The 55,493-nt window shown below is 67.6% G+C and carries 51 protein-coding genes (1 of these 51 running past the window's edge); 30 read left to right on the forward strand and 21 right to left on the reverse strand.

Annotation, left to right across the window (positions count from 1 at the left end):
- The first annotated feature begins 282 nt into the window (after positions 1–282).
- The 10 genes from ACIGKL_RS24155 (at position 283) to ACIGKL_RS24200 (ending at position 10,043) form a co-directional block, all read left to right on the forward strand.
- The gene (locus ACIGKL_RS24155) at positions 283–834 is read left to right on the forward strand and encodes a chorismate--pyruvate lyase family protein (RefSeq protein WP_397488888.1); all 552 of its coding nucleotides are present in this window, start codon (positions 283–285) and stop codon (positions 832–834) included.
- 171 nt (positions 835–1,005) lie between these two features.
- Positions 1,006–1,896 carry a 4-hydroxybenzoate octaprenyltransferase gene (gene ubiA, locus ACIGKL_RS24160; protein WP_397488889.1) on the forward strand — a complete coding sequence of 297 codons (891 nt, stop codon included), beginning with the start codon at positions 1,006–1,008 and terminating at the stop codon, positions 1,894–1,896.
- Between the two features lie 84 nt (positions 1,897–1,980).
- On the forward strand, positions 1,981–2,670 hold the full coding sequence (gene phoB / locus ACIGKL_RS24165; RefSeq protein WP_397488890.1) for a phosphate regulon transcriptional regulator PhoB: 690 nt from the start codon (positions 1,981–1,983) through the stop codon (positions 2,668–2,670).
- A gap of 42 nt (positions 2,671–2,712) precedes the next feature.
- A complete protein-coding gene (gene phoR, locus ACIGKL_RS24170; protein ID WP_397488891.1) occupies positions 2,713–4,032 on the forward strand; it encodes a phosphate regulon sensor histidine kinase PhoR in 1,320 nt (439 codons plus the stop codon).
- A 72-nt stretch (positions 4,033–4,104) separates the two neighbouring features.
- Entirely contained in the window at positions 4,105–5,445 is a 1,341-nt protein-coding gene (locus ACIGKL_RS24175; protein WP_397488892.1) for a hemolysin family protein, read from the forward strand.
- A 1,359-nt stretch (positions 5,446–6,804) separates the two neighbouring features.
- Positions 6,805–6,972 carry a rubredoxin gene (gene rd, locus ACIGKL_RS24180; RefSeq protein ID WP_021443301.1) on the forward strand — a complete coding sequence of 56 codons (168 nt, stop codon included), beginning with the start codon at positions 6,805–6,807 and terminating at the stop codon, positions 6,970–6,972.
- 79 nt (positions 6,973–7,051) lie between these two features.
- The gene (locus tag ACIGKL_RS24185; RefSeq protein ID WP_397488893.1) at positions 7,052–8,200 is read left to right on the forward strand and encodes an NAD(P)/FAD-dependent oxidoreductase; all 1,149 of its coding nucleotides are present in this window, start codon (positions 7,052–7,054) and stop codon (positions 8,198–8,200) included.
- Positions 8,201–8,388: 188 nt separating this feature from the next.
- Positions 8,389–8,661 carry an HU family DNA-binding protein gene (locus ACIGKL_RS24190; protein ID WP_003242571.1) on the forward strand — a complete coding sequence of 91 codons (273 nt, stop codon included), beginning with the start codon at positions 8,389–8,391 and terminating at the stop codon, positions 8,659–8,661.
- Between the two features lie 160 nt (positions 8,662–8,821).
- On the forward strand, positions 8,822–9,217 hold the full coding sequence (locus ACIGKL_RS24195; RefSeq protein ID WP_122110061.1) for a helicase: 396 nt from the start codon (positions 8,822–8,824) through the stop codon (positions 9,215–9,217).
- 82 nt (positions 9,218–9,299) lie between these two features.
- Positions 9,300–10,043 carry a hypothetical protein gene (locus tag ACIGKL_RS24200; RefSeq protein WP_397488894.1) on the forward strand — a complete coding sequence of 248 codons (744 nt, stop codon included), beginning with the start codon at positions 9,300–9,302 and terminating at the stop codon, positions 10,041–10,043.
- Between the two features lie 127 nt (positions 10,044–10,170).
- Here ACIGKL_RS24200 and ACIGKL_RS24205 read toward each other — a convergent pair whose 3' ends face one another.
- The 3 genes from ACIGKL_RS24205 to ACIGKL_RS24215 all read right to left on the reverse strand — a co-directional run bounded on the left by ACIGKL_RS24205 (position 10,171) and on the right by ACIGKL_RS24215 (position 14,684).
- Complete coding sequence (locus ACIGKL_RS24205) at positions 10,171–11,577, reverse strand: aminoacyl-tRNA deacylase and HDOD domain-containing protein (RefSeq protein ID WP_397488895.1); 1,407 nt, start codon at positions 11,575–11,577, stop codon at positions 10,171–10,173.
- A 92-nt stretch (positions 11,578–11,669) separates the two neighbouring features.
- Positions 11,670–13,745, reverse strand: coding sequence for an ATP-dependent DNA helicase RecG (gene recG, locus ACIGKL_RS24210; protein WP_397488896.1), 2,076 nt, complete (start codon positions 13,743–13,745; stop codon positions 11,670–11,672).
- A 9-nt stretch (positions 13,746–13,754) separates the two neighbouring features.
- A complete protein-coding gene (locus ACIGKL_RS24215) occupies positions 13,755–14,684 on the reverse strand; it encodes a hydrogen peroxide-inducible genes activator (protein WP_397488897.1) in 930 nt (309 codons plus the stop codon).
- A 98-nt stretch (positions 14,685–14,782) separates the two neighbouring features.
- On the opposite strand from ACIGKL_RS24215, the gene ACIGKL_RS24220 reads away from it, so the two are divergent.
- Positions 14,783–15,640, forward strand: coding sequence for an NAD-dependent epimerase/dehydratase family protein (locus tag ACIGKL_RS24220; RefSeq protein ID WP_397488898.1), 858 nt, complete (start codon positions 14,783–14,785; stop codon positions 15,638–15,640).
- A gap of 118 nt (positions 15,641–15,758) precedes the next feature.
- On the opposite strand, the gene ACIGKL_RS24225 is transcribed toward ACIGKL_RS24220, so the two are convergent.
- The 6 genes from ACIGKL_RS24225 to ACIGKL_RS24250 all read right to left on the reverse strand — a co-directional run bounded on the left by ACIGKL_RS24225 (position 15,759) and on the right by ACIGKL_RS24250 (position 21,165).
- Positions 15,759–16,490 carry a hypothetical protein gene (locus ACIGKL_RS24225; RefSeq protein WP_397488899.1) on the reverse strand — a complete coding sequence of 244 codons (732 nt, stop codon included), beginning with the start codon at positions 16,488–16,490 and terminating at the stop codon, positions 15,759–15,761.
- A gap of 57 nt (positions 16,491–16,547) precedes the next feature.
- Positions 16,548–16,928: a RidA family protein gene (locus ACIGKL_RS24230; protein ID WP_021446454.1), complete on the reverse strand. Its 381-nt coding sequence runs from the start codon at positions 16,926–16,928 to the stop codon at positions 16,548–16,550.
- A 142-nt stretch (positions 16,929–17,070) separates the two neighbouring features.
- A complete protein-coding gene (spoT, locus tag ACIGKL_RS24235) occupies positions 17,071–19,182 on the reverse strand; it encodes a bifunctional GTP diphosphokinase/guanosine-3',5'-bis pyrophosphate 3'-pyrophosphohydrolase (protein WP_397488900.1) in 2,112 nt (703 codons plus the stop codon).
- Positions 19,183–19,245: 63 nt separating this feature from the next.
- Positions 19,246–19,509, reverse strand: a complete 264-nt coding sequence (gene rpoZ, locus ACIGKL_RS24240; protein WP_003242550.1) for a DNA-directed RNA polymerase subunit omega — start codon at positions 19,507–19,509, stop codon at positions 19,246–19,248.
- A 130-nt stretch (positions 19,510–19,639) separates the two neighbouring features.
- The gene (gene gmk, locus ACIGKL_RS24245) at positions 19,640–20,260 is read right to left on the reverse strand and encodes a guanylate kinase (RefSeq protein ID WP_397488901.1); all 621 of its coding nucleotides are present in this window, start codon (positions 20,258–20,260) and stop codon (positions 19,640–19,642) included.
- A 41-nt stretch (positions 20,261–20,301) separates the two neighbouring features.
- A complete protein-coding gene (locus ACIGKL_RS24250; RefSeq protein WP_397488902.1) occupies positions 20,302–21,165 on the reverse strand; it encodes a YicC/YloC family endoribonuclease in 864 nt (287 codons plus the stop codon).
- Between the two features lie 140 nt (positions 21,166–21,305).
- On the opposite strand from ACIGKL_RS24250, the gene rph reads away from it, so the two are divergent.
- Positions 21,306–22,025, forward strand: a complete 720-nt coding sequence (rph, locus tag ACIGKL_RS24255) for a ribonuclease PH (protein WP_397488903.1) — start codon at positions 21,306–21,308, stop codon at positions 22,023–22,025.
- A gap of 27 nt (positions 22,026–22,052) precedes the next feature.
- Entirely contained in the window at positions 22,053–22,424 is a 372-nt protein-coding gene (locus ACIGKL_RS24260; RefSeq protein WP_021446449.1) for a DUF4870 domain-containing protein, read from the forward strand.
- 54 nt (positions 22,425–22,478) lie between these two features.
- On the opposite strand, the gene ACIGKL_RS24265 is transcribed toward ACIGKL_RS24260, so the two are convergent.
- On the reverse strand, positions 22,479–23,258 hold the full coding sequence (locus ACIGKL_RS24265; RefSeq protein WP_397488904.1) for an exodeoxyribonuclease III: 780 nt from the start codon (positions 23,256–23,258) through the stop codon (positions 22,479–22,481).
- An 81-nt stretch (positions 23,259–23,339) separates the two neighbouring features.
- Between ACIGKL_RS24265 and pyrE the strand changes: the two genes are divergently transcribed.
- Both pyrE and ACIGKL_RS24275 read left to right on the forward strand, forming a co-directional pair.
- A complete protein-coding gene (pyrE, locus tag ACIGKL_RS24270) occupies positions 23,340–23,981 on the forward strand; it encodes an orotate phosphoribosyltransferase (RefSeq protein ID WP_122110048.1) in 642 nt (213 codons plus the stop codon).
- Between the two features lie 24 nt (positions 23,982–24,005).
- Entirely contained in the window at positions 24,006–24,596 is a 591-nt protein-coding gene (locus ACIGKL_RS24275; protein WP_397488905.1) for a DUF4124 domain-containing protein, read from the forward strand.
- A 4-nt stretch (positions 24,597–24,600) separates the two neighbouring features.
- On the opposite strand, the gene ACIGKL_RS24280 is transcribed toward ACIGKL_RS24275, so the two are convergent.
- From ACIGKL_RS24280 to ltrA, 6 genes are all read right to left on the reverse strand, one after another.
- Positions 24,601–25,047: an acyl-CoA thioesterase gene (locus ACIGKL_RS24280; RefSeq protein WP_397488906.1), complete on the reverse strand. Its 447-nt coding sequence runs from the start codon at positions 25,045–25,047 to the stop codon at positions 24,601–24,603.
- Between the two features lie 188 nt (positions 25,048–25,235).
- Entirely contained in the window at positions 25,236–26,141 is a 906-nt protein-coding gene (gene argB, locus ACIGKL_RS24285) for an acetylglutamate kinase (RefSeq protein WP_397488907.1), read from the reverse strand.
- A 23-nt stretch (positions 26,142–26,164) separates the two neighbouring features.
- Complete coding sequence (gene algC / locus ACIGKL_RS24290; RefSeq protein WP_397488932.1) at positions 26,165–27,559, reverse strand: phosphomannomutase/phosphoglucomutase; 1,395 nt, start codon at positions 27,557–27,559, stop codon at positions 26,165–26,167.
- Positions 27,560–28,787: 1,228 nt separating this feature from the next.
- Entirely contained in the window at positions 28,788–29,243 is a 456-nt protein-coding gene (gene dut / locus ACIGKL_RS24295; protein ID WP_397488908.1) for a dUTP diphosphatase, read from the reverse strand.
- A 2-nt stretch (positions 29,244–29,245) separates the two neighbouring features.
- Positions 29,246–30,454 (reverse strand): bifunctional phosphopantothenoylcysteine decarboxylase/phosphopantothenate--cysteine ligase CoaBC, encoded by a 1,209-nt coding sequence (coaBC, locus tag ACIGKL_RS24300; protein ID WP_397488909.1) that lies wholly within the window; start codon positions 30,452–30,454, stop codon positions 29,246–29,248.
- Positions 30,455–30,661: 207 nt separating this feature from the next.
- Positions 30,662–32,395 (reverse strand): group II intron reverse transcriptase/maturase, encoded by a 1,734-nt coding sequence (ltrA, locus tag ACIGKL_RS24305; protein ID WP_280090383.1) that lies wholly within the window; start codon positions 32,393–32,395, stop codon positions 30,662–30,664.
- A 1,138-nt stretch (positions 32,396–33,533) separates the two neighbouring features.
- Here ltrA and radC point away from each other — a divergent pair.
- Positions 33,534–34,208, forward strand: a complete 675-nt coding sequence (gene radC, locus ACIGKL_RS24310) for a DNA repair protein RadC (RefSeq protein WP_397488910.1) — start codon at positions 33,534–33,536, stop codon at positions 34,206–34,208.
- Positions 34,209–34,300: 92 nt separating this feature from the next.
- Here the strand turns inward: radC and ACIGKL_RS24315 are convergent, their stop codons facing one another.
- Positions 34,301–35,878 (reverse strand): ABC transporter substrate-binding protein, encoded by a 1,578-nt coding sequence (locus ACIGKL_RS24315; protein ID WP_397488911.1) that lies wholly within the window; start codon positions 35,876–35,878, stop codon positions 34,301–34,303.
- Positions 35,879–36,231: 353 nt separating this feature from the next.
- Here ACIGKL_RS24315 and rpmB point away from each other — a divergent pair, with 353 nt between their 5' ends.
- Positions 36,232–36,468 carry a 50S ribosomal protein L28 gene (gene rpmB / locus ACIGKL_RS24320; RefSeq protein WP_397488912.1) on the forward strand — a complete coding sequence of 79 codons (237 nt, stop codon included), beginning with the start codon at positions 36,232–36,234 and terminating at the stop codon, positions 36,466–36,468.
- A gap of 10 nt (positions 36,469–36,478) precedes the next feature.
- A complete protein-coding gene (gene rpmG / locus ACIGKL_RS24325; RefSeq protein ID WP_003464575.1) occupies positions 36,479–36,634 on the forward strand; it encodes a 50S ribosomal protein L33 in 156 nt (51 codons plus the stop codon).
- Between the two features lie 178 nt (positions 36,635–36,812).
- On the opposite strand, the gene ACIGKL_RS24330 is transcribed toward rpmG, so the two are convergent.
- Complete coding sequence (locus ACIGKL_RS24330; protein WP_397488913.1) at positions 36,813–39,692, reverse strand: EAL domain-containing protein; 2,880 nt, start codon at positions 39,690–39,692, stop codon at positions 36,813–36,815.
- A gap of 235 nt (positions 39,693–39,927) precedes the next feature.
- Between ACIGKL_RS24330 and arsS the strand changes: the two genes are divergently transcribed.
- Genes arsS through ACIGKL_RS24345 form a run of 3 tightly spaced genes read left to right on the forward strand, consistent with a single transcriptional unit; the run spans position 39,928 to position 43,792 of the window.
- Positions 39,928–40,905 carry an arsenosugar biosynthesis radical SAM (seleno)protein ArsS gene (arsS, locus tag ACIGKL_RS24335; protein WP_397488914.1) on the forward strand — a complete coding sequence of 326 codons (978 nt, stop codon included), beginning with the start codon at positions 39,928–39,930 and terminating at the stop codon, positions 40,903–40,905.
- Between the two features lie 35 nt (positions 40,906–40,940).
- Positions 40,941–43,082, forward strand: a complete 2,142-nt coding sequence (locus ACIGKL_RS24340; RefSeq protein ID WP_397488915.1) for an FAD-dependent oxidoreductase — start codon at positions 40,941–40,943, stop codon at positions 43,080–43,082.
- Positions 43,082–43,792, forward strand: a complete 711-nt coding sequence (locus ACIGKL_RS24345) for a DUF3047 domain-containing protein (protein WP_397488916.1) — start codon at positions 43,082–43,084, stop codon at positions 43,790–43,792. The genes ACIGKL_RS24340 and ACIGKL_RS24345 overlap by 1 nt, the downstream gene beginning before the upstream one ends.
- Before the next feature lie 11 nt (positions 43,793–43,803).
- Here the strand turns inward: ACIGKL_RS24345 and ACIGKL_RS24350 are convergent, their stop codons facing one another.
- From ACIGKL_RS24350 to ACIGKL_RS24360, 3 genes are read right to left on the reverse strand one after another with little or no spacing between them, the layout of a single operon-like run.
- Positions 43,804–43,968 (reverse strand): rubredoxin, encoded by a 165-nt coding sequence (locus ACIGKL_RS24350; protein WP_397488917.1) that lies wholly within the window; start codon positions 43,966–43,968, stop codon positions 43,804–43,806.
- Positions 43,965–44,684, reverse strand: a complete 720-nt coding sequence (locus ACIGKL_RS24355; protein WP_397488918.1) for an NAD(P)H-dependent oxidoreductase — start codon at positions 44,682–44,684, stop codon at positions 43,965–43,967. Before ACIGKL_RS24355 ends, ACIGKL_RS24350 begins: the two co-directional genes overlap by 4 nt.
- 49 nt (positions 44,685–44,733) lie before the next feature.
- Complete coding sequence (locus ACIGKL_RS24360; protein WP_397488919.1) at positions 44,734–45,795, reverse strand: fatty acid desaturase; 1,062 nt, start codon at positions 45,793–45,795, stop codon at positions 44,734–44,736.
- A gap of 104 nt (positions 45,796–45,899) precedes the next feature.
- On the opposite strand from ACIGKL_RS24360, the gene ACIGKL_RS24365 reads away from it, so the two are divergent.
- From ACIGKL_RS24365 to ACIGKL_RS24405, 9 genes are all read left to right on the forward strand, one after another.
- Positions 45,900–46,913, forward strand: a complete 1,014-nt coding sequence (locus ACIGKL_RS24365) for an AraC family transcriptional regulator (RefSeq protein WP_397488920.1) — start codon at positions 45,900–45,902, stop codon at positions 46,911–46,913.
- Entirely contained in the window at positions 46,910–47,986 is a 1,077-nt protein-coding gene (locus tag ACIGKL_RS24370) for an FAD-dependent oxidoreductase (protein WP_397488921.1), read from the forward strand. The genes ACIGKL_RS24365 and ACIGKL_RS24370 overlap by 4 nt, the downstream gene beginning before the upstream one ends.
- Positions 47,987–48,348: 362 nt before the next feature.
- The gene (locus ACIGKL_RS24375; protein WP_397488922.1) at positions 48,349–49,920 is read left to right on the forward strand and encodes a methyl-accepting chemotaxis protein; all 1,572 of its coding nucleotides are present in this window, start codon (positions 48,349–48,351) and stop codon (positions 49,918–49,920) included.
- A gap of 217 nt (positions 49,921–50,137) precedes the next feature.
- Positions 50,138–51,151 (forward strand): hypothetical protein, encoded by a 1,014-nt coding sequence (locus ACIGKL_RS24380; RefSeq protein ID WP_397488923.1) that lies wholly within the window; start codon positions 50,138–50,140, stop codon positions 51,149–51,151.
- Between the two features lie 88 nt (positions 51,152–51,239).
- Positions 51,240–51,404, forward strand: a complete 165-nt coding sequence (locus ACIGKL_RS24385) for a hypothetical protein (RefSeq protein ID WP_397488924.1) — start codon at positions 51,240–51,242, stop codon at positions 51,402–51,404.
- Positions 51,405–51,525: 121 nt separating this feature from the next.
- On the forward strand, positions 51,526–52,893 hold the full coding sequence (locus tag ACIGKL_RS24390) for a glutamine synthetase family protein (protein ID WP_397488925.1): 1,368 nt from the start codon (positions 51,526–51,528) through the stop codon (positions 52,891–52,893).
- Between the two features lie 172 nt (positions 52,894–53,065).
- Positions 53,066–54,379, forward strand: a complete 1,314-nt coding sequence (locus ACIGKL_RS24395) for an NAD(P)/FAD-dependent oxidoreductase (protein ID WP_397488926.1) — start codon at positions 53,066–53,068, stop codon at positions 54,377–54,379.
- Between the two features lie 660 nt (positions 54,380–55,039).
- A complete protein-coding gene (locus tag ACIGKL_RS24400; protein WP_397488927.1) occupies positions 55,040–55,420 on the forward strand; it encodes a hypothetical protein in 381 nt (126 codons plus the stop codon).
- Between the two features lie 13 nt (positions 55,421–55,433).
- Positions 55,434–55,493, forward strand: the beginning of a protein-coding gene (locus ACIGKL_RS24405) for a DUF2335 domain-containing protein (protein WP_397488928.1). Its footprint extends 498 nt past the window's final position; 60 of the gene's 558 nt are visible here — the first part of the coding sequence; the start codon lies at positions 55,434–55,436; its stop codon lies beyond the right edge, outside the window.

The raw sequence follows: 55,493 nt of genomic DNA on the forward strand, positions 1-55,493 counted from the left end.
CTCAGCAGTGAAACGACGCATCGCCGATGGTAGTGTGGGGCTTCCCCATGTGAGAGTAGGTCATCGTCAAGCTCCTATACGAAACCCCAGATCGCTAACGCGGTCTGGGGTTTCTTCTTTGCGCCGAGAAAAACGGTGGCGTGTCGGTGAGAGTCCCAGGGGCGGCCAGGTCTTTTTTACGTGGCGGAAAACCAGAGGTTGGTGACTGTTGAGACCTGGGCGGTGAGCCAGCGTCTCGCCGTGCTAGACTCGCGCGCTTTCGTTCTGTGGTGATTGTTCTTCGTGCCCCACGCCGCCCTTGCCCATCCGCCGCGCTGGCTGACCTGCGCCCAGCTGCATCCGCAGCCGGCCGCCGGGGCGCGCGACTGGCTGTTCAACCAGGACTCGCTGACCCGCCGCCTCACCGCGTTGTCGCATGACGGTTTCTCCGTCACCCCGCTGGATCAGGGCTGGCAGCGCCTGCGCAGCGACGAGTGCACCGCCCTCGGCGTCGCCGAGGGCAGTCAGGGCTGGGTGCGCGAGGTGTACCTGCGCGGCCACGGTCAGCCCTGGGTGTTCGCCCGTAGCGTGGCGGCGCGCAGCGCCCTGGAAGGCTCCGGGCTGAACCTGGCCGAGCTGGGCAGCCGTTCGCTCGGCGAGCTGCTGTTCAGCGACCGTGCCTTCGACCGCGGCGAGCTGCAGGCCTGCCGCTATCCTGCTGCCTGGCTGCCGCAAGAGGCGTGCGCCGAACGCCTGTGGGCACGGCGCTCCTGTTTTAGCCGCGGTGCACTCGGCGTGCTGGTGGCCGAAGTCTTTCTGCCGGCCTTCTGGCTGGCGGCCGGGATCGAAATCTGAACGGCCCTGTGGGAGGGGCTAACGGCTCGGGCATCCTGCTTCGCTCTATCTCCTGCATCCATGCAGTCGCAGCCGTCACCGTCGCCGCTAAAGCGCCTCCCACCGCTCCCCGTTGCCATCCGCGATCCTGTTCCCCCGTATAATCCGCGCAACCTGCCCGGAGACGCTTCGATGTACACCCGCCTGCTGCAATCGACCAATCGCCTGCACCCACGCGCCTGGGACTTCATCCAGCTGATGCGCCTGGACAAGCCGATCGGCATCTACCTGTTGCTGTGGCCGACGCTGTGGGCGCTGTGGGTCGCCGCCGAAGGCGTGCCTAGCGCGAAGAACCTGTTCGTCTTCGTCGTCGGCGTGATCCTGATGCGCGCCGCCGGCTGCGTGATCAACGATTACGCCGACCGTAACTTCGACGGCCACGTCGCCCGCACCAAGGCGCGGCCGCTGGCCAGCGGCAAGATCCAGCCGCGCGAGGCGCTGATCCTGTTCGCCGTGCTGGTGGCGCTGAGCTTCGGCCTGGTGCTGCTGACCAACGCCGCGACCATCTGGCTGTCGTTCGGCGGCCTGGCCCTGGCGGCCTGCTACCCCTTTATGAAGCGCTACACCTTCTACCCCCAGGTGGTGCTCGGCGCGGCCTTCTCCTGGGGCATGCCGATGGCCTTTACCGCCGAGACCGGCAGCCTGCCGCCCGAGGCCTGGCTGCTGTACATCGCCAACCTGCTGTGGACCGTGGCCTACGACACCTACTACGCCATGGCCGACCGCGAGGACGACCTGAAGATCGGGGTGAAATCCACCGCCATCCTGTTCGGCGACGCCGACCGTCTGATCATCGCCAGCCTGCAGGGCCTGGCGCTGTTCTGCCTGCTGCTGGCCGGCGCACGTTTCGAGCTGGGGCTCTGCTTCCACGTCGGCCTGCTGGTCGCCGCCGCCTGCTTCGCCTGGGAGTACCACGCCACGCGCAACCGCAAGCCGATGGCCTGCTTCAACGCCTTCCTGCACAACCACTGGGCCGGGCTGGCGATCTTCGCCGGCATCGTGCTGGACTACGCCTGGCGCTGAGGCGTGCCGCGCGCCTGTCATATCGCTGCAATAATTTCGTTATCTAATGCGGCGCAGACAGATGAACGAACCGAGGCGGGACCCATGGTTGGCAAGAACATCCTGATCGTCGACGACGAAGCACCGATCCGCGAGATGATCGCGGTGGCCCTGGAGATGGCCGGCTACGAGTGCCTGGAGGCTTCGAGCTCCCAGCAGGCCCATGCCGTCATCGTCGACCGCAAACCCGACCTGATCCTGCTCGACTGGATGCTGCCCGGCACCAGCGGCATCGAGCTGGCCCGCCGCCTCAAGCGCGACGAGCTGACCTGCGACATCCCGATCATCATGCTCACCGCCAAAGGCGAAGAGGACAACAAGATCCAGGGCCTGGAGGTCGGCGCCGACGACTACATCACCAAGCCCTTCTCCCCGCGCGAGCTGGTCGCGCGGCTCAAGGCCGTGCTGCGCCGCGCCGGGCCCAGCGACAGCGAGGCGCCGATCGAGGTCGGCGGCTTGCTGCTCGACCCCATCAGCCACCGCGTCACCATCGACGGCAAGCCGGCCGAGATGGGCCCCACCGAATACCGCCTGCTGCAGTTCTTCATGACCCACCAGGAGCGGGCCTATACCCGCGGCCAACTGCTCGATCAGGTCTGGGGCGGCAACGTCTATGTCGAGGAACGCACCGTCGACGTGCATATCCGCCGCCTGCGCAAGGCCCTCGGCGATGCCTACGAAAACCTGGTACAAACCGTACGCGGCACCGGGTATCGTTTCTCCACCAAAGGTTGATCGCTGGCGCGGCGCTTCTGCGCACTCGCTCTGCTGACAAGGATGCGCTCCATCGTGAACCAAGACTGGCGTGGCGCTGTGGTGCGTCGCCTGCTGCTGCTGATCGGCGCCTGCCTGCTGCTGGGCCTGGTCACCGGCGAATATGCCTGGGCCCTGGCCGCCGGCCTGGCCGTCCACCTGGGCTGGACCCTCAGCCAGCTGCTGCGCCTGCACAAGTGGCTGCGCGAGCACAAGCCCGACGAGCCGCCGCCGGACGGCTACGGCCTGTGGGGCGAGGTGTTCGACAGCATCTATCACCTGCAGCGGCGCAACGAGAAGGCGCGCGGCCGTCTGCAGGCGGTGATCGACCGCGTGCAGGAGTCCACCGCGGCGCTCAAGGACGCGGTGGTGATGCTCGACAGCCAGGGCAACCTGGAGTGGTGGAACCGCGCCGCCGAGACCCTGCTGGGCCTGAAGACGCCGCAGGACAGCGGCCAGCCCATCGCCAACCTGGTGCGCGATCCGCGTTTCAAGGACTACTTCGAGCGCGGCAACTACGCCGAGGCGCTGGAGATCCCCTCGCCGGTCAACGACCGTCGCCGCCTGCAGTTCCATATCACCCGCTACGGCAACCGCGAGCACTTGCTGCTGGTGCGCGACGTCACCCGCCTGCATCAGCTGGAGCAGATGCGCAAGGACTTCGTCGCCAACGTCTCCCACGAGCTGCGCACGCCGCTGACGGTGATCGCCGGCTACCTGGAGACCCTGCTGGACAACGTCGAGGCGGTCAATCCACGCTGGCTGCGGGCACTGCAGCAGATGCAGCAGCAGGGCGCGCGGATGCAGACGCTGCTCAACGACCTGCTCTTGTTGGCCAAGCTGGAGGCCACCGACTACCCCTCGGACAACCAGCCGGTGGCGGTCGACCTGCTGCTGCTGTCGATCAAGAACGACGCCCAGGCGCTGTCCGGCGAGCAGCACCATCGCATCAGCCTGGAAGCCGACCCGCACCTCAAGCTCAAGGGCAGCGAGGCCGAGTTGCGCAGCGCCTTCTCCAACCTGGTGTTCAATGCGGTGAAGTACACCCCGGCCGGCGGCGAGATCCGCATCCGCTGGCAGGGCGACGAGCAGGGTGCGCATCTGGCGGTGGCCGACAGCGGCATGGGCATCGAGGCCAAGCACCTGCCGCGCCTGACCGAGCGCTTCTACCGGGTCGACTCCAGCCGCGCCAGCAACACCGGCGGCACCGGCCTCGGCCTGGCCATCGTCAAGCACGTGCTGCTGCGCCATCGCGGCAACCTGGAGATCCACAGCGTGCCGGGCAAGGGCAGTACCTTCACCTGCCATTTCGCCCCGGCGCAGGTGGTGCAGCGCGTCCGCTGAGGCCGCCTAGGCTCTTGCAAAGCGCCGCGCCAGCCCCCACCCTCTAGCGGTCATTAGCCAACCCGAATCCCCATGGACCCTTCCACGAGCCTCTCCGTTTCCACCTACTTCGCCGACTTCGGCCTCGTCCTGTTCGCCCTGTTTCTGGTTCTGCTCAACGGCTTCTTCGTCGCCGCCGAGTTCGCCATCGTCCGCCTGCGCGCCACCAAGGTCGACGCCCTGGCCGAGGCCCACGGCTGGCGCGGGCATATCCTGCGCACCGTACACAACCAGATGGACGCCTACCTGTCGGCCTGCCAGCTGGGCATCACCCTGGCCTCGCTGGGCCTGGGCTGGGTCGGCGAGCCGGCCTTCGCCCACCTGCTCGAGCCGCTGCTCGGCGCCCTGGGCGTGGAGTCGCCCAAGCTGGTGCACGGCATCGCCTTCTTCACCGCGTTCTCGATCATCTCCTACCTGCATATAGTGGTCGGCGAGCTGGCGCCCAAGTCCTGGGCGATCCGCAAGCCCGAGCTGCTCTCGCTGTGGACGGCGGCGCCGCTGTACGCCTTCTACTGGCTGATGTACCCGGCGATCTTCGTCCTCAACGCCAGCGCCAACGCCATCCTGCGCGTCGCCGGCCAGGGCGAGCCGGGGCCGCACCACGAGCATCACTACAGCCGCGACGAGCTCAAGCTGATCCTCCACTCCAGCCGCGCCAGCGCGCCCAGCGACCAGGACATGCGCGTGCTGGCCTCGGCGGTGGAGCTGGGCGAACTGGAAGTGGTGGACTGGGCCAACTCGCGCGAAGACCTGGTGTACCTGGAACTCAATGCCAGCCTCGACCAGGTGTTCGCCACCTTCCGCCGGCACAAGTACAGCCGCTACCCGATCTTCGACGAGGCCCAGGGCCAGTTCGTCGGCGTGCTGCATATCAAGGACCTGCTGCTGCAACTGTCGCTGCTGGAGATGCTGCCCTCGGCGCTCAAGCTGGGCGAACTGATGCACCCGCTGGAGCGGGTCGGCCGGCATATGCCGCTGTCGCAGCTGCTCGAGCAGTTCCGCCAGGGCGGCGCGCACTTCGCCCTAGTCGAGGAGGCCGACGGCAAGGTGATCGGCTACCTGACCATGGAGGACGTGCTCGAGGCGCTGGTCGGCGATATCCAGGACGAGCACCGCAAGGCCGAGCGCGGCATCCTCGCCTACCAGCCGGGCAAGCTGCTGGTGCGCGGCGACACGCCGCTGGCCAAGGTCGAGCGCCTGCTCGGCGTCGACCTCGACCATATCGAGGCCGAGACCCTGGCCGGGCTGATCTACGACTTCCTCAAGCGCATGCCCGAGGAGGAAGAGGTGCTGGAAACCGACGGCCTGCGCATCATCGTCAAGAAGATGAAGGGGCCCAAGGTGGTGCTGGCCAAGGTGCTCAAGCTCGACTGACGCTGCGCCGATGCCGCGCAAGGCCGGGCGGCAGCGGCGCAGCAGCAGGGCCAGGGTCACGGCGTACAGGCCGATCACCGTCAGGCCCACCCAGTGGATCTCGAACGGGGTGAACTTGAAGGCCAGCACCAAGGCGCCGAGCAGGGCGAAGTGGCAGGCCAGGAAGCGTCCGCGGCCCAGGCGTTGCACGCTGAGGCCGAGGTTGTCGCTGTACAGGCGCACCAGCGAATCCACCGAGTTGATCACGAAGATCACCCCCACGGCGAGCATCGCCAGCTTCCACAGCGGGGCGATGGCGATGTTCTCGGCGAAATGGTGGTGCAGCACGGCGAACCAGATCGCCAGCGGAATCGACGGGATGATCAGCAACGCCAGCAGCAGCTGGTAGGTCTTCAGGCCGCCGACGAAGCGCGAGACGAACTGGCCGATCATGATGCTCCAGGCGAACCACCAGAACAGGTAGAAGGCATGGTAGTCGCTCAGCGGCAGGACGAAGCGCGGCAGCTCGGCAAAGTAGCCGCTGCCGATGGCCGCCGCCGCCGCGGCGAAATGCTCGGGGCCGACTCCGCCGACCAGCGCCATGGCCAGGATCAGGGCGAAGAACAGCCAGGTCGAGGCGACGCTGAGGATCTTCAGGTAGCGGATATCGGTGCTGGAGTAGATCGCCGCGAGGAGGATCGCCACCACCGTCAGGTAGTGCCAGGCCTCGCCGACCTCGGGGGCGTACCAGGCGATATTGACCAGGAACAGGTAGGCGGTGAAGGCGCAGGTGGCGACTATCACCAGGTTGTTCACCAGCTTCACCGGGCGCAGCTCGAACAGTTTGACCTTGGGTTCGATCACGCAGAAGTAGAAGGTGGTGATGAAGTACAGCAGCCAGACCAGAAAGCCCCAGAAGCCGAAGGCCACCGCCAGCGGGTTGGAGAACTGGTAGGGCGCCTCGCTGGCGTACACCGGGAATTCGGTGAGCGGGAAGATGATCAGGCCCATGTCCAGGCCCGAAGTGAAGAGGATGGCGAGGAAGGTGAACAGCCCCACCGGCTCGCTGCCGGTGCAGCGCAGTCGGCCCCAGCGCAGCAGCACCCAGAGGGTCAGCGCGAGGAGGGCGAGGATCGCCGCGGAGAGAATCAAGTTCATCGGTGCGTGGCCTCGTGTTTCTTGTTGGAATCGCCCGGTTTGCCCCGGGAGGCCCTGGATACTGCGACAACCCCGGCCCGCGGACATATCCGAGGGCGTCACGTTGCGCACCGATTACCGCCATGCGGCGCCCCAACCTCTGTCTGGAGAGGGCGCCGCGCGCTTGGCTGGCGAACCCTATCTGGAGTAGGGTCGGTGTGAGCGGGCGTGGAGGAGAGGGCGATGCGCAAGTGGCAATGCGTGGTCTGCGGTTTCATCTATGACGAGGCCGAGGGCCTGCCCGAGGAGGGCATCGACCCCGGCACGGCCTGGGAGGACATCCCCGCCGACTGGGTATGCCCGGACTGCGGCGTGGGCAAGGCGGATTTCGAGATGATCGAAGTCTCCTGAGCGGCCCGGTTTCTTTCACTGGATCAATGGCGACGGCCCGCGGGCCGTCGCGTCGTATGCGAAGCGAGGAGTTGTGAACATGAGTGCACCCGTGGTGATAGTCGGCACCGGCCTGGCCGGCTACAACCTGGCCAAGGAATGGCGCAAGCTCGATACGCAGACGCCGCTGCTGCTGATCACCGCCGACGACGGGCGTTCCTACTCCAAGCCGATGCTGTCCACCGGCTTCGGCAAGAACAAGGACGCCGACGGCCTGGCCATGGCCGAGGTGGGCGCCATGGCCGAACAGCTCAAGGCCGAGATCCGCACCCACACCCGCATCACCGGCATCGACCCGGGGCACCAGCGCCTGTGGATCGGCGAAGAAACCGTGGCCTATCGCGACCTGGTGCTGGCCTGGGGCGCCGAGCCGATTCGCGTGCCGGTGGAAGGCGACGCGCAGGACGCCATCTACCCGATCAACGACCTGGAGGACTACGCGCGCTTTCGCGCGGCGGCGGCCGGCAAGCACCGCGTGCTGCTGCTCGGCGCCGGCCTGATCGGCTGCGAGTTCGCCAACGACCTCAGCGCCGGCGGCTACCAGGTCGAGTTGGTGGCGCCCTGCGAGCAGGTCATGCCCGGCCTGCTACACCCGGCCGCGGCGGCGGCGGTGCAGGCCGGCCTGGAAGGCCTCGGCGCGCGTTTCCACCTCGGCCCGGTGCTGGCCAGCCTCAACCACAAGGGCGCGGCGCTGCAGGCGCTGTTGTCCGACGGCAGCCTGATCGACTGCGATCTGGCGGTGTCCGCCGTCGGCCTGCGCCCGCGCATCGAACTGGCCGCCGCCGCCGGCCTGGCGGTGGGCCGCGGGGTGCAGGTCGACCGCCAGTTGCAGAGCTCCCACGCCCACATCTATGCCCTCGGCGATTGCGCCGAGGTGGACGGCCTCAACCTGCTCTACGTGATGCCGCTGATGGCCTGCGCCCGCGCCCTGGCCAAGACCCTGGCCGGCGAGCCGACGGCGGTCAGCTATGGGCCGATGCCGGTGACGGTGAAGACCCCGGTGTGCCCGCTGGTGGTGTCGCCGCCGCCGCGCGGCAGCCAGGGCGAGTGGACGGTGGAAGGTGCCGGCGGCGATATCAAGGCGCTGTGCCGCGACGCCGCGGGCAGCCTGCTGGGCTACGCCCTGACCGGCGCGGCCGTGCAGGAGAAACTGGCGCTGAACCGGGAGCTGCCGGCGCTGTTGGCATGATTGCCGGCCGTTCTGTCGGATACGCCACGAAAATGCCCGGCCAAAGTGTCGGACGAGACTGGCGCAGTGCGGTGCGGCATGCCATTCTCCCTGGGGTCTGCCGCAGCGCAGAGCTGTTGCGGCGCCTTGGGCGCTGTTCTGGAAGGACAGCACGGACACAACAACAAAAAACCGTCAAAGAGGCATCTATGCGTAAACCGGAACTCGCCGCCGCCATCGCCGAAAAGGCTGATCTGACCAAGGATCAGGCCAATCGTGTACTCAACGCCGTACTGGAAGAAATCACCGGTGCACTGAACCGCAAGGACAGTGTGACTCTGGTGGGCTTCGGTACCTTCGTCCAGCGCCACCGTGGCGCCCGCACCGGGAAGAACCCGCAAACCGGTCAGCCGGTCAAGATCAAGGCCAGCAACACCGTTGCCTTCAAACCGGGCAAGTCCCTGAAAGACGCGGTCAACTGAGCCTGTCGCCCGGAGCCGCTCGGCTCCGGGCCTCTCCCGTCTGGGTGCGTACGACGCAGCCGGCGCCTTCAGCGTCCCCACCGTGCTTTTGGCAGGCTGTAGTCCTGCAAGAAAACCACTACAATGCGCGGCCATCATCTTCGATCATTGGGGCCCGTGCATGAAATTCCGTTTTCTCCTGTGGATGCTGGGCCGCCTCATGGCCAAGGCCAGTCGCGACAACCCGGCGTTTCGTCAGCAGCTCGAAGGCCGCGATATGGTGTTCCAGCTGCATACCCTGGACGGCAAGGTGGCGCGCCACTTCATCGTCGCGGGCCAGCGCATCAGCAGCAAGCGCGGCCCGGCCAGTCAGCCCGCTTTCGCCATCGGCTTCAAGGATGCCGCCTATGGTTTCGCCACCATGACCGCGAAGAACAAGCAGCTGGCCTTCATGCAGGGCATCCAGAACAAGGACATCCAGATCCAGGGCAACCCGGCGCTGGTGATGTGGTTCCAGGGGCTGACCAAGCACCTGACACCGAAGAAGAAGGTCGATTCGGCGAAAAAGGCCGCCTGATCCCCAGTTGCGCGCGCCGTCGCTGGTCGGCGCGCCGCGCTTTGGTTAGGCTGCCCGGCAAGTCCCAGTGGAAAGCCTGGCCATGCGTCTGATCGTCCTGCCCCTCCTGCTGTTGGCGGCCGCCTCGCTGCGGGCCGAGCCGGCCTCTCCCCACGCGCTGTTGCCGTTGTTCGAACTGGCCGGTATCCATCTGCTCTGCGAGCAGAGCGCGCCCTTGCTGCAACGCGGCCAGGAGCCGGCCGAGCAGCAGCGCCTGGGGCAGCTGTTCGCCGGCCCGGCGCTGTGCCTGGAGCTGGCCAAGCGGGTCAGCGCCCAGCTCGATGCCGCGCAGCTGGCGCAGGCCCGCGAGCGCCTCGACAGCCCGCTGGCGCGGCGTTTCACCGCCGCCGAACGGGCGGTCGGCGAGCAGCCGCAGGGCCTGGTCGAGTATCGCCAGCGCCTGGCCGCGCAGCCGCCGCGCGGTGTGCGCCTGGAGCTGGTCAAGCGTCTGGATGCGGCGGCGCACACCACGGTGCTGGCCAGCCTGCTGCGTTACGAGGTGGGCAAGACCCAGGCGTTGCTGGCGCTGCGCGCGCGCGGCGAGAACCTCGACGAGGCCGAGCTGCAGGCGCAGACCCAGACCCAGGCCGCGGCCATTCGCCAGTCCAGCGCCCAGGCGGTGGAATCCTTCATGCTTTATGCCTACCGGCAGATGCCCAGCGAGCAGTTGGCCGAGTATGCCGCGCTGTACGAGCACGCCAGCGTCAACCGCCTGCTCGCCGCCAGCGTGGCGGCGGTGCCGCAACTGTTCGGCGAACGCCGCGAGCAATTGCGCCAGGCGCGCTAGGCGGCGTCGGTAGCCGCGGCAGCGTCGGGCGGAGCGCTGCGCGCTCCCCGTTGGGCTTCGCTGCGCTCAGCGCCAACCTACGCGCGCCCGTGCATGGCCCCGCGAGCAGCGCGCGGGCGGCGTCGGCTCAGTGGGGGTGCTGGAACTGCGCCGCCAGTTCGCGCAGCGCCACTTCGGCGGCCAGCACCTTGCTCACCGCGTCGTCGGCCTTTTCCCGGCTCAGGCCCAGGGCCTCGAACAGTTCATCGGGAATCTCTTCCTGCGGTCCGGCGCCGATGCCGCGGTTGCGCAGCAGGCGCACGGCCAGGCACACCAGGTTGGCGAAGGCGGCGTGATCGCCGGCGTAGCTGGGGTCGTGCTGGAAGCGCAGGGCGCAGGCCAGTTCCTCGGGCATGTCCCAGTGGCGCATCAGCCAGGCGCCGATCTGTTCGCGGGTGATGCCCAGCAGGTGCTGCTCGATATGGCTGGCCGGCAGGTGCGGGTTGACCTCCAGGTGCCGGCAGATCAGCGAGAAATGCGGCGGGAAGACGTGCGCCAGGACCAGGTAGCCGAAGTTGTGCAGCAGCCCGGCGAGGTAGGTCAGGCCCGCTTCCGGGCGCTGCGCGCGAGGCATGGCGCGGGTCAGGCCCTCGATCACCGCGGCCGTGTAGATCGCCTGCTGCCAGTAGGGCGTGGCGTGCTGCGGCTGGTCCTTGGGCAGGCTGAGGGTCTTGCCCAGGGCCAGGCCGAGCGCCAGGTTGATCACCAGGTCGAAGCCCAGCACGCGGACGATGGCGTCCTCCACCGAGCGGATCTTGCCCGGCGCGGCGTAGTAGGGAGAGGCGGCCCAGCTGACCACCTGGGCGGCCAGCGCCGGGTCGGTCTCGACCACGCCGGTGATGTCGTCCACCGTGGCGTCGGGGTCGACGCGCAGCTTGATGATCTTCTGCGCGGTCTCCGGCAGCGGCGGAATCTCGATGGTTTCCTCCAGACGCTGCTGGATGCGCCGCGCGGTGAAGGCCTGCACCGCCTGGGTGATCTCGGCGCGGTCGTCGTCGGGGCGGTCGAGGTTCGGCCTGATCGCGCTCAGCGGCTCGCCGAAGCGCGCCGCGCTGGCCTTGCTCAGCAGTGTCTTGTAAGCCTCGGTGGCAATCTCCAGCAGCACGCCGGGCTGGCCGGACTCCACCAGCAGGCTGGGTACCTGCAGCAGGCGCTCGTCGTACAGGCAGGGCGAACTGGTCAGTGGCGGCAAACCGGGCAATAGCGCCAGGCTGTGCTTGCCGAGCATGCGCTCCAGCCGTTCCGGCTTGACCGCGGTGAGTTGGCGCCCGGTGAGCTCGGCCAGGCGGCCGAGGTCGAGCAGTTGGCTGCGCGGGTAGAGCACCAGCAGCGCGCCGACCGCGTCGTCCAGCAGCACCGCCTGCAGGCGGGCGGCGGCCGGCAGGCCGGGACGCTCGGCGCAGACCCGGTAGGGCACGGCGAGCTTGTCCAGCAGCTGCAGGATCACCGCGGGCGGCTGCGGATGGGCGTTGGGGGCGAGGGCGGCTTCAGTCATTTCGGGTATCCGGCGGTGGCGCATGTGCCCCGGAGTATAACCAGCGGGCATCGGCGCGAAGGTTCGGGGCGACGGTCGCCCTGTGATTCAGTTCACACTTGACCGTATTGTTGGCCGTGACGCAACCAGCGCTCCAGCAACGGCGCGACATGCTGCGGCCAGCGCTCCAGCAGGGCGGCGGCGGCGTCGCGCACGGCCGGCAGCAGGTCGGCGTCGCGCATCAGGTCGGCGACCTTGAACTGCAGCAGACCGGTCTGGCGGGTGCCGAGCATTTCCCCCGGCCCCCTGAGTTCGAGATCCTTCTCGGCGATGACGAAACCGTCGGTGGTTTCGCGCATGATGCCTAAGCGTTCGCGGCCCAGCTGCGACAGCGGCGCGTGGTAGAGCAGCACGCAGTGGCTGGCGGCGCTGCCGCGACCGACCCGCCCGCGCAGCTGATGCAGTTGCGCCAGGCCCAATCGTTCCGGGTTCTCGATAATCATCAGGCTGGCGTTGGGCACGTCGACGCCGACCTCGATCACCGTGGTGGCGACCAGCAGCTGCAGCCGACCCAGCTTGAATTCGTCCATCACTGCGGCCTTTTCGGCCGGTTTCATGCGCCCGTGGATCAGGCCGACGCGCAGCTCGCCCAGCGCACTGGAGAGATCCTCGAAGCTGGTCTCCGCGGCCTGGCAGGTGAGCTCTTCGGATTCCTCGATCAGGGTGCACACCCAGTAGGCCTGGCGCCCCTGCTGGCAGGCGTTGCGTACCCGCTCGACCACCTCGTCGCGGCGGCTGTCGGCGATCACCAGGGTGTTGACCGGGGTGCGCCCCGGCGGCAGCTCGTCGAGGATCGAGGTGTCCAGATCGGCATAGGCGCTCATCGCCAGGGTGCGCGGGATGGGCGTGGCGGTCATGATCAGCTGGTGCGGGCAGAGGCGCCCGTCGATGCCTTTCTGCCGCAGGGCCAGGCGCTGCTGCACGCCGAAGCGGTGCTGCTCGTCGATAATCACCAGGGCCAGGCGCTTGAACCGTACTTCGTCCTGGAACAGCGCATGGGTGCCGACCACCATCGGGCAGCCAGCGGCGATCTGTTCCAGCGCGCTAGCGCGCGCCTTGCCCTTGAGCTTGCCGGCCAGCCAGGCGACGTCCAGGCCGAGCGGCGCCAGCCACTTGCTGAAGTTGAGAAAGTGCTGCTCGGCGAGAATCTCGGTCGGCGCCATCAATGCCACCTGATAGCCGGCCTCCAGCGCCTGCAGCGCGGCCAGGGCGGCGACCACCGTCTTGCCGGCGCCGACGTCGCCCTGCACCAGGCGCAGCATGGGTTCGCTTTGCGCCAGGTCGTAGGCGATCTCGGCGCCGACCCGCTGCTGCGCGCCGGTGGGGGCGAAACCGAGGTTGGCGAGGTACTGCTGCGGCAGTCTTTTCGCCGGCGGCAGCGCCGGCGCCTGCTGCGCGCGCACCTGCTCGCGCAGGCGTTGCAGCGACAGCTGGTGGGTCAGCAGCTCCTCGAAGGCCAGGCGGTGCTGCGCCCAGTGGCGACCCTCGGCGAGCTCCTCGACATCGGCGTCCGGCGGTGGCCGGTGCAGGTAGCGGATGGCATCGCTCAGCGGCGCCAGGCGGTAGTCGCGGGCCAGCTCGTCGGGCAGCCAGTCCGGCAGGCTGTGCGGGCCGAGGCGGGCCAGGGCCAGCTGGCTCAGGCTGCGCAGGCGTTGCTGGGTCAGGCCCTCGGTGGTCGGGTAGATCGGCGTCAGGCTCTGTTCCACCGGCGCCGGTTCGTCGCCGCTCTGCGCGCGGTATTCCGGGTGGTAGATCTCCAGGCCGGTGGCGCCGGGGCGTACTTCGCCGTAGCAGCGCAGCGCGGTGCCGCGCTTGAGGCCGTCGCGCTGCGCCTGGCTGAAGTGGAAGAAACGCAGGCTCAGCGTGCCGCTGCCGTCCTGCAGGCGCACCAGCAGGCTGCGGCGGCGGCCCATGACCACGTCGGCGCCGGCCACCACGCCTTCGACCACCGCATCCTGCCCGGGGCGCAGCGCGCCGATGGGAGTGATACGGGTACGATCCTGGTAGCGCAACGGCAGGTGGAACAGCACGTCCTGCAGGTTTTCCAGGCCGACCTTGGCCAGTTTCTCGGCCAGCGCCGCACCCACGCCCTTGAGCGCGGTGACGGAAACCGTCGCCAACTCGGTCATGCGGCGACCTCAGGCGCTCTTGGCCTGCGGGCTGCGGGCGACCGAGCAGAGGCGGATGGAATCGGCCAGCACCTCGATGGCGTTGGGTCGCGGGAAGCTGGCGCGCCAGGCGATGGCCACGGTGCGAAACGGCACCGGCGCGCTGAGCGGGCGCACCTCGATCACGCCCGGCGCGTAGTGATGGCTGTCGACCGCGGAGAACGGCAGGATCGACACGCCGAGGCCGGAGGCGACCATATGGCGGATGGTTTCCAGCGAGCTGGATTCCACCGTGGTGTGCTTGCCGTGGTCGTCGCCGCCCTTGCGCAGGGTCGGGCAGGCCTCCAGCACCTGGTCGCGGAAGCAGTGGCCCTCGCCGAGCAGCAGCAGGCTCTTGTCGTTGAGCAGCTTGGTGTCGATGGTGTCCATCGCCGCCCAGGGGTGGCCGGCCGGCAGCAGGGCGTAGAACGGCTCGTCATACAGCGGCTTGGTCAGCACATCGGCTTCCTGGAACGGCAGGGCGATGATGATGGCGTCCAGCTCGCCGGTGCGCAGCTTGTCGCGCAGGATATGGGTGAAGTTTTCCTCGATATACAGCGGCATGTCCGGGGCGACCCGGTGCAGCTGCGGAATCAGGTGGGGGAACAGGTAGGGGCCGACGGTGTAGATGGCGCCTATCTTCAGCGGCGCGGCCAGCTGGTTCTTGCCGGCCTGGGCCAGTTCGCGGATGCCCTGGGCCTGCTCCAGCACCTTCTGCGCCTGGGTGACTATGCCCTCGCCGACCGGGGTCAGGCGCACGGCGCTCTTGCTGCGCTCGAAGATCAGCACGCCGAGCTCGTCCTCCAGCTTCTTCACCCCCACCGACAGGGTCGGCTGGCTGACGTGGCAACGCTCGGCGGCGCGGCCGAAGTGCTGTTCCTGGGCGAGGGTGACGATATAGCGCAGTTCGGTGAGGGTCATAGTGTTTATCCATTAAGTTGCCGACAAGCATAGCCTTTGCATTGAGATGAACCAACCGGGCTACACTGCGCCTTCGCACAAATCTCAGGGAGAACAGCATGTCCGCATGCAACAGCCTGCTGATCGCCGGGTGCGGCGACGTCGGCACCCGTCTCGGCCTGCGCCTGGCCACCGCCGGTTGGCGGGTGCACGGCCTGCGCCGTACGGTGGCGCAGTTGCCCGCCGCCATCGCGCCGGTGGCCGGCGATCTGCACGCCGACGCCTGCCCGGCGGCCTGGCCGCAGGGCGAGCTGGATTACCTGGTGTATTGCGCGGCGGCCAGCCAGCACGACGAGGCCGGCTACCGCGCCGCCTATGTCGACGGCCTGCGCCACGTGCTGGCCTGGCTGGCGCAGCAGGGCCAGCGCCCGCGGCGCATCCTGTTCGCCTCCAGCAGCGGGGTGTACGGGCAGCAGCAGGGCGAGTGGATCGACGAGGATTCGCCGGCCGAGGCGCAGAGCTATTCGGCGCGGATCATGCGCGAGGCCGAGCAACTGGCGCTGGGCAGCGGCCTGCCGGCCAGCGTGGTGCGCCTGACCGGCCTCTACGGCCCTGGCCGCGAGTGGCTGCTGAGCCAGGTGCGCGGCGGTTATCGGGTCAGCGAGGAGCCGCCGCTGTACGCCAATCGCATCCATGTCGAGGATGCCGCTGGGTTGCTGGCTGCGCTGCTGCAGGCCGATGCCGCGGGTGTGCCCTTGGCCGACTGCTACCTGGGCGTCGACGACGAGCCGGCGCCGCTGCATGAGGTGGTGGCCTGGCTGCGCGGGCAACTGGGCGTCAGCCACTGGAGCGACGAGCAGCGCGTGCGCCGCGCCGGCAGCAAGCGCTGCAGCAACGCCCGCGCCCGCGCGCTGGGCTGGGCGCCGCAGTACCCGAGCTACCGCGAGGGCTATGCGGCGATCCTGGCGGGTCAATAGCGCACAGTGGTCAAGAGTCAGTAGCCCGGATGCAATCCGGGAATCGCCTGCCGCCATAGTCCCGGCTTGTATCCGGGCTACGGGAGGCATCCTTGCGGCGGCAGAGGCTGGCGTGCGGCTAGCGCCGCCTGAGCAGCCAACGTTGCGGGCCGGGTTGGTACTCGGGCATCTCGTCGAACTGGGCGCGGTTGTGCGCCTCGAAGATGCGCAGCTGGTCGCCCTCGTGGACGAACAGCCAGGGGCTGCCCTGGTCGCCCGCCTGCAGCCACAGGCTGTCGTGTTCGCCGCTCATGGCCGCGCAGTCGCCGGCCAGGCACAGGGCGAAGCGTTCGGCGCCGGGCAGGCCCTGCACCTGGCCGTCGCTGATGAAGCGCACCAGGCCGCCTTGGCCGAGGCCTTCGGCGATCAGCCAGTCGCCGCCGAGGTAGTCGCGGTACAGCGCCTGCTCGAAGCTGCTGCCCAGCGGCGCGCCATTGCCCTGGCCGGCACTGCGGGCGAAGCGCTGCTCCGGCCAGTAGCCGCTGGCCACCTGGGTCAGCTGGCCGTCCTGCAGGCTCAGCTGCTCCTGGTAGTCGCCGTAGAAGGTCACCTGCCAGCGCCCGTCGCCGGCCGCCTGCAGGCGCCCTTCGGCCAGTTCGAAACCGTTGCTGTAGCTGGCCTGCTGGCGCTCGGGGTCGATCTGCCATTCCAGGTTCGGCCCGTAGGCCAGCAGCGCCTCGCGCAGGCGGCCGCTTTCGCGCGCAGCGTCGATGGCCGCCTGGTTGATCCAGGTGCCGCTCGGGTCGTTGCTCGGGGTGCCGGCGCAGCCGACCAGCAGGGCGCTGCACAGCAGCAGGGAAAGCAGGCGCATGGCGGTCTCCATGCCGGGCGGGAAGAGAGGGCGGGGCAGCGGGCCCCGCCGCAGGACTTACTCGAGAACCAGAATAGCGTCCATTTCCACCTGCGCGCCGCGCGGCAGGGCGGCCACGCCGATGGCGGCGCGGGCCGGGTAGGGCTGCTCGAAGTAGCGGCCCATGACTTCGTTGACCTTGGCGAAGTGGGAGAGGTCGGTGAGGAAGATGTTCAGCTTGACGATGTCCTTGAACGAGCCGCCGGCGGCTTCGGCCACCGCCTTGAGGTTCTCGAACACCTGCACGGTCTGCGCCTCGAAGCCTTCGACCAGCTCCATGCTGACCGGATCCAGCGGGATCTGTCCGGACATGTAGAGGGTGTTGCCGGCCTTGATCGCCTGGGAGTAGGTGCCGATGGCGGCCGGGGCCTTGTCGCTGGTGATGACGGTCTTGCTCATGAATCGCTCCTTGGAAAAGGCAGCTCCAAGCCATGGGCCTCGAGCTGCAAGTAAAGGCGGCTGTCAGGCTACAACCTGCAAATGGCAGGCTCAAGAAACCGGCTGCTGCTTGTCGCTTGCAGCTTGAAATTTGTCGTTGGCGCTAGGCGCGTACCCGGGTGATACGCATCACGCCCTTGATCGCGCGCAGCTTCTTGATCACCCGGGCCAGGTGCACGCGGTCATGCACGCTGACCACCAGTTGCACCACGCTGATGCGGCCGTCGCGTTCGTCCATGCTGATCTTCTCGATGTTGCCGTCGGCGGCATTGACGCTGCTGGCCAACAGGGCGATCAGGCCGCGCTGGTGCTCCAGCTCGACGCGCAGTTCGACGTTGAACTCGCCGGTGACATCCTTGGCCCAGTTGAGCTGGATGCATTTCTCCGGGTTGTGGCGGATATCGACGATGTTGCGGCAGCTTTCCATGTGCACCACCATGCCTTTGCCGGCCGACAGGTGGCCGACGATGGGATCGCCTGGGATCGGTGTGCAGCACTTGGCGTAGCTCAGCACCAGGCCCTCGGTGCCGCGAATGGCCAGCGGCCCCTCGCTGCTCGGCAGCGTCTCGTCGCCACTCTCGGCCAGCAGGCGGCGGGCCACCACGTAGGCCATGCGGTTGCCCAGGCCGATGTCTTCGAGCAGGTCTTCGATGACGTCCTGACGGTATTCGCCCAACACCGCCTGTACGCGTTCGGCGGAGATCTTCTCCAGGTGCGTATCGAAGCTGGCCAGCACCTTGTTCAGCAGGCGCTCGCCGAGGCTGATCGATTCCGAGCGGCGCTGTTGCTTGAGGGCGTGGCGGATATGGGTGCGCGCCTTGCCGGTGACCACGAAGTTGAGCCAGGCCGGATTCGGCCGGGCGCCCGGCGCGGTGACGATTTCCACCGTCGAGCCGCTCTCCAGCGCCTGCGACAGCGGCGCCAGGCGGCGGTTGATGCGGCAGGCGATGCAGGTGTTGCCGACGTCGGTGTGCACCGCGTAGGCGAAGTCGACCGCGGTGGAGCCCTTCGGCAGCTCCATGATGCGGCCCTTGGGGGTGAACACGTAGACCTCGTCGGGGAACAGGTCGATCTTCACGCTCTCGATAAATTCCAGCGAGTTGCCGGCGCGCTGCTGCAGCTCCAGCACGCCCTTGACCCACTGCCGCGCGCGGGCATGGTTGCCCTTGGGCGTTTCGTCCTCGTTGGACTTGTACAGCCAGTGCGCGGCGATGCCGTTGTTGGCCATCTCCTCCATCTCGCGGGTGCGGATCTGGATCTCGATGGGCACGCCGTGCATGCCGAACAGCGTGGTGTGCAGCGACTGGTAGCCGTTGGCCTTGGGAATCGCGATGTAGTCCTTGAAGCGGCCGGGCAGGGGCTTGTACAGGTTGTGCACGGCGCCGAGCACGCGGTAGCAGGTGTCGACCTTGTCGACGATGATGCGGAAGGCGTAGACGTCCATGATCTCGTTGAACGCCCGGCGCTTGCCGCGCATCTTCTGGTAGATGCTGTAGAGGTGCTTCTCGCGGCCGAGCACCTCGCCCTCCATGCCTTCGCGCTGCAGGCAGGCCTTGATCGACTCCTCGATCTTGTTGACGATTTCCTTGCGGTTGCCCCGAGCGCGGCGCACGGCGGCGCGGATGCGCTCGGAGCGCATCGGGTGCATGGCCTTGAAGCCCAGATCCTCGAATTCCACGCGCATGGCGTGCATGCCCAGGCGGTTGGCGATGGGCGCGTAGATTTCCAGGGTTTCCTTGGCGATGCGCCGGCTCTTCTCGTGCGGCATGGCATCGAGGGTGCGCATGTTGTGCAGGCGGTCGGCGAGCTTGACCAGGATCACGCGGATATCGCGGGCCATGGCCATGGCCATCTTCTGGAAGTTCTCGGCCTGCGCCTCGGCCTTGGTCTCGAAGTTCATCTGGGTCAGCTTGCTGACCCCGTCGACCAGTTCGGCCACGGTCTCGCCGAACTGCGCGTTGAGCGCTTCCTTGGCGATGCCGGTGTCTTCGATGACGTCGTGCAGCATGGCGGCCATCAGGCTCTGATGGTCCATGTGCATGTCGGCGAGGATGCTGGCCACGGCCAGCGGGTGGGTCACGTAGGCTTCGCCGCTGCGGCGGCGTTGGCCATCGTGCGCCTGTTCGGCGTAGAAGTAGGCGCGGCGGACCAGGTTGACCTGGTCGTGGCCGAGGTAGGCCGAAAGTCGGTCGGCGAGAGCGTCTATACCAGCCATGGGATGCTCCCTTGCTGACTGGTTTGGCTATGCGCCGCGCGACTTCGACCCGGCTTCATCGGCTTACAGAGGCTCGTTGGCCTCTTCCTCGAAGGCGGCGAACAGCGGTTCTTCTTCGACAATGTCTTCCTGGGCGACCACCTCGTAGTCCACCAGGCCGGCGGCGATTTCGCGCAGAGCGACGACGGTGGGCTTGTCGTTTTCCCAGGCCACTTTCGGCTCTTTGCCGCCGGTGGCCAGCTGGCGCGAACGCTTGGTCGCGAGCATGACCAGTTCGAAGCGGTTATCAACGTTGTCCAGGCAATCTTCGACGGTAACGCGAGCCATGGTGTTCCTCGTAACTTGTGCGGATAGGCTTGGCCCGAGCGGGCGAGCGGACTGAATAGTCTAAAAAATCACCAGCGACAATGGAAGCGCTGATTTTCTGCGGCGCCGCTCTCAGGCGGCGCGTGCCGGGTCAGGCCAGCAACTCGCTGAGCAGGCCGGCGTGGCGCTGCTGCTGGGTTTCCTGGCGCAATTGGTTGCTGCGGAAAATCGCCTTGAGGTCGCTCAGGGCGTGGGCGAAATCGTCGTTGATCACCAGATAGTCGTACTCGACGTAGTGGCTCATCTCGCTGACCGCCTCGCGCATGCGCCGCTCGATGATCTCGCCGCTGTCCTGGCCACGGTTGGTCAGGCGGTGGCGCAGCGCTTCCTGGGTCGGCGGCAGGATGAAGATGGATTTCGCCTGCGGCATCAGCCGGCGCACCTGCTGCGCGCCCTGCCAGTCGATTTCCAGGATCAGGTCGAAGCCCGCGGCCAGGGTCTGCTCGACCCAGCGCTGCGAGGTGCCGTAGAGGTTGTCGAAGACCTGGGCATGCTCGAGGAACTCGCTGCGCTCGAGCATGGCGTTGAACTGGTCGTGGTCGACGAAGTGGTAGTTGACTCCGTCCTGTTCGCCCGGACGCATGGCGCGGGTGGTGTGCGACACCGACACGCGAATCTGCGCCTCGCTGTCGATCAGCGCCTTGACCAGGCTGGTCTTGCCGGCGCCTGAGGGCGCGGAAACGATATAGAGGGTGCCGGTGGTGACGGTCATGGATGCTTCCCGGAAAACGTTATGCGAAGCCTAGCAGCGGCTTACTCGATGTTCTGTACCTGTTCGCGCATCTGCTCGATCAGGACTTTCAAATTGACCGCGGCCTGGGTGCTGCGCGTATCGAAGGCCTTGGAGCCTAGGGTGTTGGCCTCGCGGTTGAGCTCCTGCATCAGGAAGTCCAGGCGCCGGCCGGCGGCGCCGCCGGCCTTGAGCACCCGGCGCACCTCGCTGACGTGGGTGCTCAGGCGATCCAGTTCCTCGGCGACGTCGCTCTTCTGCGCCAGCAGCACCAGTTCCTGCTCCAGGCGTTGCGGATCGAGTTCTGCCTGCAGCTCGGCGAAGCGCGTCTCGATCTTCGTACGCTGGCCGGCGAGCATCTGCGGCACCAGCTCGCGCAGGGCGGCGACTTCTTCGAGGATGCTATCCAGGCGATCATTGAGCAGCTTGGCCAGTTCGCCGCCTTCACGGGCGCGGCCGGCCTTGAGCTCGCCCAGCGCCTGGTCGAACAGCGCCAGGGCGGCGGCATTCAGCGCCTGCGGGTCGGCGGCGTCGGCCACCAGCACGCCGGGCCAGCCCAGCACCTCCAGCGGGTTGAGCGGCGCCGGTTGCTGGATCAGCGCGGCCACCTGCTCGGCGGCGGCGATCAGTTGGCGGGCGCGCTCGCCGTCGACCTGCAGCGGCTTGCCGGCATTTTCCTCGGCGAAGCGCAGGGTGCATTCCACCTTGCCGCGCGACAGACCCTGGCGCAGGGCCTCGCGCACCGCGCCTTCGAGGTCGCGGAAGGCGTCCGGCAGGCGCAGGTGCGGTTCCAGGTAACGGTGGTTGACCGAGCGCAGCTCCCAGCTCAGGGTGCCGTGCGCGGTTGCCTGCTCGCAGCGGGCGAAGGCCGTCATGCTGTGAACCATGGGGTACCTCTCGGAAAGTCGGCTCGAAAGGCGGGCGATTGTAGCGCAGTGCGTCGGCCCTACCCAATTCGACATGTCGCCGGCGCCACCGGGCCCCTATAATGCGGGCAGATTTCACTCAAGAAGTAGGTATTGTCCCGATGAAACGTCCCAGTGGCCGCGCCGCCGATCAGTTGCGCTCGATTCGCATCACCCGCAACTACACCAAGCACGCCGAGGGTTCGGTACTGGTGGAGTTCGGCGACACCAAGGTGATCTGCACGGTCAGCGTCGAGTCCGGCGTGCCGCGTTTCCTCAAGGGCCAGGGCCAGGGCTGGCTGACCGCCGAGTACGGCATGCTGCCGCGCGCCACCGGCGAGCGTAACCAGCGCGAAGCCAGCCGCGGCAAGCAGGGCGGGCGCACCCTGGAGATCCAGCGCCTGATCGGCCGTTCGCTGCGCGCCGCGCTGGACATGAGCAAGCTGGGCGAGAACACCCTGTACGTCGACTGCGACGTGATCCAGGCCGACGGCGGCACCCGCACCGCCTCGATCACCGGCGCCATGGTCGCCCTGATCGACGCGCTGAAGGTGCTGAAGAAGCGCGGTGCACTCAAGGGCGAGCCGCTCAAGCAGATGATCGCCGCGGTGTCGGTGGGCATCTACCAGGGCCAGCCGGTGCTCGATCTGGACTACCTGGAAGACTCCGCCGCCGAGACCGACCTCAACGTGGTGATGACCAATGCCGGCGGCTTCATCGAGGTGCAGGGCACCGCCGAAGGCGCGCCGTTCCAGCCGCATGAGTTCAACGCCATGCTGGCGCTGGCGCAGAAGGGCATGAACGAGCTGTTCGAACTGCAGCAGGCGGCGCTGGCCGACTGACCTTTTCCCCGAGCAAGGAGCACCACCATGAGCGACGACGCGCAAACCCCGATTCCGACGCCCAGCCAGGAAGCCCGTCAGTGGGCGATGTTCTGCCACTTCGCCGCCTTTCTCGGCCTGGTGTTCCCTTTCGGCAACCTGCTCGGCCCGCTGATCGTCTGGCAGATCAAGAAGGACCTCGATCCCTTCGTCGATGCCCAGGGCAAGGAGGCGCTGAACTTTCAGATCAGCGTGGCGCTGGCGGCGGTGGTCTGCTTCATCCTGATGGTGGTGGTGATCGGTTTCCCGCTGCTGGTGCTGCTGGGCATCGCCGCGCTGGTGCTGACCATCATCGCCGGGATCAAGGCCAACGAAGGCCAGGCTTACCGCTATCCCTTCGCCTGGCGCCTGCTGAAGTAGCGACGGGCGCGCAATAAAAAGCCGGCGCGATGCCGGCTTTTTTCTAGCTGTCGATCAGACGCTGAGAATCCAGTCGTAGTCGACGATCAGCGGCGCATGCTGGGAGAAGCGCGGCTGACGCGGCAGGCGCGCGCTGCGCACGCTGCGGCGCATGCCGGGGGTGAGCAACTGATAGTCGAAGCGATAGCCCAGGTTGAGCATTTCCGCCTGCTCGCTGTCCGGCCACCAGCTGAACTGGTCGCCTTCGCGGCTGACTTCGCGCAGGGCGTCGACATAGCCCATGCTGCCGATCACCTCGTCCAGCCAGGCGCGCTCGGGCGCGAGGAAGCCCGGCGACTGCTGACAGTCGCGCCAGTTCTTCACGTCCAGCTTCTGGTGCGCCACGTGCAGCGAGCCGCAGTAGATGTACTCGCGACGCTTGCGCCGTTGCTTGTCCAGATAATGGGTGAAGTCGTCCATGAACTTGAACTTCTGGTTCAAGCTCTCGTCACCGTCCCGCCCCGATGGCAGCAGCAGGGTAGCGATACTTACCTTGTCGAAATCGGCCTGCAGGTAGCGCCCATAACGGTCGGCCATTTCAAAGCCGAGGCCGCTGATCACCGCCTTGGGTTGCAACCGCGAATAGAGTGCCACGCCACCTTGGCTGGGCACTTCACCATCGCATGCATAGAGGAAATAACCATCCAGCTGGAAAGCTTGGTCGTCCATTTCAAAGGCGGAGGCACGGGTATCCTGCAGGCAGATCACGTCGGCATTCTGGGCTTGCAGCCAGCTGAGCAATCCTCGCTCGGCCGCAGCCTGAATACCATTCACGTTCACACTGATGATCCGCATAAATGGCCCCCAAAAACACGTGCGTGTATGATACCCGAGCTCATCTCAATTAGCTAAATCCGTGCCGCCCGGGGCTTTTTCATGCAAGCGTACCAGCGCGATTTCATCCGTTTTGCCATCGAACGCGGGGTGCTGCGTTTCGGTCAGTTCACCCTCAAGTCTGGGCGCACCAGCCCCTATTTCTTCAACGCCGGGCTGTTCGACAGCGGCCTGGCGCTGGCCCAGCTGGGGCGTTTCTACGCCGCGGCCATCGTCGACAGCGGCATCGACTTCGACGTGCTGTTCGGCCCGGCCTACAAGGGCATCCCGCTGGCGGCGACCACCGCGGTGGCGCTGGCCGAGCACCACGGCCGCGACCTGCCCTGGTGCTTCAACCGCAAGGAAGCCAAGGACCACGGCGAGGGCGGCACCCTGGTCGGTGCGCCGCTCAAGGGCCGGGTGCTGATCGTCGACGACGTGATCACCGCCGGCACCGCGATCCGCGAAGTGATGCAGATCATCCAGGGCCAGGGCGCCCAGGCCGCCGGCACGCTGATCGCGCTGAACCGCCAGGAGCGCGGCCAGGGCGAGCTGTCCGCCATTCAGGAAGTCGAGCGCGACTTCGGCATGCCGGTAGTGAGCATCGTGTCACTCGAGCAGGTATTGGAATATCTGGCGGGGGATGCTGAACTGAAGCAGTATTTGCCGGCTGTGCAAGCCTATCGCGCCGAGTACGGAATCTAGTCCAGCACAAGGTATCTGCCTCTTATGCCCAAGCCGCTCCTGACCCGCTGTACGCTGCTGCTCAGCCTGCTACTGCCGTTGTCGGGGGTGGCCGCCGAGCTGTATCGCTACGTCGACGACAAGGGCGTGACGGTGCTCAGCCGCCAGGGCGTGCCGCCGGAGTTCATCGCCAAGGGCTACGAGGTGCTCAACGACCAGGGTCGGGTGCTGCGGGTGATCCCACCGGCGCCGACCGCCGAGGAGTTCGCCCGCATGCAGGCGGACAAGGCGCGCGCCAACAGCGATGCGCAGTTGCTGCGGCTGTACACCAACCTAGATGACGTCGACCGGGCCCGCGAGCGCAAACTCACCGAACTGGACGGGGTGACCAGCGTGGCGCGCGGCAACCTGCAGTCGGTGCGCACCCAGCAGGCCAACCTGCAGAGCCAGGCCGCCGACCACGAGCGCGCCGGACGGGCGGTGCCGGAGCACCTGCTGGTGCAGATCAACAACCTCAAGGACGAACAGCAGCGCTTGCTGCGCGATATCGCCCGCTATCAGGAGGCGCGCAAGAAGGCCGAGGCCGATTTTGCCGCCGACCGTGCGCGGCTGGCCGAGCTGTTCGGCGAACAGTAACGGCTCAGCGCTGCGGCGCCGTCCTCTCGAAGCCCAGAATCTTCTCCCGCAGCCAGTCCGGCATCGGCGCGCTGCTGCGCGTGGCGCCGTCGGCATGCACGTAGACGATCTCGCCGCTGGTGAGCAACTCGCCGTCGCGCCAGATGCCCAGAGCGAAGGTCAGGCTGGAGCGGCCGAGGCGGGCGGCGCGGATGCCGATCTGCAGCTGCTCGTCGAAGCGCGCCGGGGCGCGGTATTCGAGCAGGGTGCGGATGGCGAAGAAATCGCCGCCGTCTTGCGCCAGATCGGCCGGGTAGGCCACGCCGAGGGCACGGAAATACTCGGTGATGGCGACGTCGGCGTAGGTCAGGTAGTGGCCGTTGAAGACGATGCTCTGCGGATCGACCTCGGCCCAGCGCACGCGCAGGGGGTGGAAGAAGCTGAATGAGTCGCGGCGGGGCTCGTGGCTCATGGGGACTCCATAAAGAGGGGTTGGCCCGGCGTGGCAGGTGTAGGGTGGACATGCCGGAGGCTTGTCCACCGCCCTCGCCGGCCATGGTGGACAAGGCTGGCGCCATGTCCACCCTACCTCCTGCATCCCTGCAGTCGTCTCCCACGGGTGGGGGGAGGGGCATCGGAAGGCCGCGTGGCGGCCGCTGTTTAGGGACGCTTGCGGTTGGTGATCAGGGTGCCGACGCCGCTGTCGGTGAAGATCTCCAGCAGCACCGCGTTGGGCACCCGGCCGTCGACGATGTGCGCGCTGTGCACGCCGCCCTGCACCGCTTCCAGGGCGCAGCGGATCTTCGGCAGCATGCCGCCGTAGATGGTGCCGTCGGCGATCAGGCCGTCGACCTGCTCGGTGGTCAGGCCGGTGAGCACTTCGCCCTGCTTGTCCATCAGGCCGGCGATATTGGTCAGCAGCATCAGCTTCTCGGCCTTGAGCGCTTCGGCGACCTTGCCGGCCACCAGGTCGGCGTTGATGTTGTAGGACTCGCCGTCCGGGCCGACGCCGATCGGGGCGATCACCGGAATGAAGTCGCCGTGCACCAGCATGTTGAGCAGCTCGGTGTTGACCCCGGTGACCTCGCCAACGTGGCCGATGTCGATGATTTCCGGCTGGGTCATCTCCGGCGTCTGGCGGCTGACCTTGAGCTTCTTGGCGCGGATCAGCCCGGCGTCCTTGCCGGTCAGGCCGATGGCGCTACCGCCGTGCTGGTTGATCAGGTTGACGATGCTCTTGTTGACCTGGCCGCCGAGCACCATCTCCACTACGTCCATGGTGGCGGTGTCGGTAACGCGCATGCCGTCGATAAAGTGGCTCTCGATGCTGAGTCGCTTGAGCAGATCGCCGATCTGCGGGCCGCCGCCGTGCACCACCACCGGGTTGATGCCGACGGCCTTCATCAGCACGATATCGCGGGCGAAGCCCTGCTTGAGCTCCTCGCTTTCCATGGCGTTGCCGCCGTACTTGATCACCAGGGTCTTGCCGACGAAGCGGCGGATATAGGGCAGGGCTTCGGACAGTACCTTGGCAACCTGGGCGGCGGCGTCACGCTCGAGGGTCATGGGGGGCTCCTGGAACAAATCGATCAAAAGGGCAGTTGCAGGTCGGGGGCGACCTTGTGCAGTTGGCCGCGGAACACATCCTGGATACGCTCCAACTCTTCCTGGGTGTCGGCCTCGAAGCGCAGCACCAGCACCGGCGTGGTGTTGGAGGCGCGGATCAGGCCCCAGCCCTTGGGATAGTCGACGCGCACGCCGTCGATGCTGGTGAGGTTGGCTTCGCCCCACTGGCCTTCGCGCTGCAGGCGCTCGATCATGCCGAACTTGCTCTGCTCGGTGACCTGGATGTTGATCTCCGGGGTGGCGATGTCGCTGGGGAAGGCGCTGAACACGTGTTCGGCGTCGCGCTTGTCGAGGCTGAGGATTTCCAGCAGGCGCGCGGCGCTGTAGATGCCGTCGTCGAAGCCGTACCAGCGCTCCTTGAAGAAGATGTGCCCGCTCATCTCGCCGGCCAGCAGCGCGCCGGTTTCCTTCATTTTCTTCTTGATCAGCGAGTGGCCGGTCTTCCACATCACCGGGCGACCGCCGTAGCCGCTGATCAGCGGGGTCAGGCGGCGGGTGCATTTGACGTCGAAGATGATGTCGGCGCCGGGGTTGCGCGACACCACGTCCTTGGCGAACAGCATCAGCAGGCGGTCCGGGTAGACGATGGTACCGGTGTTGGTCACCACGCCGACGCGGTCGCCGTCGCCGTCGAAGGCCAGGCCGAGGTCGGCGTTTTCCGCTTTGACCCGGGCGATCAGGTCGACCAGGTTCTCCGGCTTGCCCGGGTCCGGGTGGTGGTTGGGGAAGGTGCCGTCGACTTCGCAGAACAGCGGGATGACGCTGCAGCCGAGGGCCTCGATCAGTTGCGGGGCGATCACCCCGGCGGCGCCGTTGCCGCAGTCGACCACCACGCGCAGCGGCTTGGCCAGGGCGATGTCGTCGCGGATGGTCTTGAAGTAGCGCTCCAGCACGTCGACCTGCTGCACGCTGCCGACGCCGCTGGCCAGGTCGTTGTTGTCGATGCGCGCCTTGAGCGCCTGGATCTGCTCGCCCGCCAGGGTGTCGCCGGCGATGACGATCTTGAAGCCGTTGTAGTCCGGCGGGTTGTGGCTGCCGGTCAGCATCACCGCGGAGCGGCCTTCGAGCACGTTGGCGGCGAAGTACACCACCGGGGTCGGCACCATGCCGACGTCGGTGACCTGGCAGCCGCAGTCGAGCAGGCCCTGCACCAGTTGCTGCAGCAGTTCGGGGCCGGACAGGCGGCCGTCGCGGCCGACGATGACGTTGGGCTCGCCCTGCGCCAGGCTCTGCGAACCGACGGCGCGGCCGATCCAGTAGGCGGTTTCGGCGGTCAGGCTGTCGCCCACCACGCCGCGGATATCGTAGGCGCGGAAGATGTCGGCGGGGAGGGTCGGGGCGCTTTGGCTAATGGTCATTGCGGATGTCTGCTCCAGTCCCAGGAGATCCTGGTCTTCGTCGAGAATGTCGATATCGAGGATATCGGTGTCCTGGAACAGCGGATTGACCAGCTCCGCCGGCTTGCTCGCGGGCTGGGCGGCGGGGGCCGCGGCTGTTCCGTTGCCTGTGGCGCTGCCGGCACTGTCGTTGCTGCGGCGCGGCAGGCGCGCCAGGCTCTGGGCCAGGCTGTCCAGGGCCGGCAGGCTCAGGCTGAAGGCTTTGACGGCTTTGCCCGCGGAGAGTTCTTTGAGCATCTGCCCGAGCTGCTGCACGTCGCCGAGCAGGCGGCGCTGTTGCGTGCCCTGCAGCAGCATCAGGCCGATCAGCGCGCCGCCCAGGGCGAGCAGGGCGGCGAGGCCGAGCAGGGCCGGCGGCAGGCCGCTGGCCAGGGCCGGGCCGGGGGCGAAGCTGAGCGTCCAGTTGGGGTTGCCGGTGGCAAAGTTCTGCGCCGCGCCGCCGTCGCTCTGGCCACGCTGCAGCAACACCTGGGGCGCGGCGTTGCCGAATTTCTGCACCAGTTGCAGCTGGCCGAGCTCGGCCGGCAGCGGCGGCAGGCTGGCGAGCAGGCGCTGGAGGTCGACGGCCAGCAGCAGGGTGCCCTGCGCCGGCTGGTTGTCGTTCAGGCGCAGCGCCACGGCGCTGTAGGCCAGCCAGCGCTCGCCGAGCCGATAGGCTTCCACCGCCGGCTGCTGGCCGCTTTCGGCGCGGCGCAGCAGGTCCAGCCCGGCGAAGTTCATCGGCGCGGCGCGGTTGCCGTCCTGCACCGCTTCGGCGCGGCGGTTGAGGTGGACGTCGACCACGCCGTCCCAGTAGCCCAGGCGCCGTTCGGCGTCGCGCTTCTGCTGGCTGTCGCCGCTCTGCAGCGCCTGCAGCAGCTCGGGGTTGCGCGCGGCGGCGAGGCTGTCGGCCTGCAGCTGCTTGAGCGCTTGCTGCACGGCGGCGGCCTGGCTGCTGCCGATGGCCTGGGTCAGCTCGGCCTGGCGGGCCTGGCTGTCGCTGCTCTGGGCAAACCACAACAGGGCGCCGCCGGCGCCGATGCCGAGAGCGGCGGCGAGCAGGCCGGGCAGCAACGGGCCGAGCGCTTTGCCGGCCGGCTGTTTCGCCGCCGCGGCGCTGTTCGGGGGGCTGTCGGCTTCCTTGGCGGTGCGCTTGAAGAGTTTCACGCGGGGGGCTCCTCGGCGGGACGTCCTGTGGGGGGAATTAAGCTCAGTGGCTGCCGGAGTGGCCGAAGCCGCCGGCGCCGCGCTGGCTCTCGTCGAACTCCTCGACCAGCTCGAAATGCGCCTGCACCACCGGCACCAGCACCAGCTGGGCGATGCGCTCGCCGACGGCGATGCGGAAGGCGCTCTGGCCGCGATTCCAGCACGACACCATCAGCTCGCCCTGGTAGTCCGAGTCGATCAGGCCGACCAGGTTGCCGAGGACGATGCCGTGTTTGTGGCCCAGGCCCGAGCGCGGCAGGATCAGCGCGGCCAGGTTCGGATCGCCGATATAGATCGACAGGCCGGTGGGGATCAGCAGGGTCTGGCCCGGCTCGAGAACGACGTCCTCCTCGAGCATGGCGCGCAGGTCGAGGCCGGCCGAACCGGGCGTGGCGTACTGCGGCAGGGGAAAGTCCTGGCCGAGGCGGGGGTCGAGGATCTTGGCTTGCAAAGCGTGCATGGTCAGTTCTTGTTCAGGCGGTCTTTGATAAGGGTGATCAACTGGCGGGCGATCTTGCCCTTGCTGGTCTGGGCGAAGCTGCTCTGCTGCAGCTCGCGGTCGATCACGGTGATGGCGTTTTCCTCGCTGTTGAAGCCGATGCTGGGGTTGGCCACATCGTTGGCGACGATCAGGTCGAGGTTCTTGTCGCGCAGCTTGCGCGAGGCGTATTCGAGCAGGTTCTCGGTCTCGGCGGCGAAGCCGACGCTGAACGGGCGATCGGCGCGGCCGGCGATGGTGGCGAGGATATCCGGGTTGCGCACCATTTGCAGGAGCATGCCCTCACCGCTGGCCGGGTCTTTCTTCAATTTGTGCTGGGCGACCACTTCCGGGCGGTAGTCGGCCACCGCGGCGGCGGCGATCAGCACGTCGCAGGGCATCGCCGCCTCGCAGGCGGCGAGCATGTCGCGGGCGCTGACCACGTCGATGCGGCTGACCCGATCCGGCGTCGGCAGGTGCACCGGGCCGCTGACCAGGGTCACCCGCGCACCGGCCTCGGCGGCGGCCTCGGCCAGGGCGAAGCCCATCTTGCCGGAGCTGTGGTTGGTGATGTAGCGCACCGGGTCGATGTTTTCCTGGGTGGGACCTGCGGTGATCAGCACGTGCAGGCCGTCCAGCGCCTGGCGCTGGAAGCAGTCGGCGGCCAGTTGCGCCAGCTGCTCGGCTTCCAGCATACGGCCGAGGCCGACGTCGCCGCAGGCCTGGGCGCCGGCGGCCGGGCCGAACAGGCGCATGCCGCGGCTTTGCAAGAGTTCGAGGTTGGCCTGGGTGGCGGCGTCGCGCCACATCGCCTGGTTCATCGCCGGGGCCAGGGCAATCGGCGCATCGGTGGCCAGCACCAGGGTGGTCAGCAGGTCGTTGGCGATGCCCTGGGCCAGGCGCGCGATCAGGTCGGCGGTGGCCGGGGCGATGAGGATCAGGTCGGCCCAGCGCGCCAGCTCGATATGGCCCATGGAGGCCTCGGCGGCCGGGTCGAGCAGGTCGAGGTGCACCGGGTGGCCGGAGAGGGCCTGCAGGGTCAGCGGGGTGATGAATTCGCGCCCGCCCTGGGTCATCACCACGCGCACTTCGGCGCCTTGATCCTTGAGTCGGCGCACCAGTTCGGCGCTCTTGTAGGCGGCGATGCCGCCACCGACGCCGACGATGATGCGTTTGCGATACAGCCGCTGCATAGGCCTGCCTTTTATATACAGGTGGATGTGCGCCACGGTGCCAACGCCTCCCCAGGCCGGCCCCGCGTAAAGTCGGGTAGGGATAGGCCATTGCTGGCCCATCCCCCCCTAAGAACCGTACGTGCGGCTTTCACCGCATACGGCTCAAGCCTACGTGAAACCAAGTAGCTTGGCCGGCAACGTACGGAGGTGCGTCGGATTCTACAGCTATAAACCGCTAAACCGTAGAGGTGTATCTTTTTGCTGGCTGTGAAGCCGCGCGTGGCAGTTTGGATGAAGCAATACGCGGTTTTGCAGATTGTCCGAACCGCCGTCCACACGTCTTATGACGTGATGGTCATGCCATCCGGTTTCCTTGCTCACCGCTTGCCCGCACGAGGCGCAAACACCCCGCTGTCTGCGGAAGAGGCTGAGGATTTGTCCTCGATAACGCAGCTTGTGCTGCATTCGCTGGACTCTCAGCGCCTCCCACTTCAGTTCGTGTTCCACGTCGTAGGGGTTGTAGTCCCCCGGAAGACGTTTGTGGCGCACGATTGCGGTTTTCGCCATCTGGTACAACTGGCGATATTGCTCTTCTCCTTTGCCATTTTTGTAGGGGTACGCAAACACCCATTTCTGCCCGCTTATGGATCGGAAGTATTTATTCCTGATCCAGTCAGCTGACTTCCTCGGATGCCTACGCTTCACCCACCTCCAGATTCGCCAAAAGATCAGGTGATCCAGCTTGCTGAAGGTTTCCTTTGCTACGACCGGGGAGTGATATTGCGCCCACCCCTTCAGTACCGGGTTCAGTTGGCCGATCAACGCTTCCTGCGTCATAGCCCCGCTGCTTTTGATGATCTCGCGTACCTTCCGATAAAACGCAGAGGCGTTCTTCTTCGAGGGCTTGATCAGCAGCTTGGCTTTCCGGTGTGGTGACTTCGGCACGTACTTCCTGAAATTCCACCCCAAGAAATCGAATCCCTGGTGAATGTGCGTGATGTGCGTTTTCTCCCGGGACAGCTCAACCCCTCGTACCGACAGGAATTGCTCTACCCAGGGTTTAACCTCTTCTTCCAACAGCTCTTTCGAGGCTGCCAGGATCACGAAGTCATCCGCATACCGTACACATTGCACCTTGGTCTTCTCGGCCTTCTTGATTCCCAGCTTCTTCGCCAGATGGCGTTTCAACTGAGTTTCCAGACCGTTCAGGGTGGCGTTGGCCAGGCAGGGGGAAATGATCCCGCCCTGCGGTGTCCCGGCTTCCGTAGCCATGAGTTGTCGCCGGTCGATGACCCCGGCTCTCAACCATTTGCGCAGCACCTTCGTGTCCATCGGGACATTTCGGCACAGCCACTCGTGATTGATGTTGTCGAAGAAGCCTTTGATGTCCCCCTCCAGAATCCAGGTCGGCGCCACGGTGGGCGACAACAGGTGGAAGAGTTCAACCATGGCGTCAGCGGTCGAGCGGTCAGGCCGGAAGCCATAACTTTTCGGATCGCTGGTGCTTTCTATTACAGGCTCCAACGCTTGCAGATACAGCGCTTGCATGGCCCGATCCAACATCGTCGGGATACCCAGTGGGCGCTTTTCCTGCTTGCCGGGCTTCGGTATCCAGACCCGCCGTAGCGGTTTGGGCCGATAGCCTCGTTGTTTCGACAGACGTTTCACGGCATGGAACTTGGCTAGGGGCGTACCCCAGGTTTCTCCATCGACGCCCGGAGTCTTGCGACCCCGGTTCTCCGTGACTCGCCTTACAGCCAAGCAGCGACCGTAAAACGAGCGAGTCAGCATCCGTTGCAGGCGTTTAACCCTGCGCCAGTTACCTTCCCGTGTTGCCTGCGCAATCTTCAGCTGCGTTCTCCGAACGGATTGTTGAACTTTGGCCCAATCGAGATCGTGCCAGTTCGCCCCTCCGCCTGAGGACGCAGACGCTTCCGGTGTTGCTGGTTGCGTTTTCATACAGTCCTCCCGAGATGAACGACACTCAGGACGGACTACTCCCCTATGGGCAGTAGTTCGCCCATAGGGTCGTTTTTGGTTATCGCTGGAATCAGCGGCTGTTTTTGCGCTCGTAGACCAGATGCACGTCAGCCAGAGTTATCCCCTGCCGGTAATGTTCCAACCGGTATGCCACCCGTTACAGGCGACCGTTCGCTTCTTGCATCCTCCCATTCCCCACACCCATCAGCGCCCCTTGCGGTTTGCCTGCCTGCCCGATGTTGCTGGGCAGGCGAGTGGTCGGGATTGCCACGTTCCCCGAATCGCATCAATTACCCGTTTAGGCTTCGTCTTTCCCCCGGTAGTCGTATTGGTACCGCAGCGCATCATCCCACTGCGCTGTCCGACTACATGCCGATTTTGGCTAAGGCCAATAATTGCCGTAGGCCTATCCGTAGTTACGAGGGTTCTGCCGACGATTCACATGGGTTAGCCATGCGGGTTGGGTCATTAGCCTCGGCGCGTCCGTGCAATTCGGACACATAGTGTTCTCCGTCACCGGATAACACCCTCTTGCGAGCGAGACATTGTCGATCGTGCTTCACACCCCAGGGTTGGCCCCTGACGCATGTCGATCTAATGAACTGGCAGGTACATGCCAGGCTCGGTACTCCCTTTACTAGCGGAGCTGAGCAATGCGATTAGGAGCTTGACGCTCCGTGCTTGGACAAGACACCTCCAACGTCTCACGACGGCGGTATAGGCTGAGACAGCCAAATAGCCTTTGAAGATGAATGCCGCCTCAGAGGGCGACTTCACCCTCTGGGTATTTGAAATGTCTTGTAACAATCCTGAGGCCAGAATTGCACTTTGACAGCTTTTGACGACCCAATCACAGCCCCTAAAGGCTGTGTTGGTGACGTATTTCTTCCTCGACAACGAGGATTCTATACATCCCCGCGCGGGTCGTTTTGAGCGAGTCAAAACCAGGTTCTTGTGCTTTATTTCGACTTCAACCCCCTGATAGCAAAGGGTTTGGCGTCGAGGAGAAAGCTCTCCGACCAAGCACGACACGATCATACGTGTCGCACAAGATGGGCTACGATAGCACAGCGCCCGCAGCGGAGCAGCGGGCGCCTGGCTCGACAGGGAGGTGTATATGAGCATTCGCGATTGGCCCGCGGCGGAGCGCCCGCGGGAAAAACTTCTGGCCCAGGGCGCCGCCTCGCTGACCGATGCGGAGCTGCTGGCGATCTTCCTGCGCACCGGGGTGGCCGGCTGCAGCGCGGTGGACCTGGCGCGCCAGCTGCTCGCCGAGTTCGGCAGCCTGCGTGCCCTGCTGCAGGCCGATCTGGCCGATTTCAGCCAGCACCTGGGCCTCGGACCGGCCAAGTACGCGCAGTTGCAGGCGGTGCTGGAAATGGCCCGGCGGCATCTGGCCGAACAGCTGCGCCGCGATTCCGTCCTGGAAAGCCCGCAGGCGGTGCGCGACTACCTCAAGGCGCTGCTGCGCCACGAGCCGCACGAGGTGTTCGGCTGCCTGTTCCTCGACGCCAAGCACCGCGTGCTGGCCTTCGAGGCGCTGTTTCACGGCAGCATCGACAGCGCCAGCGTCTACCCGCGGCAGGTGGTCAAGCGCGCCCTGGCGCACAACGCCGCCGCGCTGATCCTGACCCACAACCATCCCTCCGGCGTCGCCGAGCCGAGCCAGGCCGACCGGGTGCTGACCCAGCGCCTCAAGGACGCTTTGGCGCTGGTGGACGTGCGGGTGCTCGACCATTTTATCGTCGGCGACGGCGAGCCCCTGTCGATGGCCGAGCGGGGCTGGATGTAGGGTGGGCGCCGCACGGACGGTAGGAGCGGATTTATCCGCGATGGGTGTCGGCACCGAGTCGCCAGGATCGCGAACGAATCCGCTCCTACAGGTTAGGGTGTCAGGCTGACGTTGGCGAAATCCTGCCGGCCAAAGGGGCTGACTTTATAGCCCTCGACCTTGGCGCTGAGCAGGGCGAAGGCGGTGGGATGGGCCAGCGGCAGCCACAGCGCCTGCTCCTGGATGATCGCCTGCGCCTGTTGGTACAGGCGGCTGCGTTCGGCCTGGTCGCTGCTGGCCTTGCCGCCTGCGATCAGCTGGTCCAGGGCCTCGTCGCAGTAGCGAGCGAAGTTCAGCCCGGATTCGACTGAGGCGCAGGCGAATTGCGGGGTGAGGAAGTTGTCCGGGTCGCCGTTGTCGCCGGCCCAGCCCATAAACAGCAGGTCGTGCTCGCCGGCCTTGGCGCGGCGAATCAGCTCGCCCCATTCGATCACGCGGATCTCGGCAGCGATGCCGACCTTGGCCAGGTCGGCCTGCAGCAGCTGGGCGCCGAGGCTGGGGTTGGGGTTGAGCAGGCTGCCGCTCGGCCGGGTCCAGATGGTGGTCTTGAAGCCCTTGGCCAGGCCGGCCTCGGCCAGCAGGGCGCGGGCCCGTTCCGGGTCATGGGGGTAACCGGGCAGCTCGCCGGCATAGCTCCAGGTATTCGGCGGGTAGGGCCCGCTGGCCGGCTCGGCGCTGCCCTCGAACACCGCCTTGACGTAGCTGGCCTTGTCGAACGCGAGGTTGATCGCCTGGCGCACCTGCGGCTTGTCCAGCGGCGGGTGCTGGCTGTTGATGCCGACGAAGGCGGTCATAAAGGCCGCCGTCTGCGCGCTCTTGAGCGCCGCGTCGGCGGCAATCGCCTGCACGTCCTGCGGCTTGGGCGACAGGGCGATCTGGCATTCGCCGCGGCGCAGCTTCTGCAGGCGCACGTTGCTGTCCGGGGTGATGGCGAACAGCAGGCGGTCGACGGCCGGCTTGCCGGCGAAGTACTCGGGGTTGGCGCGATAGCGCACCACGGCATCCTTCTGGAAGCGCTCGAAGACGAAGGGGCCGCTGCCCACCGGCGCGCTGTTGAGTTTTTCCGGGGTGCCGGCTGCGAGCAGCTGGGTGGCGTACTCGGCCGGGTAGATCGAGGCGAAGCCCATGCTCAGGGTGGCGAGGAAGGTGGCGTCGCGGCGGTTCAGGCGGATGCGCAGGCTATGCGCATCCGGTGCCTCGACCTTGGCGATCAGGCTCGGCCACTGCATCGACTGGGCGTGCGGGTAGCCGCTGGCGGCGCTCTGGTGCCAGGGATGGGCGGGGTCGAGCATGCGCTGGAAGCTAAATAGCACGTCCTCTGCGTTGAGGTTGCGAGTGGGCGTAAAGTCGGCGGTCTGGTGGAAGCGCACGTCGTCGCGCAACTGGAAGTCGTAGACCAGGCCGTCGTCCGAGACCGACCAGCTGCGCGCCAGGCTCGGCAGCAATTGGCCCTGTTCGGCGTCGAACTCCACCAGGCGATTCATCAGCACGTCGGCCGAGGCGTTGGTGGTGGTCAGCGAGTTGTACTGCACCACGTCGAAACCTTCCGGGCTGGCCTCGGTGCACACGCTGAGGGTGGCGGCCTGGGCCAGTAGCGGGGCGCAGAGCAGGGCGGCGAGAGCCAGGCGCATGGCGAACTCCTTCTTCACGGAACGCCGGGTTGGCCGGCAAAGACCTAACCCTAGTCGATTTGCCGAGGGCTGAATACCGCTTCGGGCGACGAATGGTCGAGCCTGGGCGAACCCCGGCAGGCTCCGGGGCGGCTGGGTGGCGGGGTGCGCTCGGCTGTTTTTATCCTGCGCTTTCCCTTGTTGCGTCGGGGGCTTTCTGGTATAAAGCAGCGCTCTTTTCTAGGGGCCCGGTTCTTGTGCTTTGCAGTGCGCCCGGTAAGACCCTCGAGAAACGCGGCGCCGAGCGCCAATGACATTGAGTTTAAGCGGCCAACCCATGCCGGGTTGGGCATGTGGTTTTAGAGGGCTGAGGCATGTCGAGAGTCTGTCAAGTTACCGGTAAGGGTCCGGTAACCGGGAACAACATTTCCCACGCAAACAACAAAACCCGTCGTCGTTTCCTGCCGAACCTGCAGCACCATCGCTTCTGGGTCGAGTCCGAGAATCGCTTCGTGCGTCTGCGCGTCTCTGCCAAGGGCATGCGTTGCATCGACAAGCGTGGCATCGACGTAGTGCTGGCCGAGCTGCGCGCTCGCGGCGAAAAGGTTTAAGGAGAGAGTCATGCGTGAATTGATCCGTTTGGTGTCCAGCGCCGGTACCGGCCACTTCTACACCACCGACAAGAACAAGCGCACCACCCCCGACAAGATCGAAATCAAGAAATTCGATCCGGTCGTGCGTAAGCACGTGATGTACAAGGAAGCCAAGATCAAGTAATTGATCGGCGACCTGTCGAAGAAGCCCGCCGTATGGCGGGCTTTTTTGTGGCCTGCCATCCATGGCGGCCACCCTGCGGGCCGTCGCGTGGCGACGTCAAAAATTGCTCCCGGCAATTCTTTGTGTCTGCGATTTTTCCGCCGGTTCGCCCCAGCTGCTGTTTGCGCCAGTTTCCGTATCAGGCGTCCTGAGTGCCGCGCAGGCGGACATCGTCGGCCAGTTGGCGCAGCGGTCGCGGGCGGTCGACGAAGTAGCCCTGGGCGTAGTCGATGCCGAGCCGGCGCAGGCAGTCGAGGCTGGCCTGGGTCTCGACGAACTCGGCGACGGTGAGCAGGCCGAGTTGGGCGGCGATCTGCCGCATCGAGCCGACCATGGCCTGGTTGATCGGGTCGGATTCGATGCCGCGGATAAAGCCGCCGTCGATCTTGAGGATGTCCAGCGGCAGGTGGCGCAGGTAGGCGTAGGAGGCGAAGCCGCTGCCGAAGTCGTCCAGCGCCACCTTCAGGCCCTGGCCGCGCAGCTGTTCGATCCACTGCGCGGAGACGCCCAGCTCGCCGAGGGCGACCATTTCGGTGACCTCGATGCACAGCTTGCCGGGCGGCAGGCGGTGGCGTGTCAGCTGGTCCTGCAGCAGGCGGTGGAAGTCGCGGTCGAGCAGCGAGCTGGCGCTGAGGTTGACGTTGACCTGGGCCAGCTGCGCCAGATGCCGCGGGTTGGCGGCGAGCCAGGCGCACAGGTGCTGGATCACCCAGCGGTCGATGGCGCCGAGAAAGCCGTAGCGCGCCGCGGCGTCGAGGAACTGCGCCGGGCTGATCCAGTCGCCGCTGTGCGGGTCGCGGTAGCGCAGCAGCACCTCGTAATGCAGGCCGGCGGCGGCGTTCTGCAGCGCCTGCACCGGCTGGAAGAACAGTTCGAAGTGACCGCGCTCGGTGGCCTCGCGCAGCCGAGTGATCCACTGCAGTTGGCGCTGGTGTTCGAGCAGCGCGCCGTCGGCCGGGTTGAACTGCTGCACGCGGTTGCGCCCCTGGTGCTTGGCCAGCTGGCTGGCACTGTTGGCCCAGTTCAGCGCGGTTTCCCAGTCGCGTACGCCGGAGCCGAGGGCGAGCAGGCCGATGCTGGCGTGCAGGCGCAAGGGGCGGCCCTGCCAGTTGAAGACGAACTGCTCGACCGCCCGGCGCAGCGCCTCGGCCTGGCTCAGCGCGGCGGCGTCGTCGACCTCGCGCAGCAGCACGGCGAACTCGTCGCCGCCGATGCGCGCCAGTTCGGCGTGGCGCGGCAACTGGTGGCCGAGCTGGGCGGCCAGTTGGCGCAGCAACTGGTCGCCGGCGGAGTGGCCGCAGAGGTCGTTGACCTGCTTGAAGCGATCCAGGCCCAGGTGCAGCAGGTGGCTGAAGCGGCGCCTGGCGGTGCCGTTCAGGGTCTCGGCGAGCAGCCGTTCCAGCTCGCGGCGGTTGCGCAGGCCGGTCAGCGTGTCGTGCGCGGCCAGGCGCTGCAGGCGTTCCTCGAGGGCGCGACGCTCGCTGAGGTCGACCACTATGCCCTCGATGCCGTCCTGGTTCGGCCGCCGGTGCAGCGACAGGTAGACCCAGCGTTCGCGCTGCTGCAGGTCGTGCAGCGGGCATTCGCAGCTGACGGCGCCGGCCTGGGCGTCGAGTTGCTCCAGCAGCTCGCGCCAGCGCTGCTCGCCGAGCAGGCGTTGCAGGGTCAGGCCCTGCAGGCTGGCGCCATCCGCCGCGTCGCCGAGCAGGCGCGCCAGGCTCGGGTTGGCCTCCAGCAGGCTGCCGTCGCGGCGGCAACGGAAGATGCCCTCGCCGCTGTGGCGGAACAGCGCCTGATACTGCTCGAGGTTGTCGATGGCCTGCGCCTGGCTGCTCAGCAGCACGCGGCGCACGCGCTCCAGCTGCTTGTCGAGCAGGGCGCCGAACAGCAGCATGCTCAGCGCCGGCAGGTAGGCGTAGAGGTAGTAGAAACCGGCCGGCAGCGGGATCAGCCCGGCGCGGCTCAGCGGCACCAGCAGCATCAGCAGCAGCGCCATGCTCCAGCACAGCAGGTAGCCGGGCGCGTAGGGGCGACGCAGGCGCACGCCGAGGCTCATCAGCAGCAGCTGGTAGAGGCCGCTGAGCAGGATCAGCAGGTTCAGCGTCTGGTAGGTGCGCGGGTGGTCGAGCAGCAGGCCGCCCAGGCTGACCAGCAGGGTGGCGGCGAACAGCGCGTCGCGCAGCCAGCGCAGGCGGCCCAGTTCCAGGCGCAGGGCGCTGGCGATGAACAGCGAGCTGAAGAGCAGCATGCCGGCGGTGGACAGGTTGACCAGCCACGGCTGCAGGCCCGGCCAGTGCCCGCCGAGCAGACCGACCAGGCCGTGCAGGCTGGCGTTGTACAGCGCCACGCACAGCGCGGTGAGGCTGAAGTAGGCCAGCTGTGGCTCGCGCAGGGTGCTGTACTTGATCAGGTAGAACAGCGCCAGGGCGAGCAGCGCGCCCACCAGCAGGCCGCTCTGCAGCCAGCTGTGGGCGATCAGTTGCTGGCCCTGGGCGGCGCCGACCAGCTGCAGCGGCAGGTTGATCGCCGAGTCGCTCTGCACCCGCAGCAGCAGGCTGTGCGGGCCTTCACCGAGGCGTGGCAGGCTGAGGAGAAACTGCGGATGGGGCTCGCCGCGTTCCGCGAAGGGACGCTGGGCGCCGCTGTACAGCGGGCCGAGCGGCTGCGTGCCGGCGAACAGCCAGACCTTCAGGTCGTCGAGGAAGGTCTGCCCGATGATCAGCTGCAGGCGCTCGGCGGCCGGCGCCTGCAGCTGCACGGCGAGCCACCAGGCGCTGCGCGAATAGCCGATGCGCGCGCTGCCCTGCACCGGCTGGCCTTCGTTGGCGATGCGCTGCAGCACCTCGGCGGCGCTCAGCTGGCCGCTCGGGTCTTCCAGCAGCAGGCTGCGTTCGACGCTCACCGGCCGGGCCAGGTCGGCGGCGCTCAACTGCAGCAGCGGCAGCTCGCCGGCGGCCCGGGCCGCGAGGGTGCAGCTCAGGCATAGCAGAAATATCAGTGAGCGAAGCGGGTGAACCATCCTGGGCGCCTCAAGAGCAACTGCGAGGGCGCCTGAATCCGGCGGATGCCGTCCAGTCACTGGAGCGGTCGGGCGCCGGGGGATTCTAGCCGAGTGCTGGCGCGATGATTGCGCGGCGGGTCTCACCGGTTCAGGCTGGGCGACGAATGACCGCCGGCGTTGGGCAAATGCCGCCCATGCTGTAACGAAATGCACCTGCGCCGCTCCAATGAGGCGTCGTCGTCGAGGATTGTCCATGCACGCCATGCTGCCCCTGCTCGACCAGCTGGCCTTTCCGCCCATCCGTCGCGGTGCGCTGGAGGCGCTGCAGATCAACCTGACCTACCGCTGCAACCAGCGTTGTCTGCATTGCCATGTCAACGCCGGGCCGACCCGCAGCGAGGCCATGAGCGACGAGTGCCTGGCCGTGCTGCATCGGGTGATCGACGCCCATCCGGTGCACACCCTGGATCTCACCGGCGGCGCCCCGGAGCTGCACCCGCGCTTTCGCGAGATAGTGCGGCACGCGCGGCGCGAGGGCCTGCGGGTGATCGACCGCTGCAACCTGACCATCCTCGGCGAGCCGGGCCAGGAAGACCTGGCCGAGTTCCTCGCCGCACAGGGCGTCGAGGTGACCGCATCCTTGCCCTGCTACTCGCGCGAGAACGTCGACCGCCAGCGCGGCGACGGGGTGTTCGCCGCCAGCATCGCCGGCCTCAGGCGGCTCAACGCCCTCGGCTACGGCCAGCCCGGCAGCGGCCTGCTGCTCAACCTGGTGTACAACCCGCAGGGCCCCAGCCTGCCGCCGCCGCAGGCGGCGCTGGAGGCCGACTACAAGCGCCACCTGGCCGAGGACTTCGGCATCCGCTTCGACCACCTGCTGTGCATCACCAACCAGCCCATCGCCCGTTTCGGCAGCACCTTGGTCAGCAAGGGCCAGTTCGCCGCCTATATGCAGCTGCTGCGCGACAGCTACCGGCCGGAAAACCTCGATGGCCTGATGTGTCGCAGCCTGGTCAGCGTCGACTGGCAGGGCTACCTGTACGACTGCGATTTCAACCAGATGCTCGGTTTGCCGCTGCAGCTGCAGGGCCGGCTGATCGGCCGTGAGCGCGCCCATCTGCGCGACCTGCTGAACGCTCAGCTGGACGGCAACCCCATAGTCAGCCGCGACCACTGTTTCGCCTGCACCGCCGGGCAGGGCTCCAGTTGCGGCGGTGCGCTGCATGACTAGGCCGTGCGCGCGGCGCACCCCAGCAGAGGTGATCGATGCATAGCCGTAAGCTGGCCCTGATGGGCCTGATCCTGGCGCTGATCGGCGCGTTCTTCGTCTTCGACCTCGGCCAGTACCTCAGCCTCGACGCGCTCAAGGCGCAGCAGGCCGCCCTGAATGCCCAGGTCGCCGCGCAGCCCTGGCAGGCCGCCGGGCTGTTCTTCCTCGCCTATGTGCTGGTAACGGCGCTGTCGCTGCCCGGCGCGGCGCTGATGACCCTGCTGGCCGGCGCGCTGTTCGGCCTGCTGCAGGGCTTTATCCTGGTGTCCTTCGCCTCGACCCTGGGCGCCAGCCTGGCCATGCTCAGCAGTCGTTTCCTGCTGCGCGACTGGGTGCAGCAGCGCTTCGGCCGGCGTCTGGCCGGGATCGACGCCGGGGTCGAACGCGAAGGGGCCTTCTACCTGTTCGCCCTGCGCCTGGTGCCGGTGTTCCCGTTCTTTCTGATCAACCTGGCCATGGGCCTGACCCGCCTGCCGCTGCGCACCTACTGGTGGGTCAGCCAGCTGGGCATGCTGCCCGGCACCCTGGTCTACGTGAACGCCGGGCGCGAGCTGGGCCAGCTGCAGTCGCTGGCCGGCATCCTCTCGCCGGGGCTGCTCGGCGCCTTCGCCCTGCTCGGTGTCTTCCCGCTGATCGCCCGGCGCCTGCTCGATGCGCTCAAGGCGCGCCGGGTGTACGCCGGCTGGCACAAACCCAAGCGCTTCGAGCGCAACCTGCTGGTGATCGGCGCCGGCGCCGGCGGCCTGGTCAGCGCCTATATCGCCGCGGCGGTCAAGGCCAGGGTCGGCCTGATCGAGAAACAGCAGATGGGCGGCGACTGCCTGCACAGCGGCTGCGTGCCGTCCAAGGCGCTGCTGCGTTCGGCCAAGCTGGCGCACGAGCTGAGCCAGGCCGAGGCGCTGGGGATTGCCGGGGTGCAGGGTCGAGTGGATTTCGCCGCGGTGATGCAGCGCATCCAGCGGGTGATCGCCGCCATCGAGCCGCACGATTCGGTCGAGCGCTACAGCGGCCTGGGCGTCGAGGTGATCCAGGGCCAGGCGCGGCTGGTGTCGCCCTGGGCGGTGGAGGTGAACGGCGAACGGCTGACCGCACGCAGCATCGTCATCGCCGCCGGGGCGCGGCCGCGGGTGCCGGAGATTCCCGGCCTGGAGCAGGTGCGTAGCTATACCAGCGAGAGCATCTGGGGCCTGCGCCAGCAGCCGCGCTGGCTGCTGGTGCTGGGCGGCGGGCCGGTGGGCTGTGAGCTGGCCCAGGCCTTCCAGCGCCTGGGCAGTCAGGTGATCCTGCTGCAGCGCAATGCGCGCCTGCTGCCGCGCGAGGACGAGGACGCCAGCGCGCTGGTACTGGCCAGCCTGCGCGACGACGGTGTCGACGTGCGCCTGCGCCAGGTCGTCGAGCGCTTCGAACTGGTCGACGGCGAGCAGCGCGTGCTGGTGCGCGACTTAGGCAGCGGCGAGCAACGCAGCATCGCCTTCGACGCCGCGCTGCTGGCGCTCGGTCGCCAGCCCCATGTCGCCGGCTATGGCGCCGAGGAACTGGGCCTGGCGCTACGCCCCGACGGCGGCCTGGAAACCGACCAGTACCTGGCCACGCGCTTTCCCAACATCTACGCGGTGGGCGACGTCACCGGGCCCCACCAATACACCCATGCGGCCGCGCACCAGGCCTGGTACGCCGCGGTCAACGCGCTGTTCGGCGGCCTCAAGCGCTTCAAGGTGGACTACCGCACCATCCCCCACTGCACCTTCACCGACCCCGAGGTGGCGCGGGTCGGCCTGAGCGAGCGCGAGGCGCAGGAGCAGGGCATCGCCTTCGAGCTGACCCGCTTTGGCCTCGACGACCTGGACCGGGCCATAGTCGACGGCGTCGCCCGCGGCTATGTGAAGGTGCTGACCGAGCCCGGGCGCGACCGCATTCTCGGCGTGAGCATCGTCGGCGCCCAGGCCGGCGAGCTGCTCGCCGAGTACGTGCTGGCGATGAAGCACGGTCTCGGCCTGAACAAGATCCTCGGCACCACCCACAGCTACCCGACCCTGAGCGAGGCCAACAAATACGCGGCCGGGCAATGGAAGCGCGCCCATGCGCCGCAGGGGCTGCTGCGCTGGGTCGAGCGTTTTCACGGCTGGAGGCGCGGCTGATGCGGGCGCTGTGGCTCGCGCTGCTGCTGGTGGCGGCGCCGACACTGGCGGAGAACCGCCTGACGCCCTGGACGGCCGGCCCGCCAGGCGGCCCGTGGTCGCCGCCCTGGCGTCTGGCCGATATCCCCAAGATCGCGCCGGCGCAGCGCAGCTTGGTCGAGCAGGACGGCCGGCTGGTGCTGCGCATCCAGGCCGCTGCCGCCGCCGGCGGCCTGTTGCACCCGCTGGATCTGCCCGGCGAGCGGCCCTGGCAGCTGAGCTGGCAGTGGCGCAGCGAGCGGAGGCTGGAGCAGGCGCGCTTCGCCAGCCGCGAGGGCGACGACTACGTGGCGCGGGTCTATGTGCTGCTGGATTACCCGCTGGACTCGCTGGCCTTCGTCACCCGGCAGAAGCTGCGCCTGGCACGCACCTTCTTCGACCCCGACTTGCCCGCGGCGACCCTGAGCTACGTCTGGGACAACCGCCAAGCGCCGGGCCGCCATGCCCGCAGCGCCTACAGCGAGACGGTGGAGATGCGCGTGCTGCGCGGCCCGGAGGCGCCGCTGGGGCAGTGGCTGGCGGAGTCGCGCGACCTGCGCGGCGACGCCATCGCCGCCTTCGGCAGCGCGCCGCGGCGTATCCTCGGCGTGGTGTTCGCCGCCGACAGCGACAACACCGGCGAGCGCGTCGACAGCTATTTCGCCGAACCCCGGCTGGTCGCCGCGCCCTGATCGGTGGCGCGCTACAGCTCGCGCATCTCGAAATCGCCCTTGCTCACCCCGCAATCGGGGCACAGCCAGTCGTCCGGCACCTCGGCCCAGGGCGTGCCGGCGGCGATGCCTTCCTCCGGCCAGCCGGCGGCCTCGTCGTAGATCAGCCCGCAGACGATGCAGATCCAGGTCTTCATGCGCAGACCTCGCGATGCAGAGGGTTGAGCCGGCGGTCGAAGTCGTCCAGCGCGGGCATCGGCAGCGGCTGCAGGCGATCCAGATCGAGCAGATGACGGCGGTAGGCCGCGAGCAGTTCGCCGCGCGCCGCCGCGTCGAGGTAGGGCACGTGGTAGGCGGCGAACGGCGGCAGCACCTGGAAACCGACATAGCCCAAGGTGCCGCGCAGCAGCGGGCGCAGCAGGGTCTGCAACTCGCCATGGATTGCCTGTTCGTCGGCGAACATATGCGCCTGGCCGCCGAGGCTGAAGCTCAGCAGCGCGCGCTTGCCTACCAGGCCGCCGCGGTCGTAGAAGCGCAGGCCGCCGTAGCAGGCGCCGGAGACCAGCACGCGGTCGATCCAGCCCTTGAGCATGGCCGGCAGCGAGCACCAGTACAGTGGGAAGTTGAGGATCAGCAGGTCGGCCCACAGCAGCTTGTCCAGCTCGGCGGCGATATCCGCGGCCAGCGTGCCCTGTTCATGGGCATGGCGCTGCTCCAGGGCATAGACCAGGTAATCGGCGTCGCGCCGGGCCTGGAAGTCGGCGGCCGAGGCCACCGGGTTCCAGGCCATGGCATGGAGGTCGGAGACCTGCACCCGGTGGCCGGCCTGGCGCAGGGTGGCGACGGCCAGATACTTCATCGCCGTGCAGAAGGACGCCGGCTCGGGGTGGGCATGGACGATCAGTACGTTCATCGGGCATTCGCAGCAAGGGGCCGCGGTATCGCCGCGGCCAAGGTGAAGGTCAGGCGGTCTGGGTACGCTCGCCGGCGGCTTGCGGGGCGCGGCGGGTCCAGCGGTTGGCGCGGGCGAAGGTGCCGAAGTCGTTGAAGCGCACGCCCATCTCGCGCATCACCTGGTGGGCGAAGGGCACGGTCAGCTGGCGGATGTAGAAGGGCTCCTTGACCACGAAATGGTGGATCGCATGGCTGCTGCCGAAGTTGCAGCAGAATGCCTGCAGCGGCCACAGCCACCAGGGGTTGAGCACCTGGGTCTGCTGGATCACGTTGCCCGGTTCGACGTCGCCGTAGTAGTGCATGTTGGAGCTGACGAAGTGCAGGCAGAAGGTGCGCAGCACGTTGGGCCCGACCAGCACCACCACGGCGATGTTCACCACCTGCATCAGGCCCAGGGTGGTGGCCGACCAGACGATCGGGGCGCCCAGGGTAGCGCCGGCCCAGTCGACCAGGTGGAAGCCGAGGAACAGGTACCAGGTCGCCCAGTTGAGCAGGCCCAGCGGCGCGTAGACCTTGAGCGTGCGGGTCAGGATCAGCCGGCGATGCTCGGGGTTCTTCGCCCGCAGCCAGCGAATGAAGGAACTCATCATGTTGTCGCCGACCATCAGCAGGCGCGCCAGGCCCCAGGGCTCGCCGTTGGTGATGGCGCGCTCCTCCATGTCGGCCTCGCTGCCGGAGACCTTGTGGTGGTTCAGGTGCAGGTGGCGGCGCACCCAGGGGTTGATGGTGCTCGGCCGCGCCAGCCAGACCAGCGCCAGCATCAGGTTGTGCGGCACGGGGCGCTTGCGGAAGTACATCGAGTGGATCAGGTCGTGCTCCAGCTCGTGGGTCAGCGAGGCGAAGAAGGCGTTGAGCAGCAGGCAGGCCCACCAGGCCAGGTGCCCGCCGAGATAGAGCGCGGCCGAGCCGAGCATGCCGGCCAGGGCGAAGGCGAGGATGGCGGCGCCGAGGGCGTCCTGGTGCTGCAGGATCGGGTAGCGCTGGCGCAGGGCGTTGCCGTGGGCCATCACCCGTTCGCGGATCAGCGCGGCGCGTTGCTGGTCATTAAGGCTTGCGGGGGAGGGGGACATGCCGACATCCTCTTGTGCTTGGACAGTGACGCTACTGTGCCGCCGCGCCCGCCAACGCGCCCGACCGAGCACGCCAACCTGCCTACCGGACACGCCAACCTGCCATGACCGCCGAACCCACCACCCTGGCCAGCTGGACCCGCGCCCTGCGCAAGCAGCTCGACGCTCTCGGCCTGGACAGCGCCGCGCTGTGCCGCGCCGCCGGCCTCGACCCGGCGCTGCTCGACGACCCCAACGCGCGTTGCCCGCTGTCGGTCACCACGCGCCTGTGGCAACTGGCGGTGGCGGCCAGCGGCGACCCGGCGCTGGGCCTGAAGACCTCGCAGTTCGTCAGCCCCACCACCTTCCACGCCCTCGGCTACGCGCTGATCGCCAGCAGCAGCCTGCGCGAGATGTTCGAGCGCATCGTGCGCTATCACCGGGTGGTCAGCGACGCCCTGGAGCTGGAGCTGCGCCAACTGGACGACGCCTACGAGTTCCGTTTTCGCGTACCGGAAGGCAGCCCGCCGCCGGCCCCGGAGGCGCTGGACGCCTTCGCCGCGATCTACGTGCGCAGCTGCCGCAACCGCCTGGACCGCGACTTCGCCCCGCTGCTGGTGCGGCTGCAGCGCCCGGCGCCGGCCGACCCCGCGCCCTGGCAGGCGGTGTTTCGCGCGCCGCTGCAGTTCGATGCCGCCGAGAGCCTGCTGCGCTTTCCCCGCGCCGCCTTCGAGCAGCGCCTGGACGATGGCAACCCGGAGTTGGCCGAGCACAATGAGGCGGTGCTCAAGCGCAGCCTCGAACAACTTCGCGCCGCCAGTTGCAGCGAGCGGGTGCGCAGCTGCCTGGAGGCGCAGCTGCCGGACGGCGAGCCCTCGGCCGAACGCATCGCCCAGGCCCTGCATCTGAGCCTGCGCAGCCTGCAGCGCCACCTGGCCGAGGAGGGCACCAGCTACGAGGCGCTGCTCGGCGACACCCGCCACGCCCTGGCCCTGCGCCATATGCGCGATCCACGCTGCTCCATCGGCGAGGTCGCCTACCTGCTCGGCTTCAGCGACAGCAGCAGCTTCGGCCGCGCCTTCAAGCGCTGGACCGGGCAGACGCCGAGCCAGTACCGCGACGGCTTGAAGCAGCCATGAGCCACTACGACCTGCTGCTGGCCGGCGCCGGCCATGCCCACCTCGGCGTGCTGCGCCGCTGGGCCCTGGTCGAGCGTCCGCCGGGACGCATCGCCCTGCTCAGCCCCGGCCCCGAGGCCTGGTATTCGGGCATGCTGCCGGGTCTGTTGGCCGGGCGCTGCGCCGCCGCCGACTGCCGCCTGGAGCTGCAGCCGCTGTGCCGCGCGGCCAAGGTGGAGCTGATCGAAGGCGAGATCGCCGCGCTGGACGCCGCCAGCCGCCGGGTCGAACTTGCCGATGGCCGGCACCTTGCGGCCGAGTGGCTGGCGCTCAACGTCGGCGCCGCGGTGGCCGCCCCGCCGCAGCAGGGCGAGGCCATGCAACTGCTGGCGGTGAAACCCTTCGCCGGTTTTCTCGCCGGCTGGCGGCAGTGGCAGATTGAACCGCAGCCCTTGGCCATACTCGGCGGCGGCGCGGCCGGTGTCGAACTGGCCCTGGCGCTGGCCGGGCAAGTGCCGGCGCTGGCGCTGTTCTGCTCCGGCGCGCTGCTCGCCGGGCATGCCCCGGGCCTGCGTCTGCGTGCCCTCGGCCACCTGCGCCGGCGCGGCGTGCAGGTGCGCGAGCACTGCCCGATCGAGCGCATCGAGGACGACTGGCTGCTCAGCGGCGCCGAGCCGGTGTGGCGCGGCCGGCGCCTGCTGCTGGCCAGCGGCGCGCGGCCCTGGCCCTGGCTGGCGGCCAGCGGCCTGGCCCGCGACGACGCGGGCTTCGTCGCTATCCGCCCCAGCCTGCAGAGCCAGTCCCATGCCCAGCTGTTCGCCGTCGGCGACTGCGCCAGCCTGGCCGGCGCGCGGCGCAGCGGCGTCTACGCGGTGCGCCAGGGCCCGGTGCTGGCGGCCAACCTGCAGGCGGCGCTGCAGGGCCGGCCGCTGCGCCAGTACCGGCCGCAGCGCCACAGCCTGGCGCTGCTGGCCACCGGCGACGGCGGCGCGCTGCTCGGCTGGCGCCAGTGGAGCGCCGGCGGGCAGTGCTTCGGGCGCTGCAAGGACTGGCTGGATCGGCGCTTTATCCAGCGTCATCGCCTGGTGGGGTGAATCCGTAGGCCGGACATGCCACAGGCTTGTCCGGCGTTGCCAGGGATGGTGGACAAGGCTACGCCATGTCCACCCTACAGCGGCGGTTCCCGCTTGATTCGTGCCGCAGGCTGGTCCGGCGCTCCGCCATGTCAACGAAACCCGCAAGTGGCAGCCGCCTGCGACCAAAGTGCGATGGCGGCGGGCCTTCCGAGGTGCTCGAATCGATCCCATCCTGCCCGAGCTGCGCGCGTCTTTGCCGTCGGGCCCGTCGATCGCGTAGCCTGCGCCAGGTTGCGCGGGAAGTTCGAGGAGAACCCGCCGTGACCCCGTCCGCCTACAGCGCCTCGCCGCGCCCAAGAACAAGAACTCTGAGGTCGGTTATGCAAGCTGCCTTTGTCCGCTCCCCGATTGCCTGCCTGCTGCACGCCCTCGGCCTGGCCGGGTTGCTGCTGGTCTACCAGCAGACGGCGCTACCGCTCTATGTCAGCGTGCCGTCCTTGCTGCTGCTGGCGCTGTGGCCCTGGCTCGGCCCCTGGCAGCGTCGCGACGAGCCTGCGGCCGCCGCGCAGCAGCCGGCCGGCGGCGACTTCGTCGAACTCAGCCGCGGCCTGTCGCGGCACACCTGCCACAACGCGCTGTCCGCCGCCCAGGTGGCGCATGCGGTCAAGCAGCTGGCCGAGCGCCTGCAGTCGCAACTGGCGGCGGTGGCGCAGGTCAGCCAGGCCGCCGAGGCCATCACCCACACCGAGCAGGACAGCGCCGCCCGCGCCGAGCAGACCCTGGCCGCCGCGCGCCAGGTGCGCGACGCCAGCGCCAGCGGCCAGGCCGAACTGAGTCAGGCCATCGCCCGCATGCAGCAGCTCAGCGCGCAGACCCTGGCCAGCCGCGAGCTGATCGACGGCCTCGGCAGCCGCACCGAGCAGATCGAGCAGGTCACCCAGGTGATCCAGTCCATCGCCAGCCAGACCAATCTGCTGGCGCTCAACGCCGCCATCGAGGCGGCCCGCGCCGGCGAGATGGGTCGCGGTTTCGCCGTGGTCGCCGACGAGGTGCGCAACCTCGCCGCGCGCACCGCCAGCGCCACCGAGGAGGTCAGCCAGATGGTCGCCGACATCCGCCAGCAGAGCGCCGCGGTGGTCGCCCATATCCAGCGCCAGAGCGGCGAACTGGAGCAGGCCGCGCAGCAGATCGAGACGGCCGGCGGCCAGCTGCACGGCATCGCCGAACAGGCCGAGCAGGTCGAGCAGCAGGTGGCGCAGATCAGCGCCGGTACCGCCGATAACCACCAGCGCCTGGCCAGCCTGTCCGCCGCCGCCGTGCAGTTGCAGAGCGACGTGCAGGGCAGCGAGGCGCAGACCCGCCAGCTTGCCGGCGCCGCCGAACAGCTGGTGGGGCAGGCCGAGACGGTCAGCGAGCAGCTCGCCGAGGTCGGCCTGGACGCCTACCACCAGCGCGCCTACGACCTCGCCCGCGAAGGCGCCGCGGCCATTGCCGCGCAGTTCGAGGCGGATATCCAGGCCGGGCGCATCGGCCTCGACGACCTGTTCGACCGCCGCTACCAGCCGATTGCCGGCACCCAGCCGCAGAAGTACCGCACCCGCTTCGACCCGTACGCCGACCAGGTGCTGCCGGCGCTGCAGGAGCCCTTGCTCAAGCGTCACGAAGGGCTGGTCTTCGCCATCGCCACCACCCCCGAAGGCTACGTGCCGACCCATAACGCCGCGTTCAATCATCCGCCCAGCGGCGACCCGTTCAAGGACGCCGCGCGCAGCCGCGGCAAGCGCCTGTTCAACGACCGTACCGGCAGCCGCTGCGGCAGCCACCGGCAACGCCTGCTGCTGCAGACCTATATGCGCGACACCGGCGAGCTGATGCACGACCTGTCGGTGCCGATCTGGGTGCAGGGCCGCCACTGGGGCGGGCTGCGCCTGGGTTACAAGCCGGAGCCCTGAGAGCCTGCCCAACGTATGCTGCGCGTCGGCCCGGCTGCGTCAAACACAGGCGCCAGCTCGCGAGACTTTGAGCAGGCCTTGAGGCGCCGAGCGGGCCTATACTCGACGAACAGGGGACAGCCACGCGGACGACGCGTGACAGGGGGGCGGCACGCCGCGCAGGCGCCATCTGCGGTTGGCCGTGACCCGCTGGGTTGGCGCTCGCCGGAGGTCTGCCATGTCCCGTCTGCGCGTGGTTCTGCTTGCCGTGCTGCTGGGGCTCAGCGGCTGCGCGGGCAAGCCGCCGGCGCCCATCGACGCGGCCACCTGGCGCCAGGTCGACCGCGATATCGCCGCCGCCTCGCGCAGCGCCGCCAGCCAGGCCCGCGAGCAGGCGCTGGCGGCCATGGATCGCTGGCTGGATCTGGTCTACCGACAGACCGACACGGCCTATATCCCCTGGTTCTCCAGCTACTGGACCCAGCGCTGGCTGGGCTTCAAGGTCGCCTGGTACAAGCTCGACGGCGAGCGCGACGAGACCGTCAGCCGGCTCGCCGCGTACCTGCAGGAGCAGTACCAGGACCTGGTGCTGGAGCCGGTGGCCCGGGACATCGCGCCGCCGCAGATTCTCCAGCAGTCCACCCAGTTCTACCTGCGCCAGCTCGACCAGCGCCTGCCGGGCATTGCCCAGCGCCACGGCATCCCCGCGGCGCAGTTCGACCAGCATCTGCAGCGCATCCCGGCCATCGCCGTGCCGCCCGGCGCCTCGCTCTACCAGGTGCTGCGGGCCAAGCCGCTGGAGCGCCTGCCGGCCTACGCCGCACTGATCGAGCGGATCGGTGCGCAGCCGGGCAATGCGCTGGCCTGGTCGGCGCATCCGGGCATCTCACAGGTGACCCGCAGCACCAGCGAACGCCTGGTCGACGACCTCACCACCAGCGGCGCCGCCAGCGTGATTTCCTCCATGGTCGGTCGCGCGGCCGGCCTGGCGGTGTCCATCGGCGCCTCGGTGTTCCGCGCCATGGTCCACGAGCGCGAGCGCCCGGCCACCGAGATGCAGCTGCGCCGCCACCTCAACGATGCCTTCGACGAGCAATGGCTGGCGCTGGTGCGCGACCCCGAGCGCGGCGTGATGGCCGGCATCCAGCACCTGTCCGGGCAGATCGAAGCCGGCCTCGGCAGGCCCGGCGCGCTGCTGCCGCGCTACCGGCCGGTGCTGGCCGACGGGCAGCCGCTATGGCGCTACCCCTGAACGCGGCGCATTGTTTAGCGGTGGCATAACTGAATGTGTAAAAAATGCGATTTAACCGGGCTTCGCCGCCATGCGAGTCTCCTTGGCCATGACTCCCGTCGCCCCGCGTCATCGCCACCCGCCCAGCGCCAGCCCGTTACGCACGAGCCTCGGCGCCGACCGGCTCAATCCCCTGCTGACCATCATCCTCGCCTTCTGGGCGCTGTGGCACTGCCGTCACGCGCGTCCACCGGACGCCGTCCCCGCCCGCTGAATACCGATGGCTGCGCCATGCCCGCAGCCGCTGCTATCACCTTGTCTGCCTGTGCAACCGGTTCAAGAATCGAACGGGCCGTGCGGACACCGAGCGCCGAATTGGCGCAAGCGAGCGCAACATGACGACATTCGCCCCCGTGCAGGAAGCCGAGGATTTCCTCGCGCACAACCCCGATATCGAATTGATCGAGCTGTTCGTCCTCGACGCCAATGGCGTGCCGCGCGGCAAGCTGCTGCACCGCGAGGAGCTGCTGGCGCTGTATAAGAGCGGCCGGCCGCTGCCGAGCACCATGCTCGGCCTGACCCTGCAGGGCGAGGACGTCGAGGACTCCGGCCTGGTCTGGGAGGTGGGCGATATCGACTGCCGCGCCTACCCGCTGCCCGGCAGCCTGGTGCGCCTGCCCTGGCGGCAGATCCCCACCGCCGCGGTGCAGGTGTCGATGCACCCGACCGAGGGCCTGCCCGCTACCCCCGCCGACCCGCGCCAGCTGCTGGTGCGGGTGATCGAGCAACTGGAGGCCGAGGGTTATCACCCGGTGATGGCCTGCGAACTGGAGTTCTACCTGCTCGACCAGAAACCGGACGCCCAGGGCCGCCCGCAGCCGGCGCTGGACGCCGACGGCGGCCGACCGCGGCAGACCCAGGTCTACGGCCTGCGCGAGCTGGAGCAGATCGAACCCTTCCTCAAGGATCTGTACGCCGCCTGCAAGGCCCAGGGCATCCCGGTGCGCACGGCGATTTCCGAATACGCCCCCGGCCAGGTCGAGATCACCCTGGAGCACGGCCCGGCGCTGGCGGCGATGGATCAGGCGGTGCGCTACAAGCGCCTGGTCAAGGGCGTGGCCCATGCCCACGGCATGCAGGCCTGTTTTATGGCCAAGCCGTTCGCCGAGATCGCCGGCACCGGCATGCATATGCACGTCAGCCTGGCCGATGCGGGCGGCGCCAACCTGTTCGCCAGCGAGGACCCTGCCGGCACGCCGCTGCTGCGCCAGGCGGTCGGCGGCATGCTCGCCAGCCTGCTCGACTCGCTGCTGCTGTTCTGCCCCAACGCCAACTCCTACCGCCGTTTCCAGGCCAACAGCTATGCGCCGCTGGCGCCCACCTGGGGGGTGGACAACCGCACCGTCAGCCTGCGCGTGCCAGGCGGCCCGGCGCCGACCCGGCATGTCGAGCACCGCATCTGCGGCGCCGATGCCAACCCCTATCTGGCCGCCGCGGCGATCCTCGCCGGCATCCACCGCGGCATTCGCGAGGGGCTCGATCCGGGCGAGCCGGTGCAGGGCAACGGCTATGCCCAGGCCAAGGAGCTGCTGCCCACCGACTGGCTGACCTCGATCCAGGCGCTGGAACGCTCCGGCTGGGCGCGCGACGCCTTCGGCGCGGAGTTCCTCAAGGTCTTTCTCGCGGTCAAGCGCGCCGAGTACCGCCAGTTTATGGGCGAAGTCGGCGAGCAGGACTGGCGCTGGTACCTGAGCAACGCCTGAGGCCCTTACTTGAAAAGGTCGCGGCTAAAGCGGAATGCCGCCCAGCCACTCCCACATGGGACGCACGCTCCGTGGGAGGGGCTTTAGCCGCGACGACTGATGATTCATCGGTGCACACGGCCTAGAAGGCCCCGCACCCCCTACGGCGGCCAACCGCCCTGAAGGAAATGCAATGAACGCCATCACCCAACCCGTCAAACCCGCGGCCGAGCGCGCGCCGTCCTACTACTCGGCCTCGCTCAACTTCGAGACCGACTACCCGACGCTGCAGGGCAGCGTGAGCGTCGACGTGGCCATCATCGGCGGCGGCTTCACCGGCGTCGCCACCGCGGTGGAGCTGGCCGAGCGCGGCCTCAAGGTGGCCGTGATCGAGACCCACAAGATCGGCTGGGGCGCCACCGGGCGCAACGGCGGTCAGGTCACCGGCAGCCTGTCCGGCGACGAGGCCATGCGCAAGCAGATGCGCAACAGCCTCGGCGAGGAGGTGGACGACTTCATCTGGCACCTGCGCTGGCGCGGCCACCAGATCATCAAGAGCCGGGTGGAAAAATACGGCATCGCCTGCGACCTCAAGCACGGGCACCTGCACGCGGCGATGAAGCCGGCGCATATGGACGAGCTCAAGGCCTCCTTTGAGGAGGCCCAGCGCCGCGGCATGGGCGCCGAGGTGAGCCTGCTCGACGGCGCCGGCGTGCGTGCCCAGCTGGGCAGCGAGCTGTACTGCGGGGCGCTCAAGAACAGCCGCAACATGCACCTGCACCCGCTCAACCTGTGCATCGGCGAGGCCAGGGCGGCCGAAAGCCTGGGTGCGCTGATCTTCGAGCACTCCGAGGTGCTGGAGATAATCCACGGCCCGCGTCCGGCGGTGGTCACCCGCGGCGGGCGGATCGAGGCCAAGCAGGTGCTGCTGGCCGGCGACGTCTACCACAAGCTCGAGCGCAAGCAGCTCAAGGGCCTGATCTTCCCGGCCATGGGCGGCATCGTCACCACCGCGCCGCTCGGCGAGCTGGCCAAGCAGATCAACCCGCACGACCTGGCGGTCTACGACTGCCGCTTCGTCCTCGACTACTACCGCCTCACCGCCGACGGCCGCCTGCTGTTCGGCGGCGGCTGCAACTACTCCGGGCGTGACTCGCGCGATATCGCCGGCGAGCTGCGCCCGTGCATCGAGCGCACCTTCCCGCAGCTCAAGGGGGTGCAGATCGACTACCAGTGGAGCTGCGCCATGGGCATCGTGATGAACCGCATCCCGCAGCTGGGCAAGCTGTCGTCCAACGTCTGGTACTGCCAGGGCTACTCCGGCCACGGCATCGCCACCACCCATATCATGGGCGAGATCATGGCCAAGGCGATCACCGGCGACCTGCAGCAGTTCGACACCTTCGCCGCCTGCAAGCAGATCAAGGTGCCGCTGGGCGACCAGCTCGGCAACCCGATGCTGGCCGCCGGCATGTGGTACTACCAGATGCTGGAAAGGCTGCGCTGAGTTTAATTACGACGTTGAAGATGCAGTGCGGTTTGCTGAGGTCGGGCCGATAGGCGCCAAGGGGCGACTATCGGCCGATTCTGTTGAAAAAGTCCCGTCGCGATTTTTGCCCCTGAAAGAGTTTGAGCGACGTTGAAATCTGGTTCGCTCAGAAGACGGAAACTGCCTTGATTTTTACGTAGCAACGCCGAAATAGAGCGTTTTTGAGCTGCCGAAAAGCCGCTCTCTCAGAAACCGACTTTTTCAACAGAATCGGCCACAAGCAGACGTTCGGCGCTCAGTTAAACAGGGCGTCAGCAAACTCTTCCGGCGTAGGGCGCTCCGGCCATTAGGAAGTGTCTGCGGGCTGGGTGCTCCAGGGTTGTTTGCGTTTGGCCCAGATTTGCGCTGCGGCGTCCAGATGATGTCCTTCCAGCACGTTGGCACGTACTACGCGCACTCTAGAGCTGCGGTCGAGCGGACATGGGCAGCACCTCTTAACGGACGTCCGAACATTCATGGCTTGAGCTAGGTCCAATTTGGGACTGTCAGGTACTTACCTGCGGACATTTTGGCTATATTGACGGCACATGCGGGCATTTCCGTGGCGCACGGATAGCTGTATAAAGGCGTTCCTACACATCACTCATCAGATGGTTGATCCCTAGGTGAGGCGAGCAGATGAGCAAGAAAACACATTTCCAACTCCTTAATAGTGATTCGATCTGGGACGGATTCTCGTCCGTTCTGGAGCTGAACCCGGACACCGACCCTTTAGCTGAAGCTGAGCGGTTGGAGGAGCTGGCCATGCGTGCGTCGAGCCTGGCTCTTGAACTGCGTCGTGTACCCCAGCTCCGCTGCCAAACCTTCTCGGTAGAGCATGTCGTTCCGAAAGGCTGGCATGAACGGGCGCTTGAATGCCCAAACGCGCGCGTAGATGTCAAGCGTATGGACAGCGACTGGGCCAATCTCTCAGCGGACTTCATGCAGGCCATCGACAGTGCCATCAGCGTTTGGCCTTCGGTCAAGCGCGACCGCTGCGAGAGCAACGATCCGACCTAAGGACCATCGCCGCATGGCTGCGAATGAAGAAGAAGTAGCGCCGTCCCCTCAGTTGGACAGCGAAGTACAGGAC

The sequence above is a fragment of the Pseudomonas sp. NPDC077186 genome, from assembly GCF_044543505.1.
Taxonomy (GTDB): domain Bacteria; phylum Pseudomonadota; class Gammaproteobacteria; order Pseudomonadales; family Pseudomonadaceae; genus Aquipseudomonas.

Coding starts and splice junctions, on each gene's coding strand:
- ACIGKL_RS24230 (WP_021446454.1), bottom strand. CDS start 16,928: ATGAGCAAGACCGTCATCACCAGCGACAAGGCCCCGGCCGCCATCGGC.
- ACIGKL_RS24205 (WP_397488895.1), bottom strand. CDS start 11,577: ATGACTGAAGCCGCCCTCGCCCCCAACGCCCATCCGCAGCCGCCCGCG.
- rpmB (WP_397488912.1), top strand. CDS start 36,232: ATGTCGAGAGTCTGTCAAGTTACCGGTAAGGGTCCGGTAACCGGGAAC.
- ACIGKL_RS24355 (WP_397488918.1), bottom strand. CDS start 44,684: ATGAACGTACTGATCGTCCATGCCCACCCCGAGCCGGCGTCCTTCTGC.
- ACIGKL_RS24225 (WP_397488899.1), bottom strand. CDS start 16,490: ATGCGCCTGCTTTCCCTGCTGCTGTGCAGCGCCCTGCTGGTCGGCTGC.
- gmk (WP_397488901.1), bottom strand. CDS start 20,260: ATGACCGTCACCACCGGCACCCTCTATATCGTTTCCGCGCCCTCAGGC.
- ACIGKL_RS24375 (WP_397488922.1), top strand. CDS start 48,349: ATGCAAGCTGCCTTTGTCCGCTCCCCGATTGCCTGCCTGCTGCACGCC.
- ACIGKL_RS24250 (WP_397488902.1), bottom strand. CDS start 21,165: ATGGTTCACAGCATGACGGCCTTCGCCCGCTGCGAGCAGGCAACCGCG.
- ACIGKL_RS24265 (WP_397488904.1), bottom strand. CDS start 23,258: ATGCGGATCATCAGTGTGAACGTGAATGGTATTCAGGCTGCGGCCGAG.
- pyrE (WP_122110048.1), top strand. CDS start 23,340: ATGCAAGCGTACCAGCGCGATTTCATCCGTTTTGCCATCGAACGCGGG.
- algC (WP_397488932.1), bottom strand. CDS start 27,559: ATGACCATTAGCCAAAGCGCCCCGACCCTCCCCGCCGACATCTTCCGC.
- ACIGKL_RS24200 (WP_397488894.1), top strand. CDS start 9,300: ATGCGTCTGATCGTCCTGCCCCTCCTGCTGTTGGCGGCCGCCTCGCTG.
- ACIGKL_RS24350 (WP_397488917.1), bottom strand. CDS start 43,968: ATGAAGACCTGGATCTGCATCGTCTGCGGGCTGATCTACGACGAGGCC.
- dut (WP_397488908.1), bottom strand. CDS start 29,243: ATGCACGCTTTGCAAGCCAAGATCCTCGACCCCCGCCTCGGCCAGGAC.
- radC (WP_397488910.1), top strand. CDS start 33,534: ATGAGCATTCGCGATTGGCCCGCGGCGGAGCGCCCGCGGGAAAAACTT.
- ACIGKL_RS24380 (WP_397488923.1), top strand. CDS start 50,138: ATGTCCCGTCTGCGCGTGGTTCTGCTTGCCGTGCTGCTGGGGCTCAGC.
- phoB (WP_397488890.1), top strand. CDS start 1,981: ATGGTTGGCAAGAACATCCTGATCGTCGACGACGAAGCACCGATCCGC.
- ACIGKL_RS24390 (WP_397488925.1), top strand. CDS start 51,526: ATGACGACATTCGCCCCCGTGCAGGAAGCCGAGGATTTCCTCGCGCAC.
- ACIGKL_RS24395 (WP_397488926.1), top strand. CDS start 53,066: ATGAACGCCATCACCCAACCCGTCAAACCCGCGGCCGAGCGCGCGCCG.
- ACIGKL_RS24385 (WP_397488924.1), top strand. CDS start 51,240: ATGACTCCCGTCGCCCCGCGTCATCGCCACCCGCCCAGCGCCAGCCCG.
- ACIGKL_RS24220 (WP_397488898.1), top strand. CDS start 14,783: ATGTCCGCATGCAACAGCCTGCTGATCGCCGGGTGCGGCGACGTCGGC.
- rph (WP_397488903.1), top strand. CDS start 21,306: ATGAAACGTCCCAGTGGCCGCGCCGCCGATCAGTTGCGCTCGATTCGC.
- ACIGKL_RS24190 (WP_003242571.1), top strand. CDS start 8,389: ATGCGTAAACCGGAACTCGCCGCCGCCATCGCCGAAAAGGCTGATCTG.
- rd (WP_021443301.1), top strand. CDS start 6,805: ATGCGCAAGTGGCAATGCGTGGTCTGCGGTTTCATCTATGACGAGGCC.
- ACIGKL_RS24345 (WP_397488916.1), top strand. CDS start 43,082: ATGCGGGCGCTGTGGCTCGCGCTGCTGCTGGTGGCGGCGCCGACACTG.
- phoR (WP_397488891.1), top strand. CDS start 2,713: ATGCGCTCCATCGTGAACCAAGACTGGCGTGGCGCTGTGGTGCGTCGC.
- ACIGKL_RS24175 (WP_397488892.1), top strand. CDS start 4,105: ATGGACCCTTCCACGAGCCTCTCCGTTTCCACCTACTTCGCCGACTTC.
- ACIGKL_RS24330 (WP_397488913.1), bottom strand. CDS start 39,692: ATGGTTCACCCGCTTCGCTCACTGATATTTCTGCTATGCCTGAGCTGC.
- arsS (WP_397488914.1), top strand. CDS start 39,928: ATGCACGCCATGCTGCCCCTGCTCGACCAGCTGGCCTTTCCGCCCATC.
- spoT (WP_397488900.1), bottom strand. CDS start 19,182: ATGGCTGGTATAGACGCTCTCGCCGACCGACTTTCGGCCTACCTCGGC.
- ubiA (WP_397488889.1), top strand. CDS start 1,006: ATGTACACCCGCCTGCTGCAATCGACCAATCGCCTGCACCCACGCGCC.
- ltrA (WP_280090383.1), bottom strand. CDS start 32,395: ATGAAAACGCAACCAGCAACACCGGAAGCGTCTGCGTCCTCAGGCGGA.
- ACIGKL_RS24280 (WP_397488906.1), bottom strand. CDS start 25,047: ATGAGCCACGAGCCCCGCCGCGACTCATTCAGCTTCTTCCACCCCCTG.
- ACIGKL_RS24260 (WP_021446449.1), top strand. CDS start 22,053: ATGAGCGACGACGCGCAAACCCCGATTCCGACGCCCAGCCAGGAAGCC.
- recG (WP_397488896.1), bottom strand. CDS start 13,745: ATGACCGAGTTGGCGACGGTTTCCGTCACCGCGCTCAAGGGCGTGGGT.
- ACIGKL_RS24360 (WP_397488919.1), bottom strand. CDS start 45,795: ATGTCCCCCTCCCCCGCAAGCCTTAATGACCAGCAACGCGCCGCGCTG.
- ACIGKL_RS24185 (WP_397488893.1), top strand. CDS start 7,052: ATGAGTGCACCCGTGGTGATAGTCGGCACCGGCCTGGCCGGCTACAAC.
- ACIGKL_RS24370 (WP_397488921.1), top strand. CDS start 46,910: ATGAGCCACTACGACCTGCTGCTGGCCGGCGCCGGCCATGCCCACCTC.
- ACIGKL_RS24195 (WP_122110061.1), top strand. CDS start 8,822: ATGAAATTCCGTTTTCTCCTGTGGATGCTGGGCCGCCTCATGGCCAAG.
- ACIGKL_RS24275 (WP_397488905.1), top strand. CDS start 24,006: ATGCCCAAGCCGCTCCTGACCCGCTGTACGCTGCTGCTCAGCCTGCTA.
- ACIGKL_RS24215 (WP_397488897.1), bottom strand. CDS start 14,684: ATGACCCTCACCGAACTGCGCTATATCGTCACCCTCGCCCAGGAACAG.
- ACIGKL_RS24315 (WP_397488911.1), bottom strand. CDS start 35,878: ATGCGCCTGGCTCTCGCCGCCCTGCTCTGCGCCCCGCTACTGGCCCAG.
- ACIGKL_RS24365 (WP_397488920.1), top strand. CDS start 45,900: ATGACCGCCGAACCCACCACCCTGGCCAGCTGGACCCGCGCCCTGCGC.
- ACIGKL_RS24400 (WP_397488927.1), top strand. CDS start 55,040: ATGAGCAAGAAAACACATTTCCAACTCCTTAATAGTGATTCGATCTGG.
- rpmG (WP_003464575.1), top strand. CDS start 36,479: ATGCGTGAATTGATCCGTTTGGTGTCCAGCGCCGGTACCGGCCACTTC.
- rpoZ (WP_003242550.1), bottom strand. CDS start 19,509: ATGGCTCGCGTTACCGTCGAAGATTGCCTGGACAACGTTGATAACCGC.
- ACIGKL_RS24340 (WP_397488915.1), top strand. CDS start 40,941: ATGCATAGCCGTAAGCTGGCCCTGATGGGCCTGATCCTGGCGCTGATC.
- coaBC (WP_397488909.1), bottom strand. CDS start 30,454: ATGCAGCGGCTGTATCGCAAACGCATCATCGTCGGCGTCGGTGGCGGC.
- argB (WP_397488907.1), bottom strand. CDS start 26,141: ATGACCCTCGAGCGTGACGCCGCCGCCCAGGTTGCCAAGGTACTGTCC.